Source organism: Arthrobacter terrae (assembly GCF_015708085.1).
GTDB lineage: Bacteria > Actinomycetota > Actinomycetes > Actinomycetales > Micrococcaceae > Arthrobacter_M > Arthrobacter_M terrae.
In genome coordinates, this window is record NZ_JADNYM010000019.1 from 1 (window position 1) to 57,671 (window position 57,671).

Genomic DNA, 57,671 nt, shown 5'->3' on the forward strand with positions numbered 1-57,671 from the left:
ATCGAGCTCTGCAACCACCTCACCACCACCAAAACCCGCTATCCCGGCACCAATCTCATCCTGCGTTATCAAGTCAAAGACAAAGCATCATCTCGAAAAAATTAACTCGCTATATCCGGAGTCCTGAGCCTGCAGATCTCGGTCCGGGCGAAGGAACCCCTTCCGGCCGCATTGAAAGTATTGACCGCCTCCAAAGTCCCGCTGGGGGTGATAGCGACGTCAAAGACGACGGGAAAATCGGCCATCGCGTTGTGGTCCGATCCTGACCTGTACTGCATCGAAATCGACGACAGAGACCGCTGGGTTCACTACCGCTCCAGGCAGTCGTTGAACGTGATTCTTGCAGCAATGCAGTCTTCTGAAGGCGGACGGTTCAGAGTCAACCACGGACCCTTTAGCAAAGCTATCCCCGAAGCGAAGGTACTAGCCGATCGCCTTGGCCTCCGGATCCCCAGAAAGGCTGGAATGCCTCCGGGTGTCTGCCCCGACTGCTATATGGTCCTCACGCCCGCGGGCATTTGTGCAACGTGTGAGGCGTAGTCATTGGCAACTGATGCGTGGGTACATGCGGCAGCGGACTGGGACACGGCCTTAAAGGTCTAGCGCCTCCCAGACGGTCCCGGCCAGGGGACATTCCGAGGGAGCCTGACAAGGTCAGAGCCCCGTGCAGCCGGTTTCCTCACGAAGATGACGGTCACCGACATGGCGACGAGCCGGCACCCGAGGCCGACGGGGTCATAGACCGGGGATGGCCGTAAATTACTGGGACTCGCTTGTGACCCACGCAACTCACGGGCGCCGCCCAATGCCAAGATTCCAAAACACTAGTTCTCCCGTGGGGCGTGGAAGGAGTGTGACTCCGAGGCATTGCTAAGGTCGGTCCATGAACATGATTCCCAGCATCCCGCCACCAGTACAGAATCCGATCAAGTGGAAGCTACTGGAAGCTGTCGCCGCGACCGACTCGACGAACTACGCAGACCTTGTCGTAAAGGCTCCTTACGAGACCGATCGCAACTTCGCCGCGCACTATGCCTTTGCCGCCAAGCGATTGGCGGGCACCTTTGGCGGCAAGCCGCAGGATGACATGATCCTCCTCCCATTTCTTACGCTGTACCGGCAGGCATACGAGCTGGCTCTGAAGTCCTGTCTGGCTGATTTTGCCCGTTGGCGGCGGAAGTGGGTCGACGGAGGAAACCCAGATCTTGAATCCTCAGTAGTCCAAGACCGCATCCGCAATGTCCACGGCCATAACTTTCATAAGCTGTCCAGAGAACTGCGGGAACACTATGATGCCCTTGATCTTGGTGAGGAGTTCCCCACAGATCTCGCGGCGTTGATCGAGACATGGCACCTTACGGATAAACCTGGCACCAGCTTTAGGTACTCGACGGTCAATCAGCCTACGGAGGCGGCGCGCATCGATTTTCCGGTCCTGGCCGAAATGCTGGATAACGGCCTTCGGGAGCTATGGGCTGTCGAGGACTGGGTGGATGACCGTATGAGCGCGATTCCCGAGCCTTGAGTAATCTGGGAGCCGTCACGGAGCCTAACAGCTCTGGAAACCGAGCCGCAGGCTCCAAAGCGGGCGCCAGCATTACTCAATCCAGCAGGTCTTGGTGGGCGCCGATCCCTCCGGAACGGTTCGACTGTGCAGTCTAGCTCCGTTTTGATTTGCGTGGGCGCGCTCCAGGGCAGTCCTGACATACCCTTCCCCGCGACCGGGCGTTCAGCGTGTCCTGCGTGGAGTGGCCGTTAGGACATAGCCACCACACCAGTTGGTTCAGATAGGGGCGCACGTCGTGGGGTGTCAGTTCGGCGTTCAGGGTTGGGTGCCACTGCGACGCCAATTCCGGGAAGCGCGCCGCGAGCGATGTTTCTGCCCGGCGGCGTGACTTCGGGCATTCCTGACAGACCATCCCCTTGGCCCGGTCCTTCACCTTGTCCTGGGTGGCGTGACCCTCGGCGCATAGCCACCAGACGGTCAGGCCTGAGTGTGGCAACACGTCCTCCGGCGTAAGCTGACCGTTGAGTGTGGGGTGCCATTGGCCGGCCAAGTTGGGGCGGATGACGGCAAGCGACGTCGCCGGGGTGACGTAGCGCCCCGAGCACTGCCCGCAGCCCGTCCCGTCAGTCGTTCTTTGCACAATGGGCGTCAGGTACGCGTGGCCGGCGGGGCACAGCCACCATGCCGGTTTCCCTGAGTGCGCCATCACCTGGGCTGGAGTTAAATCTCCGTTCAACTGCGGGTGCCACTCGCCCGCCACCGCAGGGAACTTGTCGGCCAGCGACAGCTCCCCGTACTCTCGGAGCCGTAGGGCAGCAATGATCTGTCTTGCTTCAGTTTCCGCGACGGCAACACCGTTGAGGATGTATCTCCGTGCAGACTCTGCCGCCTCGTTCTCGATAAGACCACCTTCCAGCATCTCTTCGAGTGCTGCCGACGCGACGTCGTGGCCTGTAGGCGCGCGCCGCACCAGCGCGTCCTGAGGCGAAAGAGCCTCCAGCGGGTGCTCGCGTACCCGTATGACGCTGTATCCAAGCTCCTGTAGCTGGTCGGTCTTCTCCCGGTCCCTGTCTTCCTTGCCTTTGTGCCAGTACGAGCCGTCGAATTCGATTGCGATGGTGCCGACAATGACATCCACCCGAATCTTCACCCCGCCGGCTGTTGCGATCCTCCAGTCGTGCTGGACCGGAGCCAGGTGCTCGCCGAGGACAGCCTTGAGTTCTGCGTACAAGCCGATCTCGAGCTCGGACAGGCCCACCAGCTTGCACTTCTCGCAGGCAGCACCGCAGGACCGCTTGAACACCATCGCCCGCCACTCGTGGCCGCTGCTGCACAGCCACCACACGTTGCTTCTGGCCCCCGACGTCACCTGGCCGGGTGTGACGTCATCGTTCCTCGTCGGATGCCACTCCTTGGCCAGGTCGGGAAAGCGCGTGGCGAGATCGTTGCCGTAGCCGACCTTCTGGTTAGCGCAGTAGGGGCACCCGGAGCGGATCTTGTTGGTGCGGTTCGCCACCACAGCTTCCCATGGATGGCCACATGCACCCAGCCACCATGCTTTCGAATTGGAGCGAGGCGCGACCTGGTCGGGGGTCCGGTCGTCGTTCAAATAGGGGTGCCAGGTGGCCGCGACCTCCGGGAACTGGCTCGCCAAATCGTTGCCGTAGCCAACTTTGCGGTTCCCGCAATACGGGCACCCGCAGCCGATAGTGCGGCTATGGATGGTCGCTTCCCAAGGATGACCGCAGACGCCAAGCCACCAGATTTTCTGCGACGATCCCGCTGACACTGCGTCAGGTGTGAGATCCCCGTTTAATGTGGGATGCCACTCGTTGGCCAGCGCGGGAAAGGATTGGTCAAGACTGATCTCGGGGGCTGAACGTCGCTTCCTCCCGGCCAGTTCCACATGGCCGTTCTTCATGAAGCGTTGGTAGTGCTTGCGACACATGCCCCGGTTTAGAACTTCTGCCGGGCCACAGCCCTCTACACTGCAGTACTTTTCCACTGTTCTCCATCCTTGGAAGGCCTGCCACGGCGCTTTCCTGTCGCGATCGACGCGTTGGCTGATGGTGAGCGTAGCGCAACTTTTTGGTTAAGAAAAGTCACAAAGTATATATACGTTGGATAATCATGTGTATAATACGCACCCAAGTTACGATGCGCAACCCAAGTTGAGACAACAAAGGGCTCGCCAATTAGGTCTGCCTACATTCACTACGTCGGGTGAAACGGTGATGATGATGCGTGCGGGCAGCAGCGCCGATGGGCTTTGACGCACCCGTTGTGAAAGGCCAGAGACGATGATTGCGGGGATGGAAGGACCGCGGCACGGGCCACCTTGAAGCGCCATGAAGAAAGAGAACGGCATGGACGTGATGGCCAGGTTGACACCGACGGCACCGGCTGAGCCGGTGATAACTTCGTCGGTCGTAGTTGCTGAGCCGCCGGAACCTCAGCCCACACCCGACGAGGCGCCCGCGTTTGTCTACAACCCCGGAAAGCTGACGGAGCCCCGCCGGCTGTCCGTCAACTTTCGGGACGCGACCAAGATCGGATACCTGGACCTAGCCACGATGGCAGCCGTTCCCGCGTCTTCGGCCGCCGGACTACTTAATCCCGACCCTATGATCAGCGAGTTCGAAACGAAAGTGAATCTGTGGGTATCATCGGGACGACAGCGGTTCCGGCGGAAATCGACAGCACCGGTGCGGTCCGCGTTGCGGACGTACAGAAAAAGGTAGAGCGTGAACAGTCAGTCTCCCGGCGAGAACGAAAGCAAAAGCCTCACTCTTAGGCTTGTCCTTCCCGTGGCACATCACCTGATGGAAGGGGCAGGCAAGCTGAACGAGGCAACGCAGAGCACGCTCCTGCTGGGCGCCAAGAACCTCGCCGTCGACGGGTCCGGCGTGAGGATCTCCAAGCACTGGGGCATCGCCGCTGAGAACGCGGCAAGGGCCTGGTGGGGGAACGGTCCGCTGCGCAACGGCGGGCGCGGAATTCAGGGCGGAAACGCCAAGCTTGAGCTGATCGGGAACATCGTCGCCGTCACCGCTCTTGCCGCAGTCGTCGTTCCCCCGCTGGTTCTCGACATACAGACCGCATTGGCGAAAAGGGCTCTCAAGAACACCTGTGAGGGCTGCCAGGAAGCGCTTCCCAGTACCCCGGTTGAAGGGGAGCCCGACGGTAGGACCGCCTGCCCCCACTGCGGAAACGGAAGCGCCGACTAGGCTCGCCAACTAGGTCGGTGAGCTGACCTGGGCGGTAGTTCACCAAAACCGCAGAATCACGGTGGTCCGCATCTGGCGCTTTTCGCCAGGTAATGATGAGTCTCACAGGAGTGCCGGCTGTGGGACAGATAGGTGGTGGTTGCGCCCTCGCAGTTTCGCGGGCGTAACCGCTGTACTTGCGGATCTCCTTTGCGAGGTTGGCGGCGGCGTTGATGGCCTGGAGTGCCTTACCGGCAGTGGGCATGCCGTAGTCAGCTGTGGGGCTGGAATTATTGGCGCTTCCTGCGGCTGCGGGAGATCAGTACGGCCGCGGCGGCAACACCCGCGGCCACAAAGAGGGCCAGTACACGAACGTCAGATCGCAAAAGTCTTTGTCCGCTCCTGTGGGATTCAGCGACCACTTCCCGTCCGGCAGATCCGAGAGCATCAACCACGTTATGCTTCCCGGCTTCAATTCGTTCCCCAACCCGGGACTTGAGTTCTTCGGTCTTTTTTTCGGCCTGGGCCTTGACATCGAATTTCCCGGTCAGGGCCTCGATCGTTTCCTCGAGCTCTTCCCGCGTGTTCTCGATGTCGCTGTGAATCTGCGACACTGCGTCGTCCTGGCCGGGCCCGGAGGAATCGGGTCCTGAAGACGAAGTCGACATGCTCATGGCTGACCGTGCTCCTTTACCGCGTTGACGTCGTCTTTTAGGCTTTCAACGGTACGCTCGGGAACCAGAGGAGCGGCAGCTGCGATTTCCTTCCGGCCTTTGAGCGCCGCCGCCCCGGCCGCTGTCGAAAGCACTACGGAAACAATCAGGGCGCTGAGCCAAGAGGGCACCACGCGGGCGAGAAGTAGGATCACCGAGGTGAGCGCTGCAGCTGCTCCCAAAAACCCCAGGAGGCCCGCGCCGCCCAAAAAGCCGAGTCCCAGACCTGCGCGCTTGATTTTGTCGGTGAGCTCCGTTTGAGCCAACCGCAGTTCATCCCGGAGCAGATGCGAGGACTGTTCGGAGAGCCTGGCGACGAGTTCAGCAACAGTGGGCTCATCCGAGGAGTGCAGGTCGCCGGTCGTATCCATCAGACTCATCCGGATCACGACGACGGAGGTGAGGGTGGTTATCGCGAGGTGCTGGCGAAGCAGCGCAGAGTATTGGCCGTGCCGGTGCATCCTGATTGCGGCAAGATGTTCCGAGACTTGTGCGGGCATGTTCCGCACCGTCTGAGCAGCCCTGAAATCTTTTTCCCTCGCCAGTGGTATTTTTCGGATACCGGCGGCAAATCCACGGGCAAATGCGATCGCCTTCATGAGAACGCTCCAATCGATGGCGCAGGAACTATGTACTCAGACTACGCTTTAGCCACGCGGCTGCGCCGCCCTATCGATCCGAAGATTTCCTCACCCGCAGGAGCACCGCCGCCGCATGACAGTGAGCCCTTGAAGTTCCGGCCGAGAGCGCGTAGAAGCGAACTGCCGGACCGGCGTGCAAATCACCTGGGAGAAACTTCATGGCCGAAACTGTCCACTCCACCGACGGAACCACTATTGTCTACGAAACAGCCGGAAGCGGTCCGCCGCTCATTCTGGTCGGCGGGGCCCTGAATACCCGTCAGTCCCCCGGGGGCCTGGTGCCACTGCTCGCGGCAGATTTTACTGTCGTCGTCTACGACCGCCGTGGCCGCGGTGAGAGTACGGATATGCCGCCGTACGCCGTCGAGCGCGAGATCGAGGATTTGAGCGCACTGGTGGCAGCTGTTGGCGGGTCCGCGGGGGTGTACGGCCATTCATCCGGGGGCATCCTGGCTCTTGAGGCGGCGGCCGCGGGGGTGGGGATCAGCAGACTGGCCGTGTATGAGCCGCCCTATTTCACGACCGAGGGAGGGGACGAGCCGTGGCAGATCTTTGTTGACAAGGTACAGGCGCTGGTGGACGAGGGCAACGCGGATCTGGCAGTGGAAAAATTCATCCGGCACACGGGCACAGACTTCGATGCGGGAATGAAGCAATCGCCTTGGTGGCCGGCGCTGGTGGCTTTGGCGTCGACCTTGCGGTACGACCTGACGCTCACCGGGGACAGTGTTGTTCCGGTGCAGCGGCTGGGCCGCATTTCCGCCCCGACTTTGGCCTTGTACGGCGGTGCGAGCGCCGCATGGGCACAGGCTTCTGCATCGGCAGTGGCTACGGCGGTCCAGAACGGCAGGCAGGACGTCATTGACGGTCAGCAACATGCGGTGGCACCGGAGATGGTGGCACCGGCGCTGGTGGAATACTTGCGCTGACACGCGCGGATAAGCTGGGAACACCCGACGGCGGCAACGAAGCCGGTGGTCCGCGGCAACCAGCCGCGGACCACCGGTCAGTCTGGTGACGGCGTACGACCATATTAAGGCTCGAGCACGACCTTGATACATCCGTCCTGCTTTTTTTGGAACGTTTCGTACAACTCGGGCCCTCGTGAGAGGGGAGCGGTATGGGTCACGAGGTCGTCGAGTCCCAGTGGGTAGGCGGCATCCTCGGTGAAGGGGAGAAGCTTTTCTGTCCAGCTCCGGACGTTGCACTGCCGCTCGCGTCATTGAATCTGCTTATCGAGCATCTCCACCAGCGGCATCAAGGTAGCCGCGCCGGCGTATACACCGCTCAGTGAGATCGTTCCGCCGCGGCGAACCGCAGAGATGGCGTTGTGCAGGACCCAGGTCGGATCTACCGATATCGTTTCCATGGCCTTCTGCGCCACATTGTCGGGCAGCAGGCCGGTTGCTGTCTGCATCACCTTTGCCCCGGCCGTTCCGTGGGCTTCCATGCCAACGGCATCAAGAATCGAATCCGGCCCGCGGTGGGTCATCTCCTGCAGTTCTGCAGCCACGTCGCTGGAGAAGTCCAAGACCTCGATGCCGTGCCGGGCAGCCATGTCCCGACGCTCAGCCACGGGGATCAAAGCGCACGGGCCGGTCGTCCCATGCGCTTTTGCTTTTATGGGTGGCGATCTGGTCCTTCGGGTAGGGCATGGCGCCCTTGAACCTCTTCTTCGCAACAGGGCTCGGTTGGTCAGGGATGAATACGCCTTGTCGTTCATGATCGCTGGCGCATTGCCTCGGATGGTAGTGGTGGTCTGCGTTGGCGCAGAGCCGCCGGTGTCAAACCCCGGTCATCGATGGTCTTCCTCCGGCCCTGCAACAACAAGGCCATAATCGCGCGGTAATCGGCCATAATCTTTGCCCCCTTGCAAAGAAACGGTGGCGCTCAACGCACCGCCGTAAATGACAGAAAACCACGAACAACCAACAAGCGGGACCACAAACGCAGATACCCGGACACGTCCTACCACCAGAGGCTATGCGCCAATCGCCTCGGGGGTGGGTCCTGGGCCGGTCCCCATTTTGTCAGTAGCGTAGTCGCGGCCGCGGCGCTTAAATACGGTCTGACACGGCCTAAACTGCTCCGGCGGGACCCGGTGGTGATCGCCGAATAGCGCCCGGACACGCCGTCGGAGCGACTCACAGTGGATTGTTTGAGTTTCGACCCGCATGAGGGCTGCCCCTTGCGGTGACCGTGCCGATGGTGGTCATAATTATGTCTAGAGCCAGGGGGACGGGTCCTGCTGCCTACAGGCTCGCCGGCGTCGGCACCAGCGTCAGCGACTCCGTCGGCACCCCGTCAGCACTTCGCACAACCTCTGTCCGCAAGACACATTGAACCAATGGGCTGGGCGCAGCGCTCTCTTGCGGGAATCGATTGACAATCTCTTCCTCCATCACAAACACTAAGGTTTGTGCCTAACTATTACGAAGAGCTCGACTCTGTGCTCCGCGCTCTCGCGGATCCCACACGCCGAGCCGTCGTAGAGCGATTGGCGAAGTCCCCAGCGGTCGTGTCCGAACTCGCGGCACCGTTCGAGATGGCGTTGCCGTCGCTCATGCAGCACTTGCGCGTCCTCGAGAACGCGGGAGTAGTCACGTCGGAGAAACTTGGACGGACCCGCACCGTGAGCCTGCGACCGGGTGCCCTCGACGTTCTGCACCTGTGGCTCGGTGAGCATCGAACAGCACGCCGACCGGCTTGGCATCCTCCTCACCCTCACTAACCCGAAGGAAATCTGATATGACCCGCGTTCGCATGAACCTGTTCACCTCATTGGACGGATACACGCCAGCCAACCCGACGCCGCACGATCCGATGGGCGGAGATTGGGGACGCCTCACGGAGACGTATGGCGCGACCCGAACGTTCCGGGAGAAGGTATTCGGCGAGACCAGCGGCGCTGGAACGACCGGCGTCGATGATCGATACGCCGTCGCGTTCTTCGAGGGCGTCGGTTCCGAGATCATGGGGGCCGGCATGTTCGGGCTCCACGCCTTTCCAGAGGACCCGGACTGGAAAGGCTGGTGGGGTGACATGCCGTCGTTCGGAACCCCGGTCTACGTCCTCACCCATACCGCGCCGCGTCCGTCGATCCCGATGGAGGCCGGGACTACGTTCCATTTCCGCAGCACCGTAATTGAGGACGTGCTCGCGGAGGCGGTCGAGGCCGCAGGCGACCTGGACGTGCGAGTGGGCGGTGGTTACAGCACAGCCCGTGATTTCCTGCGCGCCGGCCTGGTCGACGACTTGCACCTTACAGTGGCCCCGATCTTCCTCGGCCGGGGCAACCGGCTGTGGGATGACCTGCGCGCCTTCGAACTGACCTACCAAGTAACGACGGAAGTGGCTGAAAGCGGCACGATCCACCTCACCCTGACGCGATAGAAACGTACTCATGACCATCCAACGACGACTCGCCCGCTCTGGTTTCACCCGGACCCGTGACTACCCAGCATCTGTGGAGTGCCTCTGGGGCGCGTTCGCTGACGAGAAGCAGAAGCTGGGCTGGTGGGCGGCGGTAACAGCATGGAGGCCCGCGACTGGTCCTTCGACGTCCGCGTCGGAGGACGGGACATAGCTAAGGGCAAATTTCACAACGGTCCCGTCTCTCGGTACGAGGCCACAGACACCGGCATTGTGGAGCACAGCCGCATCGCCACGATATACGACATGTGGCTCGATAGGATCCACACGTCGGCGCCGATGGCGTTGTTGGAGTTCGACACGATCGACGAGCGCACCCGATTCACGCACGTCGATCGCAGTGTCTTCTTCGACCGGTTAAGGGCTGACAGCGACTTCGGTATTGGGCGTCGGTGCTGACCGGGTTCGAGCACATGATCGAGGCGTGGCCCGGTGATGCCCGGGGCAGACCCTTACCGGATAGAGATCACTGACCTCCAGCGGTAAGCAACCGCTGCGCGTCCCCGCACTTGGTGCACATTTTTTATAACGTCTGCATCACTATTTGCCACGCCACGGCGGGCGGCACCGGCACGTCTGGGTCCCCAGGTTCATACTGGGACCATGGGGAATGGCTACGAAACACGTCGAGGACCAATGCAGCACTCTACCCGGTACCGGCAATATTACCCATCGGTGATCGTCCTGCTGCTCGTTCTGGCTTTCTGGACTGTCGCAGTGCTCGGCGGTCTGGCTCTGTTGCGCTCCGGACGTGCACCCCTTGAAACGCTGACGTGGCTATATGCCGTGCTGGTGCTGATCGTGGGGTCACCCATCGCCCTCTGCCTGGCCGTTGTCGATATATTTCGCCGGATCCGGCGCGAACTGTGGGAATACCGGCAATTGGGCAGGGACCGTCAGCTGCAGACCGCTAAGAGCGCACTTTCTTTTTCCGACCGTAACCGCGCCTAGCGAATTCCCCGCGTGCGAGCGCGCAGCAGAGTGGCCACTAATCCTAAGTTCTGTCCTTTTCCTGGCGGCCTACTCCGTCCAGGTCTTGGTATCTGGAGCGGTCACAGACGTGGCCGGATGGTTCATGACGATCATCTGGGGATCGTTCCTGGTTGATTACGCGGTATCGCACTTCGTGGCCGGGCGGCTACTTATGTGATGGCCGCGTCCGGATTGTTGGTCTCCATCCGCGCGCTGGTCATCTACAACGGCAACGCTATCGAGCTAGTTGGGAGGTATCGGCCGGTAAGAAGCTACTCGGCGGACGGCCGCTGGCGTTGCCGTTTTGTTGCTGACCGCTGCTGCTTTGCGGCGAGGTGCCGCCGCCGCGAGCTCCGCGTGGGCTTAGTCGGACGGCGGTCCGCCGCATCGGGAGCAAGACCGGCGCTGATGAGTTCGGCGAGTTTGCCCAGGGCGATTTCGCGATTGCGGAGTTGGGAGCGACGCTCGGAGGCGGTCACAGTGATCACTCCGGCAATGAGACGCCTTCCCAGACGAGTAACTAACATCATCCGCTGTGTTTCGGAGAGCACAGCGGAGTCGGCAATGTTCCAGGAGAGCTCGACGCGACTGTCCGACGTGTTCACGTGCTGACCGCCGGGCCCGGACGAACGCGAAAACCTCCAGCCGAGTTCCGATGCGGGAATCGTGAGCGCATGGGAGACGTCCAGATCCATGTAATAAGTGTTACACGATGCGCCGCGCCGGGGTCGCGGCGCGTCGCTTGTTGGCGGCGAGGGACAGAGCCGAAACCTAAGTCGGTCGGGGCGGACTCTGCCGCCGTTTGGGCAAGGCGATGCGGTCCAAGTCATTTGCGGCCGTAACGGTTGCTCCGCCGGCGCGGATGCGGGCCTGGCCTGCGAGCGGGGATACGTTGGCGTACCGGGACGAGAAATGCGTAAGAACCAAAGTGCCGACGGCGGCCCGGGCCGCCAAGGCGCCTGCCTGACCGGCGGTGAGGTGGCGGTACTGCCGGGCAAGGTCTGCATCGTCGTCGCTGAAGGTGCATTCGGCCACGAGCAGGTCCGCGCCTTCTGCAAGCTCCTCGGCACCCGCGCACGGCGCTGTGTCCATGACGAAGGCGACGCGTTGGCCCGGCCGCCGTATGCTGACGTCCGCAAGCCGGACGCCGCGCAGTGTTCCCTCGCGCTGCAGGCGCCCGGTATCCGGGCCGGCAATGCCGGCAGCCGTGAGGCGTTCCGGCAGGAGGGTGCGGCCGTCGGGCTCCACCAGCCGGTAGCCATACGTTTCAATCCGGTGATGCAGCGGCTGGACTTCCAAGCCTGGCGCGATCGCCCCGGCGCTCCCATGCGGGTGCAGCCGCAGGTCGATCCCCGGGGTGGCAAGGGACACCAGAGCCCGGACCACGTCCTCGCCGGATGCGGGGTAGTGCAGGTGCACCGGGTGTGCCACACCGTCCAGGGCCATCCGGGAAAGCACGCCCGGCAGGCCGAAACAGTGGTCACCGTGGACATGGGTGAGGCAGATGCGCGTGACCTGTCCGGCTGAGACCCCGGCATAGATCATTTGCCGTTGAGTGCCCTCGCCGGGATCAAAGAGCAGGCCTTCGCCGTCCCAGCGCAACAGATAGCCGTTGTGGTTGCGCGTTCGCGTCGGGACTTGCGAGGCGGTGCCGAGAACGACGAGTTCACGCATGCCGAAGGGTTAGAGGTATTCGGCGGAGATCAGGATCGGCATATGGTCGGACTTGCCGCGCGGCAAAGTTTCCACATTGGTGATATCCAGGCCCAATGAGGTAGCGAAGTCAAAGTGGCCCCGGAAAACTTTGTATCGGGTATACGTCCTGCTGTCACTCATTGTGAGGTCATAGCCGGTCTTGTTCACTTGTTCCGTGAGGTTCTTTTTGAAGAAGGGGTAGTTGAAATCCCCGACCATCAGAGTGACCAGTTCGCCACCCATGCTGAGCATTTCAACGTGCGCGGCGTGGATCTGCTTGCGGCGCAGCGAATTAGACGCCGTCAGCGGTGCGGCGTGAAACGACGCGATGGCAAGGTTGCGCCCGGTCTCACGATCGATCAGCCGGGTTGCGATCAGCCGCTCGTGGGCCGGTGCGAGCATCCGATCGTGCATGGACTTTTTGAGCGCAAAGGCCTTCGTCTCCAATGCCGTGAAGCGGTCCCTGCGGTAGTACATTGCCAGGCCCAGCCGGTTGCCCTTGGTTGAATCCGCCAGGTGCAGGTGTCCTACGGTCTCCGGGAGTTCGGCAGCGTCGCACTCCTGCAGGCACAGCAGATCGATTCCGGCATCCTTGGCCAGCTCAACGAGTTCATCGCTCGCGTGGTTCTTCCGGAGGTTATAACTGATGACTCGTAGCAGGGGAAAACCTCTTCCGGTCAATCGGGGTGAGTTACCATCTACTGCTTAGTTTAGCAACGGGTCGCCGCAGGCAAAGTAATTCTGCTGCCGGGTCGCACCGCCGTGCTTGAATCGTAAACAATTTGCAGATAGTGTGCAAATTGTTTGTGAAGGTGAGCTGGACCACTGCTGCGCAGCGCAGGAAGAGGATGAAACCATGGCCGAACGCGAAGTGAATGTGGACTATTTCCGGCTTGACGACGCCTTGACGGATGATGAGCGGGCGCTCCGGGACCGGATTCGGGCCTACGTTGCCTCCGATATCCTGCCGATGATCAACGATTATTGGGAACGCGCGGACTTCCCTGCGGAACTACTCCCGGGCCTGGCCCGACTGGGCGTCATCGGAAGTACCATCGACGGATATGGCTGCCCGGGGCTGAGCCGGCGGGCGGCGGGAATCGTAGCGCGGGAGATGGCCCGGGGCGACGGATCGATCAACACCTTTCTGGGCGTGCATTCGAGTCTGTGCATGGGCGCCATCAATATGCTGGGCAGCGAGGAACAGAAGCAGCGCTGGCTCCCGCCCCTGGCCACGCTGGAAAAGACTGGCGCCTTCGCGCTGACGGAGCCGGCGCACGGCTCGGATTCGGTGGCATTGGAAACCAGCGCACGTCGGGACGGGGATGATTTTGTGCTCAATGGGCACAAACGGTGGATCGGGAACGGAGACCGGGCCGACGTCGTGGTGATCTTTGCCCGCGACGTTGCGGATTCCCAGGTGAAGGCCTTTGTGCTGGAGAAGGGCGACGACGTCCTGGTGCAGGGCGACGACGTCCCCGCGACGAGCGGCGACGGCGCCTACCCTGCCGGGTACCGTCCGACGGTGATCACCGGCAAGATCGGGAAGCGTGCCATTATGCAGGCGGACATTGTGCTGGAGGATCTGCGGATCCCCGCGCGGAATGTCTTGGAATTCTGCAATTCCTTCAAGGACGTGTCCTTGGTGCTGACGGCAACCCGCGGCGGCGCTGCGTGGGAGGCCGTGGGGCACGGCATGGCGGCCTACGAGATCGCCGCGGCCTACGCCCTTGAGCGCAGGCAGTTCGGCAAGCCGATCGGTTCCTTCCAGCTGGTGCAAGGCAGGCTCGCCAACATGCTCAGCGAGCTGACGTCCATGCAGCTGATGTGCACGCGGATGGCGGAGCTCGCCGAGGCGGGCCAGCTGACCGGACCTATGGCCTCCATGGTCAAAATGTCCACGGCACAAAAAGGGAAGTGGATCTGCGCCGAGGCCAGGGACATCCTGGCCGGCAACGGTCTGCTGCTGGAACGGCACGTGGCACGGCACCTGACGGACATGGATGTGGTGAGTACCTACGAGGGCACCGATTCCATCCAGTCCCTGCTGGTGGGCCGGGACATCACCGGTATTTCCGCGTTCAAGTAGACAGTATTTGGCGGGGCAGTTTTACCAGGCTGTTTTTTACCAGGCAGCAGCCCGGCGGGCAGCAGCGGGATGGGCAGAGCAAACACGAAAGCGGGTTGTGCATAATGAGTGAAGTTTCAACCGGACCGGTAACGGTGGAAATGATCGACGGCGTCGCCCGGGTCACCATGTTCGGCCCGCCGGTCAATGCCTTGGGCCTGCCGCTGCGCAAGGCACTGGTGGAAGCACTTGACGGCATTGCCCACGATCCGCAGGCAACGGCGGTACTGCTGACGGGGCAAGCCAAAGCATTCTCCGCCGGCGCGGACATTACCGAGTTCGATGCGGCCGCAAGCTCCCCGGATCTGCGCGAGCTCGTCGCCAAGGTGGAGGACTTCCCGCTGCCGGTCATCGCGGCGATCACGGGAGTGGCGCTGGGTGGGGGCCTGGAGCTGGCAATGGCGGCCAACGCGCGGATTGCCGACCCGGAAGCCCGGCTCGGCCTGCCGGAGATCACCCTCGGTCTGCTCCCCGGCGCTGGCGGAACCGGCCGCTTGCCGCGGCTGGTTGGTCCCGCACGCGCCCTTGACATGATCCTCAGCGGAAAACCAGTCTCCGCTGCCCAAGCCCACCACGACGGACTCGTCGACGCCGTATTTGCCGACCCTGCCGCGAAAGACGGCGTTCGATGGGTAGCCCACTTCGCGCTGAAGGGTGACCGGACGCGGACGCGGGACCGGCAGGAAAAGGTCGAGGTGGCGCACGCCGCCCCGGGAACTGTGGCAAAGCTGGCGGCGGTCCCGCTGCACAAGGCCAAGGATCCTTACGCAGCTCAGGCCGCCGTTGATGCCATCACCGCCGGCATTGAAGTCTCCTTCGAGACCGGGGCGCAGCTGGAGCGGGAAAAGTTCGATGAGCGGCGCCAAAGCCCCGAGTCGGCGGCCCAGCGTTACCTGTTCACCGCTGAACGTGCCGCCCGCAAACCCAGGAACCTCAGCACCGGGGTCGGCAGGCGCGTGGCCCGGGCAGGCGTCGTCGGCGCTGGAACCATGGGCAGCGGTATTGCCATGGCATTGGCAGCTGCGGGAATTCCCGTGACCATCGTTGAAGCGGAGCAGGATGCGCTGGATCGCGGCCTGGCACGGATCGTGGATAACCTCGCCACCTCGGTCGCCCATGGGAGCCGGACCGAAGCGGCCGCCAGCAGCGAGCGCGCTTTGATTGAGACCAGTCTGAACTACGGCGCACTCGCTGCGGCAGATCTTGTCATAGAGGCGGCGTTTGAGGATCTGCAGGTCAAAAAGGACATCTTTGCCACCTTGGAGCGCCATGTCCGCCCGGATGCGGTGCTGGCCTCCAATACCTCATATTTGAACATTGATGTGCTCGCGGCCGGAACCGCCCATCCTGAGCGCGTGCTCGGTATGCACTTTTTCAGTCCCGCAAATGTGATGCCGCTGGTGGAGGTGGTCCGCGGTGCGCAAGCGGACGCCGAAGCTTTGGCCACCGGCTTCGAACTGGTCCGCCGCATCGGTAAGACGCCCGTCGTCGTCGGGGTCTGCCACGGATTTGTGGGCAATCGCATGCTGGAGGTCCGGTCTGCACAAGCCGAGCGGCTGCTGGTCGAGGGAGCTCTTCCCGGACAGGTGGATAGGGTGTTGACGGATTTCGGCTTCCGGATGGGCCCGTTCGCCATGGGGGATATGGCCGGCTTGGACATCGGTTGGCGTAATCGCAAGGCGCAGGGCCTTACAGCGCCAGTCAGCGACGCCATCTGCAAGTCAGGTCGGTTCGGGCAGAAAACAGGCGCCGGCTTCTATGCCTATGAGGGCCGGGATCGACAGGATGACAGGTTCGTGGCGGAGCTGATCGAAGGGGTCTCGGCGGAGCTGGGCATAGTGCGGCGGCCCATTTGCGACCAGGAGATCCTGGATCGCCTGACCTTCCCGATGATCAATGAAGGTGCGCGGATCCTGGCCGAGGGCATCGCGGACCGGTCCGGGGACATCGACGTGATCTGGGTTAAAGGCTACAACTGGCCTGCCTACCGGGGCGGACCAATGTGGTACGCGGACCAGGTGGGGCTGGCGCACGTCGCGGAACGCCTGCAGCATTATGCGCTTTTGACGGGCGATGAGTCGCTGCAGCCGTCGCCGTTGTTGGGGCAGCTGGCCGACGACGGCACCACCTTTGGCGGGGACAGCCGGTGAGTGCAGCTGCCGTGGACGGGCGAAGCGCCCGCGCGCAGCGGACCCGGCAGATCATTGCCGATGCGCACATCGCCTTGATTAACGACGGCGAACTTCGGCCGTCCGCGAAACAGATCGCCGCCCGGGCGGGTGTGTCCCAGCGCGCGCTCTGGGACAATTTCAAGGACATGGAAAGCCTGATGGCAGGTACTGCCCGGCAGCAGCTGGACCGGCAGGATGAAGCCTTCATATCCGTCGAACCGGACGTTTCCCTGCCGGAGCGGATCGAGCGCTACTGCCGGCAGCGTGCCGCGCTGCTCGAATCGGTGGCCCCGCTGGCACGCGCAGCAGATCTCCAGCGCCCCTTTTCCCCGGTACTACAGGAAAACCTGCGGGAGAATCTGCGCCGGATCCGCGCCGCCTTCGAAGCTCTTTTTATGAAGGAGCTTGCTGCGTTGGCGCCGGGGGACCGCGAACGCTTCACCCTCGCAGCCTGTGCCGCCGCGGACTGGGCCAGCTGGCAATTACTGCGGGACCAGCTGGGGCTGGGTGTGGAGCAGGCGGGCGAGGTGCTGCAGCTGACTCTGACCGCGCTGCTGACCCACGTTGCCGGGGCAGCAGCGCAGGGGGCCACCGTGCCCGGTACCGCCCCGCCCACCCCGCCCGCCCCGCCCGGGGTCACCGCGCCCGGGGCTACCCTGCGGGAGGGCGCTGCGTTGAGCGGTCCGGGATGACCGCAGGCGCCTGCAGACAGGCGCCTACACACAAGGGACTATGCCAGGACAATGAAAAGGAACAGCAGACATGAGCGTTTTATCACTGGCCGCAATCCTGGCTGAATCAGCCCGGAAATACCCGCAGAAGACGGCCGTCATTGATGCCGGCGTGCATTATTCCTACGCCGCGCTTTGGCAGCAGGCACGCAGCTACGCCGCACAGCTCAAGGACGCCGGTCTGGCGCCCGGAGACGTTGCGGGCATTATGTCTCCCAATGTAGTGGAGTTTCCGCGGGCCTATTACGGCGTGCAGGCCGTCGGCGCCGTCGTCGTTCCTGTGCATTTGCTGCTCACTGTCCAAGAGATCGTCCAGGTGCTGCGCGACAGTGGCACAAAGCTGCTCATCTGCCACAGTGCCTTCCTCAAAGTCGGCGCCGCGGCCGCCCGCGAAGTACGGATTCCGCTGCTGGTCGCCGGGCCGCTGCCGGAGAACGAGCGGGTGAGCCTGACCGTGCTGGATCCGGATGCGCCGCAGGAGGCAGACAGTTACGCGCCCCGGAGCCCGGAGGACCCGGCCGTCATTTTCTACACCTCCGGCACCACCGGCAAGCCCAAAGGCGCTGTCCTGACGCAGCTCAATATGGTCATGAATGCCACCGTTTCGGCCGTGGACGCCAATGATGTCCGCACGGATGACATTGCTCTCGGGTGCCTGCCGATGTTCCACGTCTTCGGCCAAACCGCCAGCATGAACGCGATTTTCCGGCTCGGTGCAACGCTGGTGCTGCTGCCCAAATTCAGCCCGGAAGCGGCGTTGGAAACGATGGTCGCGGAAAACGTGAACGTTTTTCACGGTGTGCCGACCATGTACATGCAGCTGTTGGCCGCGGCCAAGGACCGGGAAGATTTGCCGAAGCTGCGGCTGTGCGTCTCCGGTGGTGCCTCCATGCCCGTCGCCGTTATGGAGAAATTCAACGCAACCTTCGACGTCACTATTTACGAGGGTTACGGCCTCTCCGAAACGTCACCGGTGGTCTGTACTAATTCACCCGCTTCCGGCGTCAAGCCCGGAACTGTCGGGCCGGCGATTTGGGGCGTGGAAGTGCAAATCGCCGATCACACACTTCCGGAGCGGCTGGAATTCGTGCCCAATGGCCAGCTCGGCGAGATCGTCGTGCGCGGCCACAATGTCTTCGCCGGCTATTTAAACGATCCCGAAGCCACCGCGGCTGCCATGACGGAGGACTGGTTCCATACCGGGGACCTGGGAACCAAGGACGACGACGGCTTCATCACCGTCGTGGACCGCACCAAGGACGTCATTATCCGCTCTGGATACAACGTCTACCCGCGCGAGGTGGAGGAAGTACTGGCCCGCCACCCAGCGGTGATGCAGGTTGCGGTCATCGGGCTGCCGGACGAGCTGCGAGGCGAGGAAGTCTGCGCTGTGATCAAGCTGGAGCAGGAGTATGTGCAGAATCCGCCCAGTGCGGAGGAAATTATTGCCTGGAGCAAGGAACATCTGGCCAAGCACAAATACCCGCGCGTCATTCGCTTCATCGACCAAATCCCGCTGGGACCCAGCCAAAAAGTCCTCAAGCGGGAGCTGCGGAACACCTACTCGGGCCAATGACCTTCGCCGGGATTTACAGCCGAAGGTAGGCTGGCCGGATGCTGACCATCAGCACCGAACGTTTTGTTCCGATCGACATTATCCGCGCGCTTGGGCGAAGCGGGGGGCCATGGATTCCATCTGTTCCATGACCAGCTTGATTGCTTCGGGCTGTTTGTCCGGCGGGTAACCGAACTTGACCAGCAACCGCTTGATGGAGGAGCGGAGCTTGGCACGGACGTCGTCGCGGACGGTCCAGTCGGTGCGGACGTCCCGGCGCATGACGGCAACCAGTTCGCGGGCGATGTCCGCCAGAATGCCTTCGCCCTGCACTTGAACAGCGGATTCGTTTTGCGCCACAGCGTCATAAAACGCGAGTTCGTCGGTATTGAGCGGCGGAGTGAAGTGTTCGCCGCGCTGTGACTCGGCGGCAACTTCACGTGCCAGCGCCACCAGTTCGGCAATGACTTCCGCGGAGGTGAGCTGTTGGTTGGTGTATTTCTTCATCAGCTCGGTGATCCGCTCGGAGAAGGCGCGCTGCCGGATGACGTTATTGCGGGTGGATGCGACGGTTTCATCGGCAATGAGTTTGCGCAGCGCCTCGATAGCCAGTTGCGGGTTGCGCGCCTGCTGCGTTTTGGTGATGAACTCGGGCGTGAGGTCATCCAGCGACGGTTTAGGCATCCCGGCGGCATCGTAAATGTCCAGTACTTCCCCGGAAGACGTTGCCGTGGCAATCAGTTCACCCAGCAGCCGCTGGATCTCCGCGGGCACAGGTTCCCCGCTGGCCTGCCTGTCAGCGGCGTCGTACTTAGCCATCCAAACGCGGATTTCCTCGTACACCGCAATGTCCGGCCGGAGAGCGGCCAGGGTCCCGGAGCCGGAGCAGAGCGCCCAGGCACGGGAGAGTTGGCTGGAGAAGCGACGGTATTTGGCAGCCGAGGTCTCTTCGCCGGCAGCAGGCTGGTTTCCGAAGGTGGCGGGATCGCGCAGGTAGGCGGTCGCGCCGCTGACGGCGTTGAGGAAGGGCCGTTTGCCGCCGGCGTTGAGCACCTTCCGCCAGTCGTAGCCGGCCAGCAGCGCCGCGAGGGTATCCACCAAGGCCAAAGTCAGGGCCACGGCCTCGTCGATGTTCTTCCCCACGGGCTTGTTGGCCTGATCGCCGGCGGTGTATTCACCCAGCGCCTTGGCCAGGTTCTCGGCCAGCGGCGCATAGGCAACCAGCAGGCCATCCTCCTTGCCGCGGAACGTCCGGTTGACCCGGGCCAGGGTCTGCATCAGCAGCGCGCCCTTCAGCGGCCGGTCCAAGTACAGGGTGTGCAGGGGAGGGGAATCGTACCCGGTGAGCATCATGTCCTTGACGATCACGATTTCCAGCTCGTCATCGACGTCCTTGAGCCGGCCCTTGATCACGGCGTTGGCGGAATCCCGGCGCACATGCTCGGACACGGGCGGCAGGTCCGACGCGGAACCGGAATAGACAACCTTGATCCGACCCTTGTCCAACTCCGCCGAGTGCCAGTCCGGCCGCAGCTCCACGAGGGCGCTGTAAAGCCTGGCGCAGATCTCCCGCGTGCCGCCCACGATCATCGCCTTGCCGGGCGCATTGATGAACTTATGCATCCGCGCGCGCCGGTTTTCCCAATGCTCCACCAAATCCGCGGCCAGGGCCGCGATGCGCTCCGGCGCGCCATAGACGGCATTGACGACGGCGACGCTCGCCTCAAGGCGGGCACGTTCCGTATCGTCCAGCCCCAGGGTCGCCTCATCGGCGGCGACGTCCAGAATCTCTTCGGTGACGTTCTCCGCCAGTCCTACTTTTATTAAGCGCGGCTCGAAGTACACCGGAACGGTGGCGCCGTCGTCGACCGCCCTGGAAAGGTCGTAAATGTCGATGTAATCGCCAAAAACGTCCCGTGTGTTGCGGTCGGCGAAAGAAATTGGCGTACCGGTGAACGCAATCAGCGTCGCGTGCGGTAGGGCGTCGCGAAGGTGCCGTGCGTACCCGTCCAGGTCGTCGTAGTGGCTGCGATGCGCCTCATCGACGACGACGATAATGTTCCGCCGCGCGCTGAGCAGCGGATGGTCCGTGCCGGCATCCTTCTCCGATTGGCTGCGGCCGAACTTCTGCAAAGTGGTGAAATAAATGCCGCCGGTGGTCCGGTTGCTCAGCTCCCCGCGCAGCTCGGAGCGCCTGCGGATTTGCCGGGGGGCCTCCGGCAGCAGCAGGCTCTGCTTAAACGTCTCATAGAGCTGGCCGTCGAGTTCATTGCGGTCGGTTATGACGACGACGGTCGGGTTCAGCAGCTTGGGGTGCCGGACCACCTGATTGGTGTACAGCTCCATCTCCATGGACTTGCCCGAACCCTGGGTGTGCCAAACGACGCCGGCCTTGCCGTTGCTCTGGACCGCCTGGACCGTGCTGCCCACGGCGCGCGTGACCGCAAAGTACTGGTGCGGTTTCGCGATCCGTTTGGTCAGTCCCGCGGAACCCTCGTCGAAGGCTGTGAAGTTCCGCAGCAGCTGCCCAAAGCGGGTCAGGTTGTACAGACCGTCCAGCGCGGTCTGCATCGGGGTGACGGCTTCCCCGGCCATGAGGAAGCCCGGCGGAACCGGGACGCCGTCGTCGTCCACGGTCCACGGCGAAAAGTGGTTCAGCGGCGTAAACGGCGTGCCGTATTTGGCCAGAATTCCATCCGAGGCGAGGGTGAAGACGCAGAAGCGGAACGCCATGGGAAATTCGCGCAGGTACGTCTGCAGCTGCGCATGCGCGCCGGCAACGTCTGCCTGCCGGCTGCCGGCTTTCTTCAGTTCCACGATGCTCACCGGCATGCCGTTGCAGTACAGCACTAAATCGAAGCGGCGGCGGTAGTCGCCCTGCACTATGGTCACCTGGCTGACGGCGAGCCAGTCATTGGCGTCCTCGTCCGCACTGATCAGCCGCAGGGTCGGATTAACTTCGCTGCCGTCGGAGTCGATGAAGCTGATCCCACGGAAGCCGTCCACCAGGTAGCTGTGCAGCCGATGATTTTCGGTGACCGCATCCTGGGACTTGGGCACCGCGATCTCCGCCGCGGCCTGCTGCAGGTACTGTTCCGGGACGGACGGATTGAACTTCCGCAGCGCGTTCAGCAGCCGCGGGCGGATCAGCAGCTCGTCCCACGAATCGCGTTCACCGGTACCCGGCGCGATGTCCTCGCCATGCTTGGGCCGCCAGCCAAGCTCAGCCAGCTGCTCGAGAGCAAGGCCTTCCCAGTCGGCCTCGGAGAACGCGGTCGCCGTTTGTGTCATGTTTTGTCTTCCCCCAGGTGGCTATTCGCCTAGCCTATCCTCCGGCAGCGGCTCGACGATCCCAGTCTTCCACGCCGCGGCGCCGATCGGCACTGGGCGGAGCGGGCCCGGGCGGGTCATTAGCCCGCAGGCGCCGGATATTGTGGGGAACACCAGCAATAAGTCCGTCGCTCCTATCTGAGGTGCCATCCTGAAAATCCTTCGACGCGTTCCGGTGCCACCGTTCCCGGCTGTAACGGTCCCGACTGTAACGATCCCGGCTGTAACCCAGACGGCCGCTACCCGGGCGGCCGTCATCCGGGCACGGCGGCGGTACTGCGCTGCCGCGATGGCGGGCGTCGTGACGTACATAGCGGTCGACGTCGTACTGCAGCGGTTGCCGCCGCATTACAGCCCGATCCGCGATGCCGAGAGCAATCTGGCGGTGGGACCATACGGCTGGGTGATGAATCTGAATTTTTTGGGCCGGGCGGTCACCACGTTCGCGGTGACGCGGGCCGTGCTGGGGACCGGCGGCGCGTCGCGGAGGAAAACCGCCGGAGCCACCCTTTTGGGTATCGGTGGAGTATCTTCGGCGGTGCTGGCTTTCTTCCCCACCGATATCCCCAGCGCCGAGTCTGCGGCTGCCGGACTCACGACGGCGACGCCCGGCGGCATGGTGCATCTGGTCGTGGCGGGGACCGGGTTTGCCAGTGCCCTGGCTGGAATCGCAGTATTGACCCAATGGCTCCGGCGCTGCCCATCGCTGCTGCGGACATCCCGGGCTGCCGTCGTATGTGCCGGCGTCGGCGCCGTCGGCCTCGCAGCACTGGGGCTGTCCATTAGATTCTTCCCGGCGTTTCTCGGGCTTGCTGAGCGGGTGGCGCTTGCAGGGATCCTCGGCTGGGCATTTAGCGTGTCAGTGGGACTCCGCTCGCTGTCGCGGGCCCGATGATCCGGTCGCGGCCGGAGTACACGGCAGCGACGCACAGGAGCGCCATACCCGCGGCGATGACGGCCAATGGCAGCGTCCAGCCGCCGGTCCAGTCGTGCAGCGCGCCAAAAAGGACTGGACCGGCCGCTCCGACGGCGTACCCCACCGACTGGGCCATGCCGGAAAGGGCTGCGGCCTGTGTGTGATGCACGGTGCGCAGGCTGAACAACGACAGGGCGACGACGATGAGGCTTCCGCAGCCGAGGGCACCGAAGATAATCCAGAGCAGCATCAAACCAGGTGCCGCCGCCATGCCCGCATAGGCGATAAATACGAGGATGCTGCTTAGCACAGCGATGAGCCGTTGATCGTGAAATCTGTGCAGCACGGCTCCCGCGGCGAAGCTCGTCACGACGTTGATCAGCAGGAAAAGTGACAAATGTGTCCCTGCCGCGGCTTCGGAAACTCCCTGGCTGTGTTCAATGCTGGGCAGCCAGGCCATGAAGACGTAGAACGAGACGGACTGCAGCCCCATGAACGCGGTGACCTGCCAGCCGAGCGCCGATTTCCAGGGCGAGAGATATGCGGCCCGGCGCGGGCCGGAATCCCGCTTCGGTGCCGGGCGGCGCCGTAGGAAGGGCAAAAGGAACCCCATCGCCAGCAGGACGAGCCCAACCCAGATACCCAAGGCCAGGCGCCAACCACCCGGAGAGGATTGTGCAATCGGCACAACGAGCGCAGTCCCGATGGCTGCCGCCCCTGCTTGTACGGCCGTGTAGCTCCCTGTCACCTGGCTGACCCGGTCCGGGAAGTCGCGTTTCACCAGCGAGGGCACCAGGACATTGAGGAAAGCGATGCCCACCCCCACCAGTCCGGTTCCGATCCATACGTAGCCCATGACAGGGACCGAACGAAGCACAATCCCGGTGGCGAGGATCAACAACGCGGCCCACAGCGCGCGGTCAAGTCCCAACCACCGTGCAAAAGCCGGAGCGATAGGAGAGGACAGAGCAAAGACGATCAGCGGTAGACCGGTCAGGAAGCCGGCAGCGGTGCTGGAGAGGCCCAGGTCGGCACTGATGTCGCTTAGAAGAGGCCCGACGCTGACAAAGGAAACCCGCAGGTTTACCGCTATTAATATGACGCCGATAAAGGCAAAGCCGAAGCGGACGCTTCGACCGGTCTTCTTGTTCAGCTCGGCTGTGACGGGCATTTCTTTCTTCTTACCGTGGCGCATCCGGGTCCTCTGGGGACTTCCGTCGCCGGTCCTCAATCAGGTCTTTGCTGCGCAGCAGGCGCAGCGCGGTCACCAGCAGCAGGCCGCCGGCGATGTTGAAGGCCAGTGTGTAGCCGAACCATCCCAGCCATTGGAGGTAGGTGATGGGCGCGCCGGCGTGAAGCGCGCCGAAGATCAGCAGCGAATCCAGTATCGAGTGGAACAGCGGCAGTCCGGAGAGCAGGAAGCCGCCGGCAATGGCGGCGACTATCTTAGCGACGGCGGACTCGGTGCCGTGCTGCATCCGGGTCATCAGCGTGATGGTGCTGCCGCCCAGGACGGCCAGGCAGACATTCTGCACGGAAATCGGTGTACCGACAAAATGCTGCGCGGACTCGGTGACCGTTCCGGTCCACTCCGGGAAGGCCCGCATAACCAGCCACATGAAGGCCCAGCCGCTGACCAGGTTGGCAACGAGCGTGCCCGACCACAACTTTGCCAGCTTGCCGATGCTTGCCTCACGGGCGGCGACGGCAGCGATCGGCACCAGGAAGCCCTCGGTGAAGAGTTCGCTCTTGGCCAGCAGCAGGGCTATAAAGCCGATACTGAAAGCCAGGCCGGCCAACAGGGAGTTGCCGGTTTCATGCTTAACCGCCAGGTATGCCATGATTCCGGAGCCGATTTCCAGACCACCGAAGGTTCCGGTAATGAGGACGGAGGCCCAGGTGCGGTTAAGCCGCTGGGCTCCCTCATCCACGATTCGCTTAAACGAGTCCTGGATTTCGTCTTCGACCGGGGCATCGCTTTCGCCCAGTTGCTTGCGCCGCGCCGGGTCACTCATTCGCTGGAAGCCTTTCATCGCGGGATCTGGGTTTTTATCCTAGTAGAGGCGGCGCCCAAACCGCGTGGCCGCAACCTGAGAACCGTCATCTTCCCGGAGCCCAACGGCTGCAGAGGCGCTTATTAGTAGTGGGAAAGTGCCGGCGGGTTGTCCTCCGTCCTCAGCGCCCGTTCTGCCGCGGAATGACGACCTTGTGAATGATGATCAGGGCGGACGCGGCAATCGGTATGGCCACCAGGGCGCCGAGAATGCCTGCCAGCGTGCCGCCGGTTATGGCGGCGACGACCACTAATGATCCCGGCACGGAAACGGCCCGGTTCATAATCCGCGGAGTGAGAATGTATGCCTCCACCTGCATGTAAATCAAGTAGTAGATACCGACTATTAGTGCCGTCTGCGGCGATGCGATCAGACAGACCAAGGTGATGATCACCGCGGAAACGACGGTCCCCACCAGGGGAATGAGAGCACCAATCAGGGCGAGCAGGGCCAGCAGCAACGGGATGGGGGCGCCGACAATGGTCAGGACGATCGCGGAGAGGACGCCGTTGAGCACGGCGAGAATGAGTTGCCCGATGACGTAGCTGCTCACCGCGTCCGAAATGTCCTCGGTCACCTCAGCGAATTTTTTCCGTTTGCTGGCGGCCACCAGCTGGTACAGAGATCTTTTCATACCGCGCAGTGAGACGACGAAATAGAGGGTGAGGACGACGACGATAAGCAGGCCGGTCACGCCGTTCGCCAGCCCTTCACCTACCGACAGCAGGCCGCCACCAATGGCTACCAGATTCGCCGGGTCACTCAGAAAGGTGCCCGCACTGCTGACGAGGGAGTTTACGTCCAGGAAGCCGCCTAGCAGTTCCTGAAGTTGCCGGACCCAGCCGCTCGCGGAGATCTGGGCCACAATGGCAGGAACCTGCTCGATCAGATCCCGGGTCTGCTCGATAATGCGGGGAATGACCAGAACCAGGAGACCGGCGACGGCAGCCAACAGGCCGGCAAGGACGACGACGACGGCTGCGGGGCGCGGAAGGCGCCGCTTTTCCAGCCACCTGACGACGGGGTCAAGCCCGAGGGCGATGAATAGGGAAATCCCGATATAGCTCAGGACGGTGCTGAGGGAGGAGACCGCTCCCCAGATGAGAATACCGACGCCAACGCCCAGGGTGCCGACCAGACCCGTCCGGAACGTCTTTTGCTGCACAATGGAGAGCCATCCGGTTTTCGCCGGCGCCGTAGCCGTGGTTTGCGTCCGGGCCTGTCCGCGCAGGCCAATCCGTGACTTCCGCGCCTTGTTGACCCGCATGGCTCCTCGTTTCGTCCGGCGGTTGTGTCCTCCTCAAATGACCTTATAGTGCTGAAGAATCCGAAAGGCCACAATTCCGGGCAGCACGGGGAGCCAGTAGGTCAGCACCCGCGAGGTAAGTACCGCCGCCACCGCATTGGTCGGCGCGATGCCTATTGCCGTCAGTCCGGCGATAACGGCCGCCTCGACAGTTCCCAGACCGCCCGGAGTGGGGGCCAACTGACCCAATGTGGAACCAACGACAAAGACGGCCAGGACCGGAAGCAGGGGAAAGTCGGGCGTGAAGGCAGCCAACGTTGTGGCCAGACCGGCAGCGGAGAGCAGCAGATACGCGCTGCAGCCGCCCAGGAGCTGGACGGCTCTAAGCGGCTGGCGGAGAGTGGGCAGGAGCTCACTGAGGATTTCGCGGCCACGCGTCATCCCGGGCCGCAGGATCCGGCGCTGCCCGAACGGGGATCCGAGGAACAGCACCACAGCGGTCAGCAGCGCCGCGGCGCCGGCAAGCACCGGCCAGCCAAGCGGAATCGCGTCAGTGCTGATGGGAACGGCGGTTCCGATGATGACAATTCCCAGGGCTGTGCCCACGGCGCTCACCAGGCCCATCGCCACCCGGTTCAGGGCAATAACGGCCACCGCGTGTGTGCCGCGCAGACCCGTACGCTCCAGGAAAACCCAATTGATCCGAAAGAAGCCGATGCCTGCCGCCGTCGTCCGGCCGGTGAAAGCCGCCGCGACCTGGACAGCAACCGTTTTCCATACCGGCAGCCGCCGGGGGCTGGAGCCGAGCACCGAGATCGCCGAGGCCAGAATGGCCAAAAAGCCGATCACAACGGTGATGCTAAGCCACAGCCGGTCGCCGCGGTCCACCAGCACCAGCACCTGGTCAATGTTGGAGAGCTCCGGGAGCACAAGGTAGATGGCTAAGCCACCCACGAGCAGGACGAGGACAGTGGTCGGGCGGATTGGCGATCGAAAAGACGGAATCGGCGCATCGATCCGCTCGGCGAGTGTTTCACGCAGTTGGGCCAGTGAGTATCGTTCGGAAGGGAGCTGCCGGCGAAGTCTGCGGTGTAGTGCCAGGCGCTGCAGATGGGGAAGGGTGCCGCGCAGGACCGGCGCCGGCAGACAGCGCTGGATGCTGGCGACGGCGCGTCCGGTGCCGACCACTGAGGCCACGGATACCAGCATCTCCGCGGCGTCCTGCCAGAGCTGTTCGCCGGGTCCGCCAATCCGGCTGAACGTGAAGTCGGTGATGTGCGGGTGGCCTTCATTGTCTATCAGGATGTTCTGCGCCCGCAGGTCGTGGTGCGTAATGTGGGCGTCTCCCATTGCCAGGACGTTGGCCCAGAGTTCATCGAGCAATGTATCGCTGACGTCACCGGCCTCGAGGCTGGAGAGCTGGCGCCCTGGAATGTCACGGCGGATCAGATACGGTGGTCCGTGCTCTATTTCGCCGGCCAAAACGACCGGCAGCGTGCCAACCCCGGCACGCTCGGCGAGCAGGGTGATATACGCCTCGTGCTCCACCTCGTGCCGGGGAGTTGACAGGCGTGGATCATTCTCCACCTCCAGGGACGCAAGGGTGCGCCGGAGCTTATACAGCGGTCCAGCGCGCCGGTTCAGCCGCCGGACAATTTTCATCTGCAGCCGGTTTCCGTCCGGGGTGAGCAGCTTATATTCCCGGGGGCGAAGCATGCCAGTGTGAACCGCGAGAATCTGCGCTCCCGTGATGCCGGCCTGCTCCAGCGCAAGCCGGACCACCGGCTCTGAGGTCCGGCGCCCCGGAGCTCCGAGCAAAATGTGGAACAGTGCACCGGTGCCCCAGCCCAGTACGGCACCGGCAAACACATCCACCGGCAGACTATGTCCGAGGAATACATCGGTCGCCGCCACCAGTACTACCAGGACCCAGCCGAAGTTCCGCGTGAAACGGCCCAGATATGGCCCGGCGACCGACGCAAGCGCGGCAACAACCGCCGTCCGGGCGTCCGGAAAATCGAAGCCATTGGGACCGGGGCCGCGCAAAAGACCACCCGGGACGGGGCGCGGGAGCAGCGTCCAGCCGAGAACGACGGCGAGAACCCAACTGGCGGCGCCCGATGCCGCTAAGGCCAGGCCCAACCGAAGGCGCTTCAGATACAGGGCCACCGCCGCTCCGGCGACGATCCCGGGCCACCACCCCAGCCAGCTGAACACCTCGGCACCGTAGACCAGCCGGCTGGGCAACTGCTGGATCTGGGACGCGATCGCCGCCTCAACCGGGTTGGTGCCGGGTGTCTGGGCAATGTACCTGCACCCCAGCAGGACAACGCCCGCGACCACGATTCGGATCAGATCGGAGGGGTGCCGGCCGATCGAGAGCCTGAGCCGGGTGTATCGTCCGGACCGCGCGGATTTCCCGGGCTCGTGTGCGGAGTCCGAAGCGTCCTTGTGGCCAGGCGGGTTCGTCGCCATGCTTTGGATATTGCCCCGACTTGGGCTCCGAGTCAACGGCGGGGACGGGTACCGGCGGCCGGAGCGAAGGGATAGTATCGCACCATGGCGGAACTACACGGGTACTCCGACCCCCTGGAGATGATCGCTGGGGGGAGTTCGGCGCGGCGGGTCCTGACCTTATCGGCCAGCATGGGCGGCGGGCACGATGCCACGGCGGCAGGACTGGAAGAGGCCGTACGCAAGCTGTGGGCGGGAAGTGAAATCCGCCGATTGGACACCCTGGATGATTTGTTGGGTCCGGGAATCGGGCGGCTCTTTCGCGGTATCTATGTGTCGAATGTTGAGACGACGCCCTGGCTCTACGAATTTTTTTACTCTTCGTTGTGGCGGCATCAGTGGTTCGCCCGCGCCTCGAAGGCCTTCACCGGCGCTTGGTGCGCGGTCCGCCTGGCGCGGCATATCGATAAATTCGATCCGGACCTGATCCTGTCGACATACCCGCTGGCGACTTCGGGCTTGGCATGGTTGCGCCGGCACCGTGGCCTGGCCGTACCCTGCGGTGCCTGGGTCTCCGATTTTGCCCCGCATCCCTTCTGGATTTACCGCGACATCGACGCTAACTTCGTGATGCATGAGGTGTCCGTGCCGCATGGCCAGGCGGCTGCACCGGGCGCCGTCGTGGAGGCATGTTCTCCGCCGGTGATCGGAGCGTTCGTGCCGGGGGACCGGAATGCAGCCCGCGCACAAGTGGGCCTGCAGCGTGATGCCTTCGTGGTGCTGGTGACATGCGGGGCCTATGCCTTCGGTGACGTGGAGGCGATTGTCCGGACATTACTCGAAGCCGCCCCGGATGTGCAGGTGGTAGCTGCCTGCGGGCGCAACACGGCCAGCCGGATCCGGCTGGAAAACCTCGGTATGCCGGCAGAACGTCTGCTGGCACTGGGCTGGACGGACAGCATGGCAGACTACGTGCGTGCGGCGGACCTGGTCCTGACCAACGCCGGCGGCGCCTCGGCGCTTGAAGCACTGGCCTGCGCCAGACCGATCCTGATGTGCCGCCCGATCGCCGCGCACGGGGCGGCAAATGCCCAACTCATGGTGGTCAGCGGACTCGCCGATATCTGTGCCAATGAGGAACGCCTGCGGGACTACATCCGGACCGGCGTGGCCGATCGGGAGGCATTTGAAGACCTGGAACGTAAGGCCGGCGAACGCGGAAAGGTGCGGGATCTGCCCGCGGCACTGACCCGACTGGCTGCACCCCGTTCGGCTCCAATCCGGCCCGGGCGGCCCTGGCCGATGCGTGCCGCCGACGAGTTTTTTACGCATGTGGAATCCGAGGACGTGCGCCAGGAAATTGGAGCGGTCCTCACCCTGGACGCCGTCGGACCCGACAGGACACTCAACGTGCACACGCTCCGCCGGGCCTTGGCCGGGCCGGCCCGCGGCTTGCCCTCCCTGCGCCGCCGGCTGGAGCGCAGCCCACGGGCCGGTTGGACCCTGCAGGAGAGTCTAAACATCGACGAACACATCTTCGAGACTGTAGTGGCTCCGTCGGCAACGGAAACAGAAATAGCGGAGGTGGTCGATGGGTTTTGGTCCGGACCTCTGCCCGCGGACCGGCCGGCGTGGCAGATGCTCCTGGTCCGTGGCCGGGCCAACGGCACTGCAGTGCTTGCCGTCAAAATGCACCATGCCCTGGGGGACGGGGTGTCCGCGCTTAGCCTGCTTGACCGGCTGCTTACTCCGGCGCCGGAGGACAGGCTGCGCGAGCGCACCGGCGCGATTCCCTCCTCGACACAACGGACACCGGCCCAGGCCCTCCACGCTGCGGGGCTGCTGGCCCGCGGGCTGTGGAGCCTGGCAAGCCGTGGAGGCCCACCTCATGCTGTCCTGAACCGGGACGGTATTGCCGGGCAGGGCCGGCAGTTCGTTGCGGTTCCGCTGCCTGCGGCCCAGTTAAGGAGAACCGCACGTTCCCTGCATGCCCATCCGCACGAACTCGTGCTGTCCATCATTGCCGACGGACTTGGCCGGGTACTGGGACCAGCCGGGTTGTTGCGGACCGGAGGGTTACCGGAAGGGCCACGGGATGAATCGCTGCGGGCGGGGACGGCGCGTAACGGAACGCCGGAAAACACTGCGACGTTAAGGGTAATGGTTCCGGTCGCCATGCGGGCGCCCCGGCTGGACCGGGTTTTCGGCAACTGGACGGGCGCTGCCGCACTGGATCTCCCGGTGGAGCCAATGACGCCGCCGCAGCGGGTGTCCTTGGTGCAAACCGAGCTTCGCCGAAGCGCTCGGCACGGCGAAGCCGAGGCGGCCCAGTGGGTCATGCAGCTGGCGGGACGGCTGCCGGCCGCCGCGCACGCCCGGTTCGCCCGACTGGCCTACACGCGCAGATTTTTCAATTCCATCGTCACTTATATGCCCGGGGCACGAGGTCCGCGGTGGTGTGCGGGCGCGCGCGTGCGGGCCATGTACCCGGTGCTGCCGTTGACGGACGGCGTACCGCTTACCGTTGGCGCGGTCCTCGCCGGGGACACCATCGGCGTTGGCGTATATTTCGATCCGGCACTGGGCCTGGACCGTACCGTCGTCGCAGCCTCCATGGCGGACGCATTTGAGTCGGCGGTGCAGGCCGCCGCAGCGGTCCCCAGCGGAAGTTCCAATGGGGCGCCCGCACCGGGATCCAGGAAGGGCTGATATGCAAACCGCCGAACTCTTTGCCATCCTCCCCGCCATCGGCGCCTCGGCATCGTTTGGCGCAGCCGGTCTGCTCCAGCACCGTGCCAGCCGCCAGGCGCCCCCGAGCGGTCCGCTGCGCCCGCAGCTGCTCTTTGATCTGATCCGTATCCCGGCCTTCCGCTGGGGCGTGATTCTCGGGGCACTCGGTTTCGCTCTGCAGGTCACCGCCCTTGGCTTTGGTCCGCTGGGCCTGGTACAGCCGATCCTCGCAAGCCAGGTGTTGTTTTACCTGGCCATCGCCGCGAAAATAATGCACCGGTCCCCGGACTGGCCGCTCGTGGGCGCCGCGCTGCTGACGATGGCGGGCATCAGCGCCTTCCTGTTAGCGGCCCGCCCCAGTCAGGGGCAGTCGCACTTCACCGGCGCCGTGTGGCCGCTCGCCGCCGTCCTGGCCGGGATTATCGCCCTGTGCCTGCTGCTGGCCGCCCGGCTGTCCTCGACCATGCGATCACTGGCGCTCGCCGTGGCGGCGGCAGTCTGCTACGGAGTGACCGCCGGACTGGTCCGCAGCATCGTCACCAGCGACGTGTCAACACTGCTGAGCCAATGGCAGTTGTATGCGGTCATTGTCCTTGGCCCGGCTGGTTTCCTGCTCAACCAGAATGCCTTCCAGGCCGGGGTCGTCGGCTCCATTGCGGTGACGGTCATAACCGTCGGAGACCCCATCGTTTCCATCATTGTGGGTGCAATGTGGTTGGGTGAGTCGTTGAGCGGCGGTCCTTGGCGGATCACCATCGAAGTGCTCGCCTTGCTGGTCATGGTTGCCGGCATAGTCCTCCTGGCCAAGCGATCCCAGGAGGTCGGGGCAAACATGCGCGGGGAGAACTCCGACACGCCGGAGGTCCAGTGAAGATACCGATCGCCCGATGAAACTCGATGGAGCACGGGTACTTGTCACCGGCGCATCTTCGGGTATCGGCTGGGCTGTGGCGCAGGCACTGGCGCACGCCGGCTGCAGCCTATTGCTCACCGGCACGGATACCAACCGGCTCAGTCGGATCGCCGCACTGACCGGAGGAGAAGCCGTCGCCGCCGATCTCGCCGAAGCCGGCGGCGTCGAGCGGCTTGTCAGCGCCGCGATCTCCACCGGGAACCCTGACGTGGTGGTGCACTGCGCCGGCATGGGCAAGGTGGGCACGGTGCTCGGGCAAACCCGGCGCGACGGCGGCGGCCAGGTCCCCGGCGACGGGAACCGGTGTGCCGCCGTACGTCAGGACGATGGTGGGCAGGAGGAGTACAATCGGCTGTTCCGGCTGAACCTTGTGGCGCCCATGCGCCTGTCGCAGGCGCTGCTTCCGGCAATGCTGCGCAAGGGCGCCGGTCAGCTGGTCTTCGTGACCTCGATTGCGGGCGTCCTCGGGGTAGCGGGGGAATCGGCCTATGCTGCGTCCAAGGCCGCCCTTGGCACCTATGCCTCAAGTCTTCGCGTCGAACTGGCCGGCAGTGGAATTGGCGTCACGACGGTGATCCCCGGGGTGGTGGACACCGACTTCTTCAACCGCCGCGGCGTTGCCTACCAGCGGCGCTTTCCCCGTCCCGTGCCGCCGTCGAGAGTTGCCGCTGCAGTGAAGTTTGCGCTGGAGAACAACCGGGCGCAGGTGGTGGTCCCCGGCTGGCTTCGCCTGCCGATCGTGGTCCAGGCCTGCGCGCCGCAGACTTATGCCCGCTTTGCCGGGCGCTGGGGCTGATTTACGACAGGACCACAAACACGCTCCCTGCGCAGTGCTTAGCCGCGCATGGCGCGAAGGGATTCGCGCAGAGATCCCATCGTCGCCATCACCGCGGTTGGCTCGTAGCCGCAGTGCGCCATACAGTTTGCACACCTGTCGTCGCGGCCGCGGCCGTATTTCTCCCACTCGGTTTCTTCGATCAGTTCCTTGTACGTCTTGGCGTAGCCATCCGACATCAGATAGCACGGCTTCTGCCAGCCGAACAGCGAGTAGCTTGGAATGCCCCACGCCGTACATTGGTAATCCTGCTTGCCCTCCAGGAAGTCCAGGAACAGGGGCGTGTGATTGAGCCTCCACCGCTTGCGGTTACCGCCGGCAAACGCCTTGGAAAACAGCTCCCGTGTTTCGGCCACCACTGGAAAATGCTCCTGGTCGGGGGCCTTCTCATAAGCATAGGCGGGCGAGATCATCATTTGATCGACCTTGAGATCGTCATTGAGGAAGTTCATCACATCGATGATGGAGGCCGGCGTATCCGTGTTGAAGATTGTCGTGTTCGTGGTGACCCGGAACCCGCGCTCCTTAAGCCATCGAACAGCTTCCACGGCTTCGTCAAAGACACCATCCTGGCAAACGGATTTGTCGTGCCGTTCGCGCAGACCATCGAGGTGAATGGTGAAGGCAAAATACGGCGAGGGGGTGAAATTGAACTTATTCCACCATTTGCGCACCAGCAGCGCGTTGGTGCACAGATACACGAACTTCTTCCGCGCCACCAGTTCGTTGACGATCGTGTCGATTTCGGGGTGCATCAGCGGCTCACCGCCGGCAATGGAGACCATCGGGGCGCCGCACTCCTCTATCGCACCGAGGGCCTGCTCCACCGGCATCCTACGACGCAACTGGTCCGCTGGATGCTGGATCTTGCCGCACCCGGCGCAGCCCAGGTTACAGGCGAACAATGGCTCTAGCTCGACCAGCAGCGGAAACTTCTTGTTGCCTTTGATCTTCTGAGTCGCCAGATAAGCGGCCATCCGTAGATTCTGACGCATTGGCACGGTCATGGTTACCGCACCTCCTTCGGTAGGGTGAATTGGATTTGTTCTTCTGCTATTTGCCGTTCGATAACGTCAACCGGTCCGAGGCCGCGCAAAGCGGCGATGACCGAGTCGACCATTGCCGACGGGGCCGATGCACCGGCCGTGAGGGCAATAACGTCGACGCCGATAAGCCACTGCAGCGAGATGTCTGAGACATCGTCAATCAGATGGGCAGGGGTGTCCATCCGCTCAGCCTTCTCCACGAGCCGCAGTGAATTTGAGGAGTTTGTTGAGCCGATCACCAAAGCAAGACCGGCTTCACGGGCCACCTGCCGCAGCGCTTCCTGACGGTTGGTGGTCGCGAAACAAATATCGTCCGACGGAGGCTCACGCAGTTCGGGGAATCTGGCCTGCAGTATGTCGACGAGTTCGGCTACTTCATCGGCGGCCAAGGTGGTCTGCATAAGGTATGAGACCCGGTCCGGGTCCGCCACCGCCACCGTCCGCGCGTCATTGGCGGTCTCAACCAACACGGTGTTCTGCGGGCGTTCACCCATCGTGCCTTCGGTTTCTTCGTGGCCCGCGTGACCAAGAAAAAGGACAGTATCGCCGTCGTCGGCAAAACGCCGCACCTCGGTATGGACCTTGCGGACCAGCGGGCAGGTGGCGTCAATGACGTCCAGGCCGCGTCGCTGCGCCTCGGCGCGGACCGCCGGCGAGACGCCGTGCGCTGAAAAAATGACAGTGGACCCGGCGGGTACTTCATCGAGTTCATCGACAAAGACCGCGCCTCGGCTCGCCAGATCCTTTACCACGTGGGTGTTGTGCACGATCTGCTTACGCACATAAACGGGTGCGCCGCGCTGCGCGAGCGCGTTGTCCACGACATCGATGGCTCGAACGACGCCGGCGCAGAAGGACCGTGGCCCGGCCAGCAGTACCTGGCGCGGTCCGGCAGCCCGTCCCCAGATTTCCAGCGAAGGCCCGAGCCGGGCCAGGGCCCGCATGGCCGTGCCCATCCGTCCCATACTGGCCGGGCGCAGCAGTGGGCTGGCGGCTACATCGGCAATGACCCGGACGACGGCGCGGGCGGTACCCGGGGCCGCCGCCAGGACGGCAGCCGATTCCATATCCACACACAGGGCGCCGGTGGCCGCAAGGGCCCCGCGTTCTTTCCCTGTCACCACATGGTCCGTGCTGACTATGGGTCCGGTATGAATGCGTAGCCCCTGGCTGCGCAGTTCGGCCGCGAGCAGCTCGGCGCCGGGGCACGGATACGTTACGCCCGCGCCCCGGACCTCCGAGGCGACGACGACGTCCCCGGCAACCAGGTCGGCGCGCAGGCCCCCGCCAATGCCCGCGACCACCAGCGCACCGGCCCCGCGCACGGCAGGGGAGCCGCCTGCCCGGGCCCCTGCCTTCGTCCCGGTCCCGCATTGGAAGACCGTCGCCTCCGTGACAACGCGCCTCAGCGCCGCGGCTTCGAACCAACTCGGTGCGCAAATCATCAGTTTCGTCATCTTCTGCGGTGTCATTGTGGCGACCTCCTCAGGCAGCGGCCCAGCGCACTGATGGGAAACACCAGGCGATACAGGTGGTAATTGATGTAAAAGTCGCCGGGAAATCCGGTCCCCGTGTACTGCGGCTCGTCCCAGCCTCCGTCGGGCTTTTGAGCCGCGACGAGCCAGCCAATGCCGTGGCGGGCGGGTCCGCCGTCGTCGTGCTGTGCCGCATGGAGTGCCAGCAGTGCCCACGCCGTCTGCGACGCTGTCGACTCTCCCCGCCCGACCCAGGATGCGTCGGCATACGAGCGAAGGTCTTCCCCCCAGCCGCCGTCGGTATTTTGGTGGGAGTACAGCCACTGGACGGCCCGGTGAATGGCGGGGCTGTCCACGGACTCGCCTGCGGCTATCAGCGCCGGCACGACGGCCCCGGTACCATACACATGATTGGCTCCCCAGCGGCCGAACCACGACCCGTCGGCCTCCTGATGTTCCAGCAACCAGCGGACACCGCGTTGCATGGCCTGGTCGCCGATGCCCCGGCGCGCCAGCATCTCGACGACGTGGGCGGTGACATCGGCGCTGGGCGGGTCAATCACCGCCCCGAAGTCACAAAACGGCAGCCGGTAGGCGAGTTCGCGCGTATTGTCGGCGTCGAATGCGGCCCAGCCGCCGTCCCGGCTTTGCATCCCGATCACCCATTCGGCGCCGCGGGACATGGCCGCTGTCCGGGGCGGAACGGCTTCGGCGCACGCCAGCCCCAGCACGACTTCGGCGGTATCATCGATGTCCGGATAGCCGTCGTTGTCGAACTCAAAGGCCCAGCCGCCGGCCGCAGTGCCTGGCCGGCGCACGGCCCAGTCGCCGCGGCTGCGGATTTCTTCCCGGCACAACCACTCCGCGGCCCGGTCAATGGCGGGATCACCGGGGGGAATCCCGGCATCGCCCAGCGCCACGAGTGCGAGCGCGGTATCCCAGACCGGTGACTGGCAGGCCTCGATCCTGCGCAGCCGGCCTGCGGGCGTGTCTTCAATGATCGTGAACCTGTCCCAGCCGGCCAGCCCGGCCAGCATCGCCGGATGATCAAGGGCATAGCCGCTGGCATGCAGGGCCATCAGGGAGTAGACCCATGGGGGCTGAATTCCTCCCCAGGAACCATCGTGCTCCTGCCGGCCCAGAATCCATCCGACGGTGCGCTTGAGCGCGGCCGTGCGCAGCGGCCGGCCGGGAAACCTCTTATGCCGGTGCAGCAGCCCTTCATACCGGTGCAGCAGCGCATCGAGAGCGCCGAAGCCGCGGGTGGCCAGGCGGCCGCGGGCAGCCTTCGCCGACCACCGGGACGGGGAGGTACCGGACTTGGACGACCATAAAGGCCCCGCGGCGGCGCTTACCGGGGCGGGGTTTACCGGGGCCGGGTTTACCGCGGCAGCCGGCGCGCACAATTCCTCCACGGTAAAACCAAGGTCACGCTGCGGGCGCAGAGCAGATAGGACGGTTAGCGGGGCGATGGTCTGTCGGGCCCAGCAGGCAAAATCATAGAGATTCAGCGGGACCGACGGTGGCAGGAACACCAGTTCCGGCGGCAGCGCAGGCACCTCGTCCCAGCTCCACGCGCCAAATAGCGCCAACCAGATTCTGGTGAAGACGCGGGTGCCCGCCAAACCGCCGTGCTCCAGAATAACCTTCCTGGCGGACTGCATATGGGCTTCGTGCAGCTCATCGCCGGCCAGGCGCAGCGCCAGGTAGGCTTCCGCCGTGGTGGAGGGGTCGGCCGGGCCACCGTAGAAGTTGGCCCAGGACCCGTCCGTACGCTGCTGGGAGCGGATCCAGCGTGCGGACTGCGCTGTCTGTTCGGCGGTGCGCACACCCAAAAACTGGCGCATCAGCAGGTCTTCGGCGTCCATGGTCACATTGGTCTCCAGCTCGCCCTGCCACCAGCCCTCGTCGTGCTGAAGTTCCTTTAGGCGGTGGAGGGCACGGTCCAGGGCAGCCAGCGCGTTTGTGTCGACGTCCGCACGGGTATGGGTACTGACGTCGCTATCGGTGTCGGTGTTGAGGTCCGCGGATGGCACCCCTGTGTCTGCTCGCCGGGTCGCCGTTTCGAAGCCGGACGCGGAGGGGCTTTTGTCAACGGTAGTCATTTTCGTCTCTGCTCCTTCGGTGCGTATTCGGTGCGTACCCTGCTTGGAGGTGGTCTGTTCAGTGATCCCGGTGATTGAGCTGATATGCCAGGGCGATGAATTCATGGGCGATCGGCGCCGGTATTGTCAGGGCCTCGATGGCCGCGAGTGCTTCCTGTAGCTCACGGTCGGCCCGCTGTTCGGTCCATTCTCTGCCGCCGGCCGTCTCGACCAGTTCCGCTGCCTCGCTTAACTCGGTTTCGCTAAGCTCGCCGGGACGGAAGTAAAGGGACTTCAAGCGCGTTCCGGCGTCGGTGTCTGATTGCAGTGCATACACCACAGGCACCGATTTTTTGCGCGAACGCAGGTCCGACAGGACTGGTTTACCGGTGCGTTCAGGATTTCCCCAGATCCCGAGAATGTCGTCGCTGAGCTGGAACGCCATGCCCAAATGTGTGCCGAAATCTGCCAGGCCCAACGCAAGTTCCGCTGGAGCGTCGGCCAGCACCGCTCCCAGCGAGGCACTGCAGGCCATCAACGCCCCGGTCTTGTCGTCTGCCATTTTCAGGCATTCGACCAGACTGACGTCCTCGCGCGTTTCGAAGTCGAGGTCCGCGGCCTGCCCGGCAATGAGCCGTCTGGTGCTGGCACCGACGCACCTTAACGCCCAGATGGCAGTGCTGGACGGCGCCTCGGCCAGCAGTTCGCTGGCCAGCGAACACAGCGCGTCCCCGGCGAGAATCGCAGCGGGAATGCCAAACTGCGCCCACGCAGTGGTCCGGTGCCGGCGCTCGGTGTCATGGTCCATCACATCGTCGTGCAGCAAGGAGAAATTGTGGATCAGTTCGCAGGCGAGGGCGGCCGGAACGCCAATCTCGTCGCCGGCACCTGCCGCCCGGGCGGAAAGCAGCGCCAAGGTGGGCCGGATCCCCTTCCCCATGCTCCCGGTCGGCACGCCGTCCGGGTCCCACAGACCCAGATGATAGCCACAGCAGTGGCGGGTATGCGGGTCCAGCCGGTCCAACGCCGACCGCAGCGGGACCTCAATGCGCCGCTGGCTGTCGGCCAGGCTGTCAATGGTCGTGCTCATACAATCACTTCCCTTAATGCGGATCGGACGGGACCGGATTGACTGAGGGCATCAGCGGCCGACAGGCCGCTGCGGACTGCGCCCTCCATGGTGTCCGGCCATCCGGTGGCGGTCCACGCGCCTGCCAAAACCAAGGCCGGCCACTTCGTGCCCGGTTGTGGACGGAAACGAGCGCTGCCGGCCCGTTGGCGAAACGTCGCCCGTGGTTCGCGGGTCACAAAAACATCAATAACCTTCGCGCTACGGGCCTTGGGAAGGACGCGGTTCAGGGCGGCAAGGTGGCTGCGGCTAATGTCCGCCCCCGGCAGGGCAATTTGTGCATCTGCGGCAGATAGCGAGGAAACCAGATACTGACCGCTATTAACCCCGGCCGCAGCGGTCCGGTCGAAGATCCAGCCGGTGGCAGGATCAAGGACTGCAGCGTACGGCAGATCCATAACCCTGCGGTCAAAGAGCACATGGACGTTGACAATGGGGGAATCGCCGAGCTGGTCCCAGCAGCCGGGCTCCGTTTTGGCGTCCGTAGGGACCAGGCGGGCCGCCGCCGCATGGGGAACCGCCATCACGACCGCATCCGCAGCCAGCTCACCGGAATCCGTGCGGACCACCAGTCCGTGACCGGCCGCGCTTCCAGCAACCGCCCGCACCCGTTCGCCGGTATGCAGCCGAACACCGCTTTGGGCAAAGGCGGTCCTTGCGGGGCCGTCGTGCAGCAGTGCCAGCGGCACGTCCGCAATTCCCATGTCACCGGCTCCGGCATGGTCCAGGAGTCCGGTTCGAAAAACCCGTGCTGCCAGGGCCAGGGACGCTTCGGACGGATCGATATTCAGTGCGGCGACCGTCAGCAGACCCCAGAGCCGGGATACGGCGCGGGGTCCCTGGCCGTGGCGGTGCAGCCATTCGCCGAACGTCGTGGCGTCGTTTGCCGGATTGTCCGGATCTACATTGCGCAGGGCAGCTGCGCAAAGAGCGGCGCGGAAACGCTCCGACGGTGACAGCGCGCGGTACCCGGCCAGAGCCGGCAGGAGGTGCAGCGGGGCGGGACCAAACATAGATCGCCGCAAACCGATATCCGACCGTCTCGGCACCAGGACCGGAATGTCCAGCCGTGGCTGGATAGTCACCAAATGGCCCACGCCCAAGCGGTCCAGCAATTCGCGGTACCGCAGGTAGCAGCGCAGGAAGACGTGCTGGCCGGTGTCAACGCTCAGGCCGCCGCGTGAAAATGAGTAGGTGGCACCGCCCAGCCGCGGGCGCGACTCCAGAAGCGTCACGTCACTGCCCCGATCGGCGAGCCGGAGGGCGGCGGTGATCCCGGCAAGACCGCCGCCAACAACCACTACCGTGCCAACCCGGTTCATGCCCGGCCCCTGACCAATGCGCGCGCCGCGACCTGCAACTTCCCGGCCGCGGACAAGGACAGCCGCTGGCTGCGGACCGGTTCAGGATCCGCGGCGATCCGGGCCAGGAGACGGCGGTAGATACCTGCCATCGCCGCGGTGCAGGCGGCGCTGCGGTGATCGAGCAGGGGCAATAATGCCAGACCTTCCCGGTACCAGGACTCGGCGCGATCGGCTTCAAACCTGATCAACGCCGCAAACCGTTCCGGGGGATCCACAAGGCATCCGTCGGCGTCGAGCTCCATCGTGCAGCCGAAGCGCTCCAGATCTTCGCCCGGAAGGTAGATCCGGCCATTGCGCCTGTCCTCGCACACGTCGCGGAGAATATTGGTCAGCTGCAGCGCAACCCCAAGGGTGTCCGCGAGCGGGTTTGCGCGCTGAAGTTTCGGCGGATTGTACACACCAACGGACATTCGGCCTACCGATCCGGCGACGCAGCGGCAGTACACGACCAGGTCCTCGAAGGTGCGGTACTGGACACCGTCGACGTCGGCCTGGCATCCGTCGATCAACTCCTCAAGTGCCTCCAACGGAATCGGCAGACGGCCGGCAGCGTCGGCGAGGGCCACGAGGACGGGATCCGCGCTGTCTATAACGCCATGCCGGTCCAGCACGCCGGCAGCGGCGCCACTCGCAGCGGCTGCGTGTGCCTCGGCGGTGATTCCGGCACGAATGCCACGCAGGCTCTCCCTGACCCTGCCCAGCTGGACGGTCTTCTGCCCGGCCGGCAGATCGCCGTCGCCAATATCGTCAATGCGTCTGGCGACTGCGTAGACGGCGGACAGCGCCCGGCGCTTGACGGGCGGCAACAAGCGGATCCCGTAGGAGAAGTTCCGGGCTTCGCGGCGCGTTATGTCCGCGCACACGGCGTACGCCGCCTCGACACTCATCCCGGCCACCGCACCGTTGCCACGGCCCAGGCCACAGCAATCTGCCGGGTCGAGGGCTTTCGCGCCTTCATGGGGTCGTGTCCACTGAGCCGCAGTGCATGGGCGGCCGCCCTGCCGCCGGCAATGTAACCGGAAACCGCCAGCCGGGACCAGCCGTGCAGCGTTGAGACCAGCGGTGCTCCGGCGTCGAGCCAGGCCAGCGCCCGGTCGGTTTCAAACGCGATAAGGGCCCGGACATCATCGGTGGCTTCACCGCTGCCCAGCAGAGGCTCGGCCACCTTGAACCGGCGCAGGTCCCGCTGCGGGACATAGACCCGGCCGGAGGCATAGTCCTCGCCAATATCCTGCCAGTGCTCCAGCAATTGCAGCGCCGTACAGATGCGGTTGGAAAAGGCAATGCATTCAACGCTCGCGCGGTCAAAAATATGCAGCACAATCTCGCCCACCGGATTCGCCGAAAGCCGGCAATATCCTTCCAGCTCGTCAAACGTCTCGTAGCGCACTACCCGTTGGTCGACAATGTTCGCCTCAATTAGACGCAGCATCGGCTCCATCGGCACGGTTGTGTCCGCTACCAGCGGCCTGAGCGCTGCCACCACCGGGTCCCCGGGAATACCTCCGGCGTAAAGGAGCCGGACCTCCGCCGCCACCTGCTCCAGCCGCGGAATGCGTGCTCCGGGCGCCTTATCGCCGAGATCATCAACGTAACGGGCGTAGTTATAGGCGGCGGTGAGATGGCGGCGGATATGCCTGGGTAACACCGCCAGTGCGACCGGGAAATTCTCGTTGCGCATGGCAGCACGGGCAGCGGCCGGTTCCATTGCCACCGATCGGTCCGCCGATTCCTGCCATCGCGGCTCGGTCATCGCATCCTCACCGGCTCTCACTTACCGGGTCCGCTGGCTACGCTGCAGGGGGCGGAGCGCAGGCGAGTTGCGCGTCCCACCGCCGGTGCCGCCCCCGTCACGTGCGGCTGCGCCAAGGCCGCGGCCGCTAAGACCGGAGCCGCTAACTCCGGAGCCGCTGCGTTCCGCCGCATCAAGTCCGGACATGCCAAGGCCAGCGCGGACGGGGCCGGAAGCGCCGGAATTAATCCCGCGCACGGCCGCCAGGACGGCACCGGTGATTCCGGCGGCGTCCAAACCGTAATGCGCGAGCAATTCGGCCCGGCTGCCGTGCGGCACATACTCGGTGGGTAGAGCCACGTTCGTGACCGGCACACTGGTCCCGGCCGCGGAAAGTGCATGGCGCACGTGGGAGCCGACGCCGCCGCTGCGGATTCCGTCCTCGACAGTCACTACCAGCAGATGGCGGTCGGCAAGATCCACAATGGACGGGTTGACGGGCAGCACCCAGCGCGGATCCACCACCGTGCATTCCACGCCGCCCTCCGCAAGTGTCCCCGCCGCGGCCAGGGCTGCCTGAGCTGTTGAACCGACGGCGACGATCAGTACCGTGGCTTGATCTGCTGTGCGCAGCACGTCCATGCCATCCCACTGCTGCACAGCACGGATCGGCGGCCCCAGAGCACTCTTGGGGTAACGCAGCGCCGTCGGTCCGTCCGCGTATCCGACGGCCTCATGCAGTTCTTCGGCAAGGGATTGGGCGTCCCGCGGGGCAGCGACGCGCATTCCCGGGATACTGGCCAGCATCGACAGATCCCAGATTCCGTGGTGGCTGGGGCCGTCCGGCCCGGTGATACCCGCCCGGTCCAGGCACAGAGTCACCGGCAGGCGATGCAGTCCTACATCGAGCAGCAGCTGATCGAACGCCCGGTTCGCGAAGGTTGCATAGAGGGCGACGACGGGATGCGCACCCCCCATCGCCAGCCCGGCGGCCGAGGTGATCGCATGCTGTTCGGCAATGCCGACGTCGAAGCACCTGTCCGGAAAGCGATCGGCGAATCGTTGCAGTCCGGTGGGGTCAAGCATCGCTGCACTGATGGCCACCAGCTCGGGGAATACCTCGCCGGCACTCAGCAGCCCATCGGCAAAAGCATCCGTCCAGGTCAAAACGGGCGTGTGGGTCGTGTGGGCGCTCCGGGGTGTGCGTCCGGTTGCAACATCAACAATGCCCACCGCATGCAGCTTGTCGACCGCATCGTTTTCCGCCGGAGCATAGCCACGGCCCTTGCTGGTCAGGCAGTGGACCACCACGGGCACCCGGCGGCCCCGCGCCTCGTTCAGGACGGATTCCACTGCCGCTATGTCGTGGCCATCCACCGGGCCCAGATAATCCAGCCCGAGCGCGGTGAAGATGGAGTCCACTCCTGCCGCTGCCGGCACGGCTGTCCCGCCAAGAAGTTCAACGACGGCCGCATACCCGCTGCGGTCCTGCAGACGTTTGAGGTGCCGGGCCAGCCCGCCGGCCGTCGGCGCGTAGGACCGTCCGTTGTCGTTGAGGACGACTATGACCGGGCGGGTGGAGACCCCCAGATTGTTCAGCGCTTCCCACGCCAGACCACCGGTGAGTGCGCCGTCACCCACAACCGCAACCACGGTCCGATCGCTGCCGGCATGTTCGAACGCCTTACTGAGTCCATCTGCATAGGACAATGCCGTGGACGCATGGGAATTTTCGATCACGTCGTGCACGGATTCCGCGCGGCTGGGGTACCCCGACAGGCCGCCGGCGGTGCGCAGAGACGGAAATCCCGCGCGACGTCCGGTGAGCAGCTTGTGGACATAAGCCTGGTGCCCGGTGTCGAAGACAATCGGCGTCAGCGGTGAATCGAATACCCGATGCAAGGCGATGGTCAGCTCAACGACACCAAGGTTCGGCCCCAGATGGCCGCCTGTGGAACAAACCGAGGCAATCAGGAACTGACGTATTTCCTCGCCGAGTTCGGACAGTTGTGCATTGTCAAATGAGCTTAAGTCCATCGGACCGCTCAGGTCGTTGAGAATACTCATGCTGATCCTCCGCACGTCACGAAAAGCAGCCTCTTGCTTAACTGCAGAATCGCTCGACCTGCCATAACTTCTATCGCGTTGCGAGCCTTCGTGGCATGAGCCTACCTGCTTGGCCGGACTATGTGTAGCCCTTTGTGGCTGCGCCAAGAAAATTGGCCGAGAGGTGCTGGAGGAACTCCTCGGATATCTGCAGCATCTCCGCTGCCCGCTCAAGCTCAGCCAGATGGACCCGGCTCAGATCAGCAAGGATCACGCGTGCCTTGTCGGTCAGGACCAGCCGCACCACCCGGTGATCATGAAGGTCGCGGCAGCGCTCCAGCAGTTTCATGGTCTCGGCGCGCCGGACCAGCCCGACCGCGCTGTGATGCCTGATCTGCAGCGCCGAAGCCACGTCTCCCACGCTTGCGGGAGGCACACCCGTACGGGCGCGGATCACCAGCAGCAACTGATGTTGTTGCGCTGTTAAGCCGGCCTTGGCGGCTTCTTGCTCGCTCCAGACCAGAAATTCCCGCAGTGCGCAGCGGAAGGTTAATAGTACGTTGTACTGCGCGTCGGTCAGATCCGACATAGGCTCATGCTACGCCCATGACGCCGTCTCCACGAGGTTCGGGCAAGTCCGGCAAATCGGCAGAAGGCGTGCCATCCCGGCGAGCCGTGGGCAGCACCGCGGGGCGCCACAGCGGGGCAGAACTGCAGGGCGCCACAGCGGGCACGATCGGCGGCAACGTGGTCCGGATCCAATGCAACGGTGAGCGGCATCCGTTGGGCATACCGGTCCTGGCAGCGCTCTGCCGCGCAATAAACTGGCATCCTGGCCGACTGGAACGTAGCGTCGTCGTAAGACCATTTCCGCGACCAGGCAGGGATACCGTGAGCAGGAACAGCAGAAACCGGCACAATGCCAAAGACACCACAAGCCGTAAGGCCAGCAAGGGTGCCGCCGGTTCGGCGTCGACCTCGATGAGTACGTTCCGCGCGGGCCGCGCCATTGATGCGCTCACGCCTGCATTTGTGCAGTGGTTCGACGACGGTTCAGCCGGCACCGCCACGGCGGCTTTGGAATGCCTGGCGGACATCAAGGAGGTCATAAGCCGATATATGGAAGGTACGGCCGCGGCGGAGGTGACGGCCTTCGAATCCATACCGTTGGCGGTAGCGATCACCGACGTTCTGGTGTCCACGGACGAGGAAGCGGATGCCGCGTTAATCGTGGACGCCATGGCCGCGTACATCAGTTTCCTCACCGAAACGGGCAGGTGGGCCGGGTCCGCTGAACAGCTGGCGCAGATCATGGACTTCTTCGAAACGGTTCAGGCGGACGACGACCTTGGCCGGATCGATATACCGGATCTGGCCGAGGATGAAGCCCTCGAGGTGTTCGCCGGCCTGCCGCTGATTCAGCGGACAACAGCACTGCTGAAGTGGATCGGTGCCGGCCGGCCGGTTACCGGCACCGGAGCTTTGCGCCTGATAGATCTTCACGAGGCGGCTGCCTGCGTCGGGATTTCAGTCCGCGGCGCCGTCAAGGGAGCACAGCCAGACGGAGCGGTTCCGACCGTCAGATCCATGCAGGATGTGCCGCTTCTGCCCCAGATCTGGGCTGCGCTGGAAGCTGCAGAGCTGATTGAAATCAAGGCAACGAAGGCGGTGCCGTCCAAGGACGCCGTCGGCTTCCTGTCCGGCACTTCGCCCGAGCGCCTTGCAGAATACAGCTACTTCAGCACCCGGTTCCTGGAGCAGACCGTGCTGGGCATGGACCCGGCTTTTCCCGACGTATCGGCAATTCTGAGCGGGTTGGAGGTGTCGATCCTGATCGCTGCGTCGACTCCTGAGCCTCCGCCGGTGGAACGCGTCCTGGCCCTGGCTGACCAGGCGCCGGAAGAGGAAAAAATGATGGCGGATATCATCGGCCGGATGACTGTGGGTCGGTTGGAGAGGCTCGCTGAGCTGGGCCTGTTGACCATCGATACACATTTCCGGGTGCCACCGGCATTAATCGGCTGTATTGTGGATGCCTTCGACGATGACGTGATTGATCGGCTGGAGCTTGGCGAAGCCGTTGACCACACGACGGCCCAGGAGCAGGGCCCCGCCAGAAAGGCACCCAAGGCTACCCCGGCGAAGAAGGCTACCCCGGCGCAGAAGGGTTCCCCGGCGCAGAAGGGTTCCCCGGCGCAGAAGGGTTCTGCTGCCGGCACCATCCTGCAGCTGAAGATCCAACTCAAAAATGCCAAACCGCCCATCTGGCGGCGCGTCCTGGTTCCGGCCAGCATGCCGCTGGATGAGTTGCATACCGTCATTCAGACCCTGTTCGGGTGGCTGGACTACCATCTGCACAACTTCCAGACCGGTGGTTTCCGCGGGCCCAGCTACGCGCCGGCGGATCCGGATGACGTGCTGGACTCCTTTGGCGAACCTTCCATCGACGAGTCCACGGTCAGGCTCGGCGAACTGCTTGCGGAGGTGGGCAGCAAAATGGTCTACACCTATGACTTCGGTGATGACTGGGAGCACACCATCGTCGTGGAAAAGATCCTGACGGTCGACGACGGCGGGCAGCTTCCGCGGTGCACCGGCGGCAGGGGCGCCGCGCCGGCGGAGGACAGCGGCGGAACCTTGGGCTGGACCAATATTGTGCAGGCCGTCAACGATCCCGAGCATGAGGAGCACGAAGAGTACCGGCAATGGCTGGGCCTGCAGCCGGGGGAGACTCTGGACCCCAAGGCCTTCGACGTGGAGCAGGCCAACGAGGACCTGGCCGATATCTTCTAAGCCAGTCTTCTCCCGGCCAGGCGGCTACTCTACGTCCGGCTCTCCACTGATGCTGCTCAAGCGACGGCCACGCGGCTGGACAGGGAAGCGGCGCCCGCTGATCTGGTCCGGAACAATACGGACGAAGTGGTTTTTTTCCCCGGCCTGCCAGGGAAAAATCGGCAACATGGCGGCGGCCGCGGCCTCATCTATGTCCCGCGGCTCCTCCGCCGTGCCCTTGATGACAGCGCTCCAGGCCCGGTTGGTGCTCCTGTCATAGCCGTCCACTTCAAAGGCCAGCGGGTGGCCGGAGCGCACCCCGTCCACCTTGGAACCCTCAGCACTGCGGAAAACCACCGTCCCGTGGTCCACCATGTAGGTCAGCGGAAAGATCTCCGGATGGTCGTCGATGATCACGGCCAGCCGGCCGATGTCAGCGCTGCGCAGGGCGTCCCAGCACTCGTGGATGGAGAGGTGCTCGATTCCGTTAACTTCGTCGTTGGCGTCCATAGGGCCATCCTAGGCTGGTCGGGGCCACTATGGGCCAGCCGGTACTCCTTAGCGCTCCGTCGGCTGCCCTTTCACCGGTTCCGGGTGTCGCGATCGCGGGTACCGACTGCGGACCAGCCGCGGCGCACCGGTTCGGCAGCAGACCTGCCTGCGATCCGGCCCTTGTCCCGGCTCCGGTAAACGATGTAGGGCCGGAACAGGTAATGCAGCGGCGCCGTGAAGGCGTGCACCAGCCGGGTGAAGGGCCAGATGGTGAACAGCAGCATGCCCACCAGCGTGTGCAAATGGAAGGAGAACGGGGCGATGGCCATCGACGTAATGTCCGGCTGGAAGATGAACAGGGAACGGAACCAGGGGGAGACGGTTTCGCGGTAGTTGTGACCTTCCCCGCCCAGGAAGACGCTCGCCAGTGTGGTCCAGAGGCCGAACACGATGGCACCGGTCAGCACCACGTACATCATCTTGTCGTTGCGGGTCGTCGCCATGAACACCGGACCCGTCACCCGCCGTCGGTAAATCAGCAAAATGATGCCGCCCAGCGTGCCGATACCGGCGATGCCGCCCACGAAGAGCGCATTGAAGTGGTAGAAGTCCTGGCTCATGCCCACCGCCTGGGTCCAGGACATCGGTATCACCAGACCGAATAGGTGTCCGGCGATGACGGCCAGCAGGCCGAAGTGGAAGACCGGTGAGCCGATGCGCAGCAGCCTGGATTCATACAACTGCGACGACCTGGTGGTCCAGCCGAACTGGTCGTACTTGTACCGCCAGATGAGTCCGCCAACCAGTATGACCATCATGACGTACGGCAGCACACCCCACAGCAGGATGTCCATCTCAGCTCCTTGCCAGCGGCAGCAGCCGCGGATCGTAGGGTTCCAGTCCCACCGATTCGGTAGGCGGGCCGTAGCCGGCCATTTTCATGACCGCTTGTTGGTCCGCCGGGGATTTCCCGGGCAGGGTGTCACAGATGGCGCGCAGAATGAGGCTGTGGGGCAGTTTGTCATCGAGCAGGCCGAGCCGGAGCATTTCCAGGCTGGGCCGGTACTGGATCAGCAGTTCCCGGCCGGCATCCAGATCGACGCGCGCGGCGAATTCCAGCACCATGGGAAGGTAGTCCGGCAGTTCGCCATGGGTATCCACCAGGAAGTTGCTGCGCCGATAGACCTGCTTAAAGATGCCCAAAACCTCGCCGCGGCGCCGGGTGTCACCGTCGGTCCAATAGGACAGATGAAGAGCGTGCCGCTTGCCGAGGTCGAATTCCTGCACGTACCGGGCCTGCACCTCCATCGGTGGAACGGAACTCAGCTGCGCCAGGACGGGCGCAAAGTCCTCGGCCGCGTCCGGGTGCTCCGCCAGCACCGACCTGATCAGCGGCAGCCGCTCCAGGACGTCCTGGTCCGGGTACGAAAGGCACCAGGCAGCGGCCAGATAAACCGCCCTGTCACGGCTCGCAGCTTCACGAACCGCCGTTGCTTTTTTAGCACCCATTTTTTTGCCGGCCGGCTTGCTCCTGGACAGCTTGCGATCCCTCACGGCTCCTCCAGGGCAATGGCATTGGGTTCGTTGTCCGCCGGATTCCCCGAGGCGCCGGAGGCCGATGCGCTGGGTCCGCCGGCGTCGGGGCTGGGACCGGCGCGGCCGCCGCTGTGCGCGGGGGAATCCGCGCTCATCCGTGGCGCGTCCCGCTTGTCCGGAAACAACCCGCGCGGTGTCCCGTTGCCGTCCCAATTGAGCAGGTTGACCCGGCCGCGCAGGGATTCTTCACCGGCAACGTTGTCGGAGGTCTGCCGGTCGCGCAGGGCATTGAACGTCTCCACCGCTACCGGAGCGGGTTTGCCGCTGGCTTCCCCGAACGGGGAATCCTGCATGCCTGGGCCGCCGTCGAAATCCAGCGAGCAGCCCATTTCCTCCAGATCGTGGGCCTGTTCCATGTGCGCCTGCGGGATGACGTAGCGTTCCTCGTATTTGGCGATTGCCATCAGCCGGTACATCTCGTACATTTCCTGTCCCGCCATGCCCACCGCGGCGGGGATGGAATCGTCGGGATCGTTGCCCATGCTGATGCCGCGCATATAGGAGCGCATGGCTGCGAGCTTTTTCAGCACAGCCGTGACCCGGTCCGCATCCCCGGCGGTGAAAAGCTCCGCCAGGTACTCCACCGGAATCCGCAACGCATCGATGGCCCCGAACAGGTTTCCGTAGTCCTCCGCGTCGTGGCCCTGTTCCTTGAGCAGGTCCACCACGGGGGACAGCGGCGGGACGTACCAGACCATCGGCATGGTCCGGTATTCGGGGTGCAGCGGCAGGGCCACCTTGTAGACCTTGGCGAGCGCATAGACAGGCGAGCGCTGCGCGGCGTCAATCCAGTCGTCCTGGATGCCCTGAGCCCGGGCCGCGGCTATTACGGCGGGGTCATGCGGGTCCAGCAGCACGTCCATCTGCGCGTCATAGAGTTCCTGCGGATCGGTCACCGACGCCGCCTCGGTGACCGCGTCGGCGTCGTACAGGAAGAGCCCCAGGTAGCGCAGCCGGCCCACGCAGGTTTCCGAGCACACCGTCGGCAGCCCCACCTCGATCCGGGGGTAGCAGAAGGTGCACTTCTCGGCCTTGCCGGTCTTGTGGTTGAAATACATCTTCTTGTAGGGGCAGCCGGTAATGCACTGCCGCCAGCCGCGGCACTTGTCCTGGTCCACCAGCACGATGCCGTCTTCCACCCGCTTGTAAATGGCACCGGAGGGACAGGACGCCATGCACGACGGGTTCAGGCAGTGCTCACAGATCCGCGGCAGATAGAACATAAAGGTCTTCTCGAATTCGAGCTTGATCGTGTCCTCGGATTCGCGCCGGAGCTTTTCAATGACCGGATCCAGGTGGCCCATTTCGGGGGAGCCGCCCAGGTCATCGTCCCAGTTCGCGGACCAGGTGATTTTTGTGTCCTTGCCGGTGATCAGGGACTTTGGCCGGGCCACCGGAAAATCGTCGCCCAGGGGTGCATCGATGAGGGTCTTGTAGTCGTAGGTCCACGGCTCGTAATAGTCCTTGAGCTCGGGTTGGACCGGGCTGGCGAAGAGTCCGAACATTTTGCTGACCCGCCCGCCCGCTTTCAGGACCAGTTTCCCGCGCTTGTTCAGCGACCAGCCGCCCTGCCACTTTTCCTGATCCTCGTACCGGCGCGGATATCCCTGTCCGGGCCGGGTCTCCACATTGTTGAACCAGACATATTCGGTGCCGGCCCGGTTAGTCCAAGCCTGTTTGCAGGTGACCGAACAGGTGTGGCAGCCAATGCATTTGTCCAGATTCATCACCATGCCCATTTGAGCCATAACACGCATTAGTACTGCACCTCCTGGGAACGACGGCGGATGGTGGTTACGTTGTCCCGCTGGTTTCCGGTGGGGCCAAGGTAGTTGAAAGCGTAGGTCAGCTGGGCGTAGCCGCCGATCAGGTGTGAGGGTTTCACCAGCAGCCGCGTCAGCGAGTTGTGGATGCCGCCGCGCCGGCCGGTCGCCTCCGATTTGGGAACATCGATGGTGCGCTCCTGCGCGTGGTAGACGTACACCACGCCCTCCGGCATCCGGTGGCTGACCACCGCCCGCGCCACGTAGACGCCGTTGATATTCACACATTCCACCCAGTCGTTGTCCTTGGCCTCGATGGAAGCCGCATCCGCCGGGCTCATCCAGACGGTAGGTCCGCCGCGGGAGAGTGAGAGCATCAGCAGATTGTCCTGGTATTCGGAATGGATGGACCACTTCGAGTGCGGCGTCAGGTAGCGCACCACCACCTCCTTTGTCCCGTTCGGCCCCAGCTTCGGCTCGCCGAACAAACGTTGCATGTCCAGCGGGGGCCGATAGATGGGCAGCGCCTCCCCGACGTCGCGGATCCAGTCGTGGTCCAGGAAGAAGTGCATCCTTCCGGTGAGGGTGTGCCAGGGCTTGAGCCGTTCCACATTGATGGTGAAAGGGGAGTACCGCCGGCCGCCGGATTCGGATCCGGACCATTCCGGGGAGGTAATCACCGGGACAGGGCCGGCCTGTGTCTGGGCGAAGGTGATGAATTTTTCCTCGGATCCTTCGGCGAGGTCGGCCAGTTTCCGGCCGGTCCGTATTTCCAGATCCTTGAATCCCTGCACCGCCAGCTGGCCGTTGGTGGTGCCGGAAAACGTCAGGATCGCCTCGGCCATCTTTGCATCGGTATCGATCGCCGGCCGCCCGTTGGCTACGCCGCCAAGCATTACGCCATTGGCGTGGCTGAGCCGGTTCAGTGCGCCGTCGAGCTTATATGTAACGTTCTTGACGGTGAAGCCGAGCTTGTCCGCCAGCGGGCCGACGGCGGCAAGCTTCTGCGCGATCGCCGTATAGTCCCGCTCCACCACGGAAAAGACGGGCATGTTCTGCCCCGGCACGGCCGGGATGTCCGGCTCGCGCCAGTCCCGGACGATGCCGCCGGGTTGGGCCACCTGCCCCGGAGTATCGTGCTGGAGCGGGACGCTGACTAAATCGCGGCGCACACCCAGGTGCGTCTTGGCCTGCCGGGAGAGCTCTTCGGCCAGCAGATGGAAGGTTTCGAAGTCGGTCTTGGTTTCCCACGGCGGATCGATGGCCGGGGTGAACGCGTGCACAAAGGGGTGCATGTCCGTGGAGGAGAGATCGTGTTTCTCATACCAGGTGGCGGCCGGAAAAACGATGTCCGAGAGCAGCGTGGTGGAGGTCATCCGGAAATCGGCGGAGACCAGCAGGTCGAGCTTGCCCTCCGGCGCCTGCTCATGCCATTTGACGTCCCGCGGTTTGAGCCCCTCCGCATGGTCCCTGCCCATCACGTTGTTGTGCGTTCCGAGCAGGTTCCGCAGAAAATATTCATTGCCTTTCGCCGAGGAGCCAAACAGGTTCGACCGCCACAGCACCAGGGTCCGCGGCCAGTTTTCCGGTGCATCCACGTCCTCGATGGCCGGCGTCAGCGTCCGGTTCTTAAGGGCAGCGGCAATATAGGTCGGCGTGTCCTTTGCGGTTCCGGCGGCGACGGCGGCCTCGGCCTCGTCCGCTATGTCCAGCGGGTTCCGGTCGAACTGCGGATAGAACGGCATCCACCCGAGCCGGGCAGACTGGGCCAGAGTGTCAGCGGTGTGCATGCCGTCCAGTGCCCCCGTGGAGAGCGGGGATTTCAGCGCATCCGCGGAGTAGCCGTCCTGCCGCCACTGGTCGGTGTGCATGTACCAGTAGCCGGTGCCGATCATGGTCCGCGGCGGCCTGGCCCAGTCGAGGGCATTGGCAATGGAGATCCAGCCCGTCGTGGGCCGGGTTTTTTCCTGCCCCACATAATGCGCCCAGCCGCCGCCGTTGCGTCCCATGCAGCCGGTGAGCATCACCAAAGACAGCACCGCGCGGTAGGTGGCGTCGCCGTGAAACCATTGGCAGATGCCCGCGCCCATAATGATCATCGAGCGGCCCTTGGACTGCTCGGCATTGCGGGCAAATTCCCGGGCCACCCGGATGCAGGCCTGCGCCGGGACGGAGGTGATTTCCTCCTGCCAGGCCGGTGTGTATGGTGTGCCGGCGTCGTCGTAATCGGCGGCCCAGTCCCCTGGCAGCCCGGGCCGGCCGACTCCGTACTGCGCCAGCATTAGATCGAATACGGTGGTGACCAGATGCCCGTCCACCCGCAGCACCGGCACGCCGCGGCGCAGCACGCTGCCGGCACCGGCCGGATCTTCGAAGCAGGGCAGCAGGATTTCAGCACTTTCGGACGAGACCTCCAGCAGCGACAGCGCCGGGTCGATGCCCTCCAGGTCCAGGTTCCACTTGCCCTTGCCGGATTCGTTGTAGCGGAACCCCATGGACCCGTTGGGCACCACGGCGCGGGCGGTGAGCTTATCAAAGAGCACTGTCCGGAACGCCGGGTCCTGCGCACCCGCCTCAGCCGGCAGGTCAGCGGCGGTGAGGAATTTTGCCGGGACTAGGCCGCCGCCGTCGTGCTCCTCCAACCGCACCAAAAACGGCAGGTCCGTGTACTGCCGGACGTAGCCGGAGAAGTACGGCACCTCGCGGTCAACGAAGAATTCCTTGAGCATCACATGACCCATGGCCATGGCCAGGGCGGCGTCGGTGCCCGCCTGCGCCGGCAGCCACTCGTCCGCAAACTTGGTGTTGTCCGCGTAGTCCGGACTGATCGCGACCACCTTGGTCCCGCGGTAGCGCACCTCCGTCATCCAGTGCGCGTCCGGCGTCCGGGTTACCGGCACGTTGGAACCCCACATCATCAGGTAGGTGGAATCCCACCAGTCACCGGATTCCGGCACATCCGTCTGGTCCCCGAATACCTGCGGACTGGCCACGGGCAGGTCCGCGTACCAGTCGTAGAAGGAGGTCATCACCCCGCCGATCAGCTGGATGAAACGGTTGCCGACGGCGTGGGAGACCATGGACATTGCCGGGATCGGGGAGAAGCCCGAGCACCGGTCCGGCCCGTAGGTCTTGATCGTATGGGTGTGCGCGGCGGCCGCCATCTCGATGGCTTCCTGCCAGGAGACGCGCACCAGCCCGCCCTTGCCGCGCGCCTGCTGGTAGCGCCGCCGTCGTTCCGGGTCGGTGACGACGTCCGCCCACGCCAACACCGGATCCTTCAGCCGGCCCTTGGCCTCGCGGTACATTTCCACCAGGACGCCGCGGGCATAGGGGAACCGGACCCGGGTGGGCGAATAGGTGTACCAGGAGAAGGCAGCCCCGCGCGGGCAGCCCCGCGGCTCATACTCCGGGCTGTCCGCCCCGACGGAGGGGTAATCCGTCTGCTGCGACTCCCAGGTGATGATCCCGTCCTTGACATAGACCTTCCAGGAGCAGGACCCGGTGCAGTTCACCCCGTGCGTGGAGCGCACCACCTTGTCATGGCTCCACCTGTCCCGGTAGAAAATATCGCCCTTGCGGCCTCCCTCGCGGAACACCGCCCGGGAGTCGTCCGTCTGGTCCCATTTCGTGAAGAAACGGCCCAGCTTGAGCATTGCGTCCGAAATGGGTCCGTCAAGTCCCGGCGTGATCCGTTCAGTAACCATGCTCATACCATAGGAGTCGGACTTACCCGGCGCTAGAGGCCACCAAATAGTCAACAAAATTCTGCGCTAATAGCTAATTGACTGGCATGGCAGTGGAGGCGGAGTTGGATCAGCAGAACTGCCGGGACACCGACGCGGGCGGGCCACGTCGGGGGATCATTGCGTTGCTGGGGGAGGAGGGCTTTCGAACTGCCTGGCCACGATGACGTCGGTTGACGAATGGGCGAGGATGGACAGCACAATGACCAGCCCGACGAGGTGAAAGAGCTCATCGGAGCGCGCGGCACCTGATTGGAGGACCAGAAGCCCGTACACCACCGAAGCGAACCCTTTGGGCCCGAACCACATAGCAGCGAGCTGTTCTTTGGCGGGCAGCCGTGTGCCCAGGAATGAAACCAGCAGGGCCAGCGGGCGGGCCGCGACGATGGCCAGGACGGCGAAGACCCAGCCTGTCCACGAGATCTCTGAAAACAGGAACGTTGGCGTGATCAGCGCGCCAAAGACCAGGATTGCCGCCAGCTTCAGCAGTTCCGACACCAGTTCCCCGAACTGTTCGAATTCCTCCCGGAATCCCGGGCCCGCGTTAGCCACGGTGATGCCGGCTGAGAAAGCGGCGAGGAAGAGGTTGGCTCCCGTTACCAGGCAGATGGCGAGTACGAGCAGCCCAATGGAAACCGCCACCAGCGGTTGGAGTCCTTTCGTTGCCATCAAAAAGGGAAGCCGCTCAAGCCAGATGACGATCAGCGGCACCAGGACTCCGATCAGCAGACCAAGGCCGATTTCTTCGGCAAGGCCGCCGATCCCGACCTCCATTCCGTCACCGAGGGCCAGCAGCACGAGGACTATAGGCAGGGCCAATCCGTCATTGAGCCCTGACTCGACGTTGAGGAGGTGGCGTAGGCGTCCGGGAACTTCCTTACGCCCCACAATGGCGGCCGCGAACACCGGATCAGTCGGCGACAGCACCGCACCGAGCAAGAAGCTCTGAAGCCAAGGAAGACCTGCAATGAAATGGGCCAGCAGCGCGGTGATAAGAAGTGTCAACGGCAGCCCCAGCAGCAGCGCACGGCCGGGTAATCGCCACGCCCTCCTCAGACCAGACAGCGGCACTTTCATTCCGTCGGTAAACAGGACCGAAAACAGGGCCAGCTGGGCCAGTACGCCCACGACGGGATCACTGGGCTGGATGGGAATGACGCCAAGCATGCCCTGGCCAAGGGCGAATCCGCCCAGTAAAAACAGCACGGCGGTGGAAAGCACCGTCCGGCTGGCGCGTTCGGAAATGAGAACGCCGAGGATCAGCAGCACCGCGAAAGCGAGCGTGAGCATCGGTATCATCCACATTCCCCTATCTGTTGGTGGCGCCAGAATACAGGAACGGAACTGCTTTGGCGGCAGCAGCCAGCTGCCGCGCCATCCCCTCCGAAGCACGAGGAAGTCCGATACGCTGGGATGACTATCGTTGCCCTGGTTCGTTACGTTACGTCGGGAGGACGGGATTGGCCAACCACTTTGAGCGCTATCGCCAGGTAGCGGAAACGCTCTCCCGGCACGGTCTCGCCTGGCTGCTCGGTGCCACCGGACTTGAAAGGCTTGTCCCCTTCCCACGCGGGGTCGGGGGCGGGGAGCAGGCACCACTGAGCAATGCCGAACACCTGCGTCTTGCCTTAGCGGAGCTCGGCCCCACGTTCATCAAGCTCGGCCAGGTCCTGTCCACTCGCTCGGACCTGCTGCCTCCGGAGTTCAGAAATGAATTGGCCAAGCTTCAGGACGATGCTCCAGCTTTGCCTGCAGGGACCGTAGAAGAGCTGATTGTCCAGGAACTGGGCGCTCTCCCGACCACCTTGTTTGCGGCCTTTGACTCCGAACCGCTCGCCTGCGCCTCCATTGGCCAGGCCCATACCGCCACCGCGATGGATGGAACAGAACTGGTGGTGAAGATCCGCCGTCCTGGTGCCGTCCGCCAGATCGAAGAGGATCTGGAAATTCTGCAGAATCTTGCCGCTCAGGCAAGCCGCCGTTGGGCCATCGCCGAAGACTACGATCTCATGGGAATCGCTGCGGAATTTGCGCAGACATTGCGGGCCGAATTGGACTATCTGCAGGAGGGCCGAAGCGCCGAGCGCTTTACCGTCAACTTTTCCGGTGACGACGGTGTTCATATCCCGAAGATTTTCTGGGACTTCACTACCTCACGTGTTCTGACCATGGAGCGGATCCGAGGAATCAAGGTCAGCGATCTTGCGGCCCTTGACGCCGCCGGCATAGACAGGCGGGACCTTGCCAAGCGTGCGGCCGGCGCCGCTGCGAAAATGATTTTCGAGGACGGTTTTTTCCACGCCGATCCGCACCCGGGAAACCTGTTTATCCAAGACGGCGGACGAATTGGCCTGATCGACTTCGGCATGGTTGGCCAGGTGGACGAGAAGCTGCGAGCGCAGCTGGGAATGCTGCTGCTGGCCTTGGTCCGGCACGACCCGGAGCGGGTGACTGCCGCGCTGCTGGACCTGGCCGCATCCCGTCGAAGTGCCGAATCTGTCCGGTTGCACCGCGATGTGGTGTCGCTGATCGGCCTCTATGAAGGCAAGCCGCTGGCGGAGGTCCCGGTTGTCCGGCTCATTCAGGAAACGTTGGCCATTTTGCGCCGTCATCACCTTCAGCTGCCCCGCGAGATGGCGATGCTGCTGAAAATGGTGCTCATGCTGGAGGGACTCGGGGTGCTGTTGGACCCGGCATTTCAACTCGGAGAAGTGCTCGGTCCCTATGTCCAGAAACTGGCTGCTGAACGGATATCCGTGGCTGCCTTCGCCCGCAAGCTCGGTAAGGCCGGGAGTGAGGCCGTGGAGCTTGGCCTGGATCTTCCCGGGCAGCTGCGCCGCCTCCTTGCCATCGTGGACCGCGACGGTGTCGAAGTTCATCTCCGGGCCGCTGAACTTGAACCGCTGGTGGGTCGGATTGAACGGATAGGCAACCGGCTCGTCGTCGGCATGCTGACCGCAGCCTTCATTAGGGGGATCGGTGAACTCACCACCGCCGACACCTCACGCTGGCAGCAATGGCAACGGCCGCTGCTCGGTTCCGGTCTCGGAGCCGTCGGGAGCCTGGGTGCCTACCTGGGTTGGACGGCGCTGCGCAGACGTCGGCCGCGCTGAATCTAAGACCGGCCGCGGTCTTGAGCCGTGAATTCGCCGTCATGAATGCGACCAATTTTGGACCACGACCATGAGGGGACCTTT

The 57,671-nt window shown here is 63.9% G+C and carries 45 protein-coding genes and 1 pseudogene; 18 read left to right on the forward strand and 28 right to left on the reverse strand.

The window, feature by feature from the left end; all coding sequences use genetic code 11:
* Window positions 1-883: 883 nt before the first annotated feature.
* Window positions 884-1,525 carry a hypothetical protein gene (locus IV500_RS14480; protein ID WP_196397527.1) on the forward strand — a complete coding sequence of 214 codons (642 nt, stop codon included), beginning with the start codon at window positions 884-886 and terminating at the stop codon, window positions 1,523-1,525.
* 133 nt (window positions 1,526-1,658) lie between these two features.
* Here IV500_RS14480 and IV500_RS14485 read toward each other — a convergent pair whose 3' ends face one another.
* On the reverse strand, window positions 1,659-3,512 hold the full coding sequence (locus IV500_RS14485) for a zinc-ribbon domain-containing protein (protein ID WP_196397528.1): 1,854 nt from the start codon (window positions 3,510-3,512) through the stop codon (window positions 1,659-1,661).
* 343 nt (window positions 3,513-3,855) lie between these two features.
* On the opposite strand from IV500_RS14485, the gene IV500_RS14490 reads away from it, so the two are divergent.
* Both IV500_RS14490 and IV500_RS14495 read left to right on the forward strand, forming a co-directional pair.
* Window positions 3,856-4,248 (forward strand): hypothetical protein, encoded by a 393-nt coding sequence (locus IV500_RS14490; RefSeq protein WP_196397529.1) that lies wholly within the window; start codon window positions 3,856-3,858, stop codon window positions 4,246-4,248.
* A gap of 3 nt (window positions 4,249-4,251) precedes the next feature.
* Window positions 4,252-4,734 (forward strand): hypothetical protein, encoded by a 483-nt coding sequence (locus IV500_RS14495; protein WP_196397530.1) that lies wholly within the window; start codon window positions 4,252-4,254, stop codon window positions 4,732-4,734.
* Window positions 4,735-5,003: 269 nt separating this feature from the next.
* Here the strand turns inward: IV500_RS14495 and IV500_RS14500 are convergent, their stop codons facing one another.
* Both IV500_RS14500 and IV500_RS14505 read right to left on the reverse strand, forming a co-directional pair.
* On the reverse strand, window positions 5,004-5,387 hold the full coding sequence (locus IV500_RS14500; protein WP_196397531.1) for a DUF3618 domain-containing protein: 384 nt from the start codon (window positions 5,385-5,387) through the stop codon (window positions 5,004-5,006).
* Window positions 5,384-6,025, reverse strand: coding sequence for a phage holin family protein (locus tag IV500_RS14505; RefSeq protein ID WP_230855008.1), 642 nt, complete (start codon window positions 6,023-6,025; stop codon window positions 5,384-5,386). Before IV500_RS14505 ends, IV500_RS14500 begins: the two co-directional genes overlap by 4 nt.
* A 200-nt stretch (window positions 6,026-6,225) precedes the next feature.
* Between IV500_RS14505 and IV500_RS14510 the strand changes: the two genes are divergently transcribed.
* Window positions 6,226-6,996, forward strand: a complete 771-nt coding sequence (locus IV500_RS14510; protein ID WP_196397532.1) for an alpha/beta fold hydrolase — start codon at window positions 6,226-6,228, stop codon at window positions 6,994-6,996.
* A gap of 104 nt (window positions 6,997-7,100) precedes the next feature.
* On the opposite strand, the pseudogene IV500_RS21565 reads toward IV500_RS14510, so the two are convergent.
* Window positions 7,101-7,646: pseudogene (locus IV500_RS21565) on the reverse strand (MDR/zinc-dependent alcohol dehydrogenase-like family protein); the annotation flags it as partial.
* Window positions 7,647-8,516: 870 nt separating this feature from the next.
* On the opposite strand from IV500_RS21565, the gene IV500_RS14520 reads away from it, so the two are divergent.
* From IV500_RS14520 to IV500_RS14535, 4 genes are all read left to right on the forward strand, one after another.
* Entirely contained in the window at window positions 8,517-8,798 is a 282-nt protein-coding gene (locus IV500_RS14520) for an ArsR/SmtB family transcription factor (RefSeq protein ID WP_312875942.1), read from the forward strand.
* A gap of 17 nt (window positions 8,799-8,815) precedes the next feature.
* Window positions 8,816-9,460 (forward strand): dihydrofolate reductase family protein, encoded by a 645-nt coding sequence (locus tag IV500_RS14525; protein WP_196397535.1) that lies wholly within the window; start codon window positions 8,816-8,818, stop codon window positions 9,458-9,460.
* 123 nt (window positions 9,461-9,583) lie between these two features.
* A complete protein-coding gene (locus tag IV500_RS14530; RefSeq protein WP_230855009.1) occupies window positions 9,584-9,898 on the forward strand; it encodes an SRPBCC family protein in 315 nt (104 codons plus the stop codon).
* A 237-nt stretch (window positions 9,899-10,135) separates the two neighbouring features.
* The gene (locus tag IV500_RS14535; RefSeq protein WP_196397536.1) at window positions 10,136-10,450 is read left to right on the forward strand and encodes a hypothetical protein; all 315 of its coding nucleotides are present in this window, start codon (window positions 10,136-10,138) and stop codon (window positions 10,448-10,450) included.
* Window positions 10,451-10,743: 293 nt separating this feature from the next.
* Here IV500_RS14535 and arfB read toward each other — a convergent pair whose 3' ends face one another.
* The 3 genes from arfB to IV500_RS14550 all read right to left on the reverse strand — a co-directional run bounded on the left by arfB (window position 10,744) and on the right by IV500_RS14550 (window position 12,847).
* Window positions 10,744-11,166, reverse strand: coding sequence for an alternative ribosome rescue aminoacyl-tRNA hydrolase ArfB (gene arfB, locus IV500_RS14540; RefSeq protein ID WP_196397537.1), 423 nt, complete (start codon window positions 11,164-11,166; stop codon window positions 10,744-10,746).
* A 76-nt stretch (window positions 11,167-11,242) separates the two neighbouring features.
* Window positions 11,243-12,145, reverse strand: coding sequence for a ribonuclease Z (locus IV500_RS14545; RefSeq protein WP_196397538.1), 903 nt, complete (start codon window positions 12,143-12,145; stop codon window positions 11,243-11,245).
* A gap of 9 nt (window positions 12,146-12,154) precedes the next feature.
* Window positions 12,155-12,847 (reverse strand): endonuclease/exonuclease/phosphatase family protein, encoded by a 693-nt coding sequence (locus IV500_RS14550; RefSeq protein ID WP_230855010.1) that lies wholly within the window; start codon window positions 12,845-12,847, stop codon window positions 12,155-12,157.
* 175 nt (window positions 12,848-13,022) lie between these two features.
* Here IV500_RS14550 and IV500_RS14555 point away from each other — a divergent pair, with 175 nt between their 5' ends.
* The 4 genes from IV500_RS14555 to IV500_RS14570 all read left to right on the forward strand — a co-directional run bounded on the left by IV500_RS14555 (window position 13,023) and on the right by IV500_RS14570 (window position 18,772).
* On the forward strand, window positions 13,023-14,255 hold the full coding sequence (locus IV500_RS14555; RefSeq protein ID WP_196397539.1) for an acyl-CoA dehydrogenase family protein: 1,233 nt from the start codon (window positions 13,023-13,025) through the stop codon (window positions 14,253-14,255).
* 104 nt (window positions 14,256-14,359) lie between these two features.
* Complete coding sequence (locus IV500_RS14560) at window positions 14,360-16,444, forward strand: 3-hydroxyacyl-CoA dehydrogenase NAD-binding domain-containing protein (protein ID WP_196397540.1); 2,085 nt, start codon at window positions 14,360-14,362, stop codon at window positions 16,442-16,444.
* On the forward strand, window positions 16,441-17,157 hold the full coding sequence (locus IV500_RS14565) for a TetR/AcrR family transcriptional regulator (protein ID WP_196397541.1): 717 nt from the start codon (window positions 16,441-16,443) through the stop codon (window positions 17,155-17,157). The genes IV500_RS14560 and IV500_RS14565 overlap by 4 nt, the downstream gene beginning before the upstream one ends.
* A 70-nt stretch (window positions 17,158-17,227) precedes the next feature.
* Complete coding sequence (locus IV500_RS14570; protein WP_196397542.1) at window positions 17,228-18,772, forward strand: long-chain-fatty-acid--CoA ligase; 1,545 nt, start codon at window positions 17,228-17,230, stop codon at window positions 18,770-18,772.
* Window positions 18,773-18,850: 78 nt separating this feature from the next.
* On the opposite strand, the gene IV500_RS14575 is transcribed toward IV500_RS14570, so the two are convergent.
* A complete protein-coding gene (locus IV500_RS14575) occupies window positions 18,851-22,042 on the reverse strand; it encodes a type I restriction endonuclease subunit R (protein WP_196397543.1) in 3,192 nt (1,063 codons plus the stop codon).
* 21 nt (window positions 22,043-22,063) lie between these two features.
* Window positions 22,064-22,231: a hypothetical protein gene (locus tag IV500_RS21570; protein WP_230855011.1), complete on the reverse strand. Its 168-nt coding sequence runs from the start codon at window positions 22,229-22,231 to the stop codon at window positions 22,064-22,066.
* A gap of 151 nt (window positions 22,232-22,382) precedes the next feature.
* On the opposite strand from IV500_RS21570, the gene IV500_RS14585 reads away from it, so the two are divergent.
* The gene (locus IV500_RS14585) at window positions 22,383-22,976 is read left to right on the forward strand and encodes a DUF998 domain-containing protein (protein WP_196397545.1); all 594 of its coding nucleotides are present in this window, start codon (window positions 22,383-22,385) and stop codon (window positions 22,974-22,976) included.
* Here IV500_RS14585 and IV500_RS14590 read toward each other — a convergent pair.
* From IV500_RS14590 to IV500_RS14605, 4 genes are all read right to left on the reverse strand, one after another.
* Window positions 22,933-24,168 carry an MFS transporter gene (locus IV500_RS14590; protein WP_196397546.1) on the reverse strand — a complete coding sequence of 412 codons (1,236 nt, stop codon included), beginning with the start codon at window positions 24,166-24,168 and terminating at the stop codon, window positions 22,933-22,935. The genes IV500_RS14585 and IV500_RS14590 overlap by 44 nt on opposite strands.
* Before the next feature lie 10 nt (window positions 24,169-24,178).
* The gene (locus tag IV500_RS14595; protein WP_196397547.1) at window positions 24,179-25,012 is read right to left on the reverse strand and encodes a formate/nitrite transporter family protein; all 834 of its coding nucleotides are present in this window, start codon (window positions 25,010-25,012) and stop codon (window positions 24,179-24,181) included.
* A gap of 160 nt (window positions 25,013-25,172) precedes the next feature.
* Entirely contained in the window at window positions 25,173-26,318 is a 1,146-nt protein-coding gene (locus tag IV500_RS14600; protein WP_196397548.1) for an AI-2E family transporter, read from the reverse strand.
* Between the two features lie 33 nt (window positions 26,319-26,351).
* Window positions 26,352-28,772, reverse strand: coding sequence for a lysylphosphatidylglycerol synthase transmembrane domain-containing protein (locus tag IV500_RS14605; protein WP_196397549.1), 2,421 nt, complete (start codon window positions 28,770-28,772; stop codon window positions 26,352-26,354).
* 84 nt (window positions 28,773-28,856) lie between these two features.
* On the opposite strand from IV500_RS14605, the gene IV500_RS14610 reads away from it, so the two are divergent.
* The 3 genes from IV500_RS14610 to IV500_RS14620 are packed head-to-tail and all read left to right on the forward strand — an operon-like array spanning window position 28,857 to window position 33,190.
* A complete protein-coding gene (locus IV500_RS14610) occupies window positions 28,857-31,460 on the forward strand; it encodes a wax ester/triacylglycerol synthase domain-containing protein (RefSeq protein WP_196397550.1) in 2,604 nt (867 codons plus the stop codon).
* A gap of 1 nt (window position 31,461) precedes the next feature.
* Window positions 31,462-32,352, forward strand: coding sequence for a DMT family transporter (locus IV500_RS14615; RefSeq protein ID WP_196397551.1), 891 nt, complete (start codon window positions 31,462-31,464; stop codon window positions 32,350-32,352).
* A 16-nt stretch (window positions 32,353-32,368) separates the two neighbouring features.
* Complete coding sequence (locus tag IV500_RS14620) at window positions 32,369-33,190, forward strand: SDR family NAD(P)-dependent oxidoreductase (protein WP_196397552.1); 822 nt, start codon at window positions 32,369-32,371, stop codon at window positions 33,188-33,190.
* Between the two features lie 38 nt (window positions 33,191-33,228).
* On the opposite strand, the gene hpnH is transcribed toward IV500_RS14620, so the two are convergent.
* The 9 genes from hpnH to IV500_RS14665 all read right to left on the reverse strand — a co-directional run bounded on the left by hpnH (window position 33,229) and on the right by IV500_RS14665 (window position 44,694).
* A complete protein-coding gene (gene hpnH, locus IV500_RS14625) occupies window positions 33,229-34,236 on the reverse strand; it encodes an adenosyl-hopene transferase HpnH (RefSeq protein WP_196397553.1) in 1,008 nt (335 codons plus the stop codon).
* Window positions 34,237-34,238: 2 nt separating this feature from the next.
* On the reverse strand, window positions 34,239-35,747 hold the full coding sequence (gene ispH, locus IV500_RS14630; RefSeq protein WP_230855013.1) for a 4-hydroxy-3-methylbut-2-enyl diphosphate reductase: 1,509 nt from the start codon (window positions 35,745-35,747) through the stop codon (window positions 34,239-34,241).
* The gene (gene shc, locus IV500_RS14635) at window positions 35,744-37,855 is read right to left on the reverse strand and encodes a squalene--hopene cyclase (RefSeq protein WP_196397554.1); all 2,112 of its coding nucleotides are present in this window, start codon (window positions 37,853-37,855) and stop codon (window positions 35,744-35,746) included. Before shc ends, ispH begins: the two co-directional genes overlap by 4 nt.
* Before the next feature lie 58 nt (window positions 37,856-37,913).
* Entirely contained in the window at window positions 37,914-38,924 is a 1,011-nt protein-coding gene (locus tag IV500_RS14640; protein ID WP_196397555.1) for a polyprenyl synthetase family protein, read from the reverse strand.
* A complete protein-coding gene (gene hpnE, locus IV500_RS14645; RefSeq protein ID WP_196397556.1) occupies window positions 38,921-40,285 on the reverse strand; it encodes a hydroxysqualene dehydroxylase HpnE in 1,365 nt (454 codons plus the stop codon). The genes IV500_RS14640 and hpnE overlap by 4 nt, the downstream gene beginning before the upstream one ends.
* Window positions 40,282-41,214, reverse strand: a complete 933-nt coding sequence (locus tag IV500_RS14650; protein WP_196397557.1) for a phytoene/squalene synthase family protein — start codon at window positions 41,212-41,214, stop codon at window positions 40,282-40,284. The genes hpnE and IV500_RS14650 overlap by 4 nt, the downstream gene beginning before the upstream one ends.
* Window positions 41,211-42,080 carry a squalene synthase HpnC gene (gene hpnC, locus IV500_RS14655; RefSeq protein WP_230855014.1) on the reverse strand — a complete coding sequence of 290 codons (870 nt, stop codon included), beginning with the start codon at window positions 42,078-42,080 and terminating at the stop codon, window positions 41,211-41,213. Before hpnC ends, IV500_RS14650 begins: the two co-directional genes overlap by 4 nt.
* 21 nt (window positions 42,081-42,101) lie before the next feature.
* Window positions 42,102-44,126 carry a 1-deoxy-D-xylulose-5-phosphate synthase gene (dxs, locus tag IV500_RS14660; protein WP_196397558.1) on the reverse strand — a complete coding sequence of 675 codons (2,025 nt, stop codon included), beginning with the start codon at window positions 44,124-44,126 and terminating at the stop codon, window positions 42,102-42,104.
* Window positions 44,127-44,244: 118 nt separating this feature from the next.
* On the reverse strand, window positions 44,245-44,694 hold the full coding sequence (locus tag IV500_RS14665; protein ID WP_196397559.1) for a MarR family winged helix-turn-helix transcriptional regulator: 450 nt from the start codon (window positions 44,692-44,694) through the stop codon (window positions 44,245-44,247).
* Window positions 44,695-44,996: 302 nt separating this feature from the next.
* Here IV500_RS14665 and IV500_RS22170 point away from each other — a divergent pair, with 302 nt between their 5' ends.
* Entirely contained in the window at window positions 44,997-46,898 is a 1,902-nt protein-coding gene (locus IV500_RS22170) for a plasmid pRiA4b ORF-3 family protein (RefSeq protein WP_196397560.1), read from the forward strand.
* Between the two features lie 24 nt (window positions 46,899-46,922).
* Here the strand turns inward: IV500_RS22170 and IV500_RS14675 are convergent, their stop codons facing one another.
* From IV500_RS14675 to IV500_RS14700, 6 genes are all read right to left on the reverse strand, one after another.
* Complete coding sequence (locus IV500_RS14675; protein WP_196397561.1) at window positions 46,923-47,387, reverse strand: pyridoxamine 5'-phosphate oxidase family protein; 465 nt, start codon at window positions 47,385-47,387, stop codon at window positions 46,923-46,925.
* A gap of 71 nt (window positions 47,388-47,458) precedes the next feature.
* Complete coding sequence (gene narI, locus IV500_RS14680; protein WP_196397562.1) at window positions 47,459-48,223, reverse strand: respiratory nitrate reductase subunit gamma; 765 nt, start codon at window positions 48,221-48,223, stop codon at window positions 47,459-47,461.
* Between the two features lies 1 nt (window position 48,224).
* Window positions 48,225-48,878 carry a nitrate reductase molybdenum cofactor assembly chaperone gene (narJ, locus tag IV500_RS14685; RefSeq protein WP_196397603.1) on the reverse strand — a complete coding sequence of 218 codons (654 nt, stop codon included), beginning with the start codon at window positions 48,876-48,878 and terminating at the stop codon, window positions 48,225-48,227.
* A gap of 41 nt (window positions 48,879-48,919) precedes the next feature.
* Entirely contained in the window at window positions 48,920-50,722 is a 1,803-nt protein-coding gene (gene narH / locus IV500_RS14690; RefSeq protein ID WP_196397563.1) for a nitrate reductase subunit beta, read from the reverse strand.
* Window positions 50,722-54,435: a nitrate reductase subunit alpha gene (locus IV500_RS14695; RefSeq protein WP_196397564.1), complete on the reverse strand. Its 3,714-nt coding sequence runs from the start codon at window positions 54,433-54,435 to the stop codon at window positions 50,722-50,724. The genes narH and IV500_RS14695 overlap by 1 nt, the downstream gene beginning before the upstream one ends.
* Before the next feature lie 156 nt (window positions 54,436-54,591).
* Window positions 54,592-55,764 carry a cation:proton antiporter gene (locus IV500_RS14700; protein WP_230855015.1) on the reverse strand — a complete coding sequence of 391 codons (1,173 nt, stop codon included), beginning with the start codon at window positions 55,762-55,764 and terminating at the stop codon, window positions 54,592-54,594.
* 170 nt (window positions 55,765-55,934) lie between these two features.
* Here IV500_RS14700 and IV500_RS14705 point away from each other — a divergent pair, with 170 nt between their 5' ends.
* Complete coding sequence (locus IV500_RS14705) at window positions 55,935-57,587, forward strand: ABC1 kinase family protein (RefSeq protein ID WP_196397566.1); 1,653 nt, start codon at window positions 55,935-55,937, stop codon at window positions 57,585-57,587.
* Window positions 57,588-57,671 lie beyond the last annotated feature (84 nt).

Bases quoted from the DNA above. Each gene is read 5' to 3' on its own strand.
- IV500_RS14480 (WP_196397527.1), top strand. From the start codon at position 884: ATGAACATGATTCCCAGCATCCCGCCACCAGTACAGAATCCGATCAAG.
- IV500_RS14490 (WP_196397529.1), top strand. From the start codon at position 3,856: ATGAAGAAAGAGAACGGCATGGACGTGATGGCCAGGTTGACACCGACG.
- IV500_RS14500 (WP_196397531.1), bottom strand. From the start codon at position 5,387: ATGAGCATGTCGACTTCGTCTTCAGGACCCGATTCCTCCGGGCCCGGC.
- IV500_RS14505 (WP_230855008.1), bottom strand. From the start codon at position 6,025: ATGAAGGCGATCGCATTTGCCCGTGGATTTGCCGCCGGTATCCGAAAA.
- IV500_RS14510 (WP_196397532.1), top strand. From the start codon at position 6,226: ATGGCCGAAACTGTCCACTCCACCGACGGAACCACTATTGTCTACGAA.
- IV500_RS14525 (WP_196397535.1), top strand. From the start codon at position 8,816: ATGACCCGCGTTCGCATGAACCTGTTCACCTCATTGGACGGATACACG.
- IV500_RS14535 (WP_196397536.1), top strand. From the start codon at position 10,136: ATGCAGCACTCTACCCGGTACCGGCAATATTACCCATCGGTGATCGTC.
- arfB (WP_196397537.1), bottom strand. From the start codon at position 11,166: ATGGATCTGGACGTCTCCCATGCGCTCACGATTCCCGCATCGGAACTC.
- IV500_RS14545 (WP_196397538.1), bottom strand. From the start codon at position 12,145: ATGCGTGAACTCGTCGTTCTCGGCACCGCCTCGCAAGTCCCGACGCGA.
- IV500_RS14555 (WP_196397539.1), top strand. From the start codon at position 13,023: ATGGCCGAACGCGAAGTGAATGTGGACTATTTCCGGCTTGACGACGCC.
- IV500_RS14560 (WP_196397540.1), top strand. From the start codon at position 14,360: ATGAGTGAAGTTTCAACCGGACCGGTAACGGTGGAAATGATCGACGGC.
- IV500_RS14570 (WP_196397542.1), top strand. From the start codon at position 17,228: ATGAGCGTTTTATCACTGGCCGCAATCCTGGCTGAATCAGCCCGGAAA.
- IV500_RS14575 (WP_196397543.1), bottom strand. From the start codon at position 22,042: ATGACACAAACGGCGACCGCGTTCTCCGAGGCCGACTGGGAAGGCCTT.
- IV500_RS21570 (WP_230855011.1), bottom strand. From the start codon at position 22,231: ATGGCACCTCAGATAGGAGCGACGGACTTATTGCTGGTGTTCCCCACA.
- IV500_RS14590 (WP_196397546.1), bottom strand. From the start codon at position 24,168: ATGCCCGTCACAGCCGAGCTGAACAAGAAGACCGGTCGAAGCGTCCGC.
- IV500_RS14595 (WP_196397547.1), bottom strand. From the start codon at position 25,012: ATGAGTGACCCGGCGCGGCGCAAGCAACTGGGCGAAAGCGATGCCCCG.
- IV500_RS14600 (WP_196397548.1), bottom strand. From the start codon at position 26,318: ATGCGGGTCAACAAGGCGCGGAAGTCACGGATTGGCCTGCGCGGACAG.
- IV500_RS14605 (WP_196397549.1), bottom strand. From the start codon at position 28,772: ATGGCGACGAACCCGCCTGGCCACAAGGACGCTTCGGACTCCGCACAC.
- IV500_RS14610 (WP_196397550.1), top strand. From the start codon at position 28,857: ATGGCGGAACTACACGGGTACTCCGACCCCCTGGAGATGATCGCTGGG.
- IV500_RS14615 (WP_196397551.1), top strand. From the start codon at position 31,462: ATGCAAACCGCCGAACTCTTTGCCATCCTCCCCGCCATCGGCGCCTCG.
- IV500_RS14620 (WP_196397552.1), top strand. From the start codon at position 32,369: ATGAAACTCGATGGAGCACGGGTACTTGTCACCGGCGCATCTTCGGGT.
- hpnH (WP_196397553.1), bottom strand. From the start codon at position 34,236: ATGACCGTGCCAATGCGTCAGAATCTACGGATGGCCGCTTATCTGGCG.
- ispH (WP_230855013.1), bottom strand. From the start codon at position 35,747: ATGACACCGCAGAAGATGACGAAACTGATGATTTGCGCACCGAGTTGG.
- shc (WP_196397554.1), bottom strand. From the start codon at position 37,855: ATGACTACCGTTGACAAAAGCCCCTCCGCGTCCGGCTTCGAAACGGCG.
- IV500_RS14640 (WP_196397555.1), bottom strand. From the start codon at position 38,924: ATGAGCACGACCATTGACAGCCTGGCCGACAGCCAGCGGCGCATTGAG.
- hpnE (WP_196397556.1), bottom strand. From the start codon at position 40,285: ATGAACCGGGTTGGCACGGTAGTGGTTGTTGGCGGCGGTCTTGCCGGG.
- IV500_RS14650 (WP_196397557.1), bottom strand. From the start codon at position 41,214: ATGAGTGTCGAGGCGGCGTACGCCGTGTGCGCGGACATAACGCGCCGC.
- hpnC (WP_230855014.1), bottom strand. From the start codon at position 42,080: ATGACCGAGCCGCGATGGCAGGAATCGGCGGACCGATCGGTGGCAATG.
- dxs (WP_196397558.1), bottom strand. From the start codon at position 44,126: ATGAGTATTCTCAACGACCTGAGCGGTCCGATGGACTTAAGCTCATTT.
- IV500_RS14665 (WP_196397559.1), bottom strand. From the start codon at position 44,694: ATGTCGGATCTGACCGACGCGCAGTACAACGTACTATTAACCTTCCGC.
- IV500_RS14675 (WP_196397561.1), bottom strand. From the start codon at position 47,387: ATGGACGCCAACGACGAAGTTAACGGAATCGAGCACCTCTCCATCCAC.
- narI (WP_196397562.1), bottom strand. From the start codon at position 48,223: ATGGACATCCTGCTGTGGGGTGTGCTGCCGTACGTCATGATGGTCATA.
- narJ (WP_196397603.1), bottom strand. From the start codon at position 48,878: ATGGGTGCTAAAAAAGCAACGGCGGTTCGTGAAGCTGCGAGCCGTGAC.
- narH (WP_196397563.1), bottom strand. From the start codon at position 50,722: ATGCGTGTTATGGCTCAAATGGGCATGGTGATGAATCTGGACAAATGC.
- IV500_RS14695 (WP_196397564.1), bottom strand. From the start codon at position 54,435: ATGGTTACTGAACGGATCACGCCGGGACTTGACGGACCCATTTCGGAC.
- IV500_RS14700 (WP_230855015.1), bottom strand. From the start codon at position 55,764: ATGCTCACGCTCGCTTTCGCGGTGCTGCTGATCCTCGGCGTTCTCATT.